The 57,671-nt window shown below is 58.8% G+C and carries 52 protein-coding genes (1 of these 52 running past the window's edge); 22 read left to right on the forward strand and 30 right to left on the reverse strand.

The features are described 5' to 3' along the window. The 3 genes from QE432_RS09960 to QE432_RS09970 form a co-directional block, all read left to right on the forward strand. A partial coding sequence (locus QE432_RS09960; RefSeq protein ID WP_306624054.1) for a DUF4159 domain-containing protein occupies nucleotides 1–419 on the forward strand: 419 nt, incomplete at its 5' end. 1 nt (nucleotide 420) lies between these two features. After that, the gene (locus tag QE432_RS09965; RefSeq protein ID WP_306624056.1) at nucleotides 421–2,508 is read left to right on the forward strand and encodes a hypothetical protein; all 2,088 of its coding nucleotides are present in this window, start codon (nucleotides 421–423) and stop codon (nucleotides 2,506–2,508) included. Between the two features lie 87 nt (nucleotides 2,509–2,595). Then, complete coding sequence (locus QE432_RS09970) at nucleotides 2,596–3,009, forward strand: GNAT family N-acetyltransferase (protein WP_019565197.1); 414 nt, start codon at nucleotides 2,596–2,598, stop codon at nucleotides 3,007–3,009. Nucleotides 3,010–3,042: 33 nt separating this feature from the next. Here QE432_RS09970 and QE432_RS09975 read toward each other — a convergent pair whose 3' ends face one another. Beyond that, entirely contained in the window at nucleotides 3,043–4,356 is a 1,314-nt protein-coding gene (locus QE432_RS09975; protein ID WP_065659143.1) for an MFS transporter, read from the reverse strand. Nucleotides 4,357–4,598: 242 nt separating this feature from the next. After that, nucleotides 4,599–5,168 (reverse strand): GNAT family N-acetyltransferase, encoded by a 570-nt coding sequence (locus tag QE432_RS09980; RefSeq protein WP_013636617.1) that lies wholly within the window; start codon nucleotides 5,166–5,168, stop codon nucleotides 4,599–4,601. A gap of 296 nt (nucleotides 5,169–5,464) precedes the next feature. Here QE432_RS09980 and QE432_RS09985 point away from each other — a divergent pair, with 296 nt between their 5' ends. Further along, nucleotides 5,465–6,457, forward strand: a complete 993-nt coding sequence (locus QE432_RS09985) for a glutathione S-transferase family protein (RefSeq protein WP_111783599.1) — start codon at nucleotides 5,465–5,467, stop codon at nucleotides 6,455–6,457. Between the two features lie 17 nt (nucleotides 6,458–6,474). Here the strand turns inward: QE432_RS09985 and QE432_RS09990 are convergent, their stop codons facing one another. Continuing rightward, the gene (locus QE432_RS09990) at nucleotides 6,475–6,966 is read right to left on the reverse strand and encodes an NUDIX domain-containing protein (RefSeq protein ID WP_111783600.1); all 492 of its coding nucleotides are present in this window, start codon (nucleotides 6,964–6,966) and stop codon (nucleotides 6,475–6,477) included. Nucleotides 6,967–7,032: 66 nt separating this feature from the next. Between QE432_RS09990 and QE432_RS09995 the strand changes: the two genes are divergently transcribed. Then, on the forward strand, nucleotides 7,033–7,968 hold the full coding sequence (locus QE432_RS09995; protein ID WP_306624065.1) for a metallophosphoesterase family protein: 936 nt from the start codon (nucleotides 7,033–7,035) through the stop codon (nucleotides 7,966–7,968). Nucleotides 7,969–8,193: 225 nt separating this feature from the next. On the opposite strand, the gene leuA is transcribed toward QE432_RS09995, so the two are convergent. From leuA to QE432_RS10015, 4 genes are all read right to left on the reverse strand, one after another. Next, entirely contained in the window at nucleotides 8,194–9,903 is a 1,710-nt protein-coding gene (gene leuA / locus QE432_RS10000; RefSeq protein WP_111783602.1) for a 2-isopropylmalate synthase, read from the reverse strand. A 299-nt stretch (nucleotides 9,904–10,202) separates the two neighbouring features. Continuing rightward, complete coding sequence (locus QE432_RS10005; protein ID WP_174002868.1) at nucleotides 10,203–11,390, reverse strand: benzoate/H(+) symporter BenE family transporter; 1,188 nt, start codon at nucleotides 11,388–11,390, stop codon at nucleotides 10,203–10,205. Between the two features lie 88 nt (nucleotides 11,391–11,478). Beyond that, nucleotides 11,479–12,123 (reverse strand): NrsF family protein, encoded by a 645-nt coding sequence (locus QE432_RS10010; RefSeq protein ID WP_111783603.1) that lies wholly within the window; start codon nucleotides 12,121–12,123, stop codon nucleotides 11,479–11,481. After that, nucleotides 12,120–12,635: a sigma-70 family RNA polymerase sigma factor gene (locus tag QE432_RS10015; protein WP_306625922.1), complete on the reverse strand. Its 516-nt coding sequence runs from the start codon at nucleotides 12,633–12,635 to the stop codon at nucleotides 12,120–12,122. The genes QE432_RS10010 and QE432_RS10015 overlap by 4 nt, the downstream gene beginning before the upstream one ends. Before the next feature lie 218 nt (nucleotides 12,636–12,853). Here QE432_RS10015 and QE432_RS10020 point away from each other — a divergent pair, with 218 nt between their 5' ends. Then, nucleotides 12,854–13,102 carry a pentapeptide MXKDX repeat protein gene (locus QE432_RS10020; protein ID WP_025594191.1) on the forward strand — a complete coding sequence of 83 codons (249 nt, stop codon included), beginning with the start codon at nucleotides 12,854–12,856 and terminating at the stop codon, nucleotides 13,100–13,102. A 116-nt stretch (nucleotides 13,103–13,218) separates the two neighbouring features. On the opposite strand, the gene QE432_RS10025 is transcribed toward QE432_RS10020, so the two are convergent. Beyond that, nucleotides 13,219–13,800, reverse strand: a complete 582-nt coding sequence (locus QE432_RS10025; RefSeq protein ID WP_003513567.1) for an ATP-dependent Clp protease proteolytic subunit — start codon at nucleotides 13,798–13,800, stop codon at nucleotides 13,219–13,221. Nucleotides 13,801–14,033: 233 nt separating this feature from the next. Here QE432_RS10025 and QE432_RS10030 point away from each other — a divergent pair, with 233 nt between their 5' ends. Both QE432_RS10030 and QE432_RS10035 read left to right on the forward strand, forming a co-directional pair. Then, nucleotides 14,034–14,624, forward strand: a complete 591-nt coding sequence (locus QE432_RS10030; RefSeq protein WP_003513569.1) for a HupE/UreJ family protein — start codon at nucleotides 14,034–14,036, stop codon at nucleotides 14,622–14,624. 100 nt (nucleotides 14,625–14,724) lie between these two features. Beyond that, nucleotides 14,725–15,480, forward strand: coding sequence for a DUF2076 domain-containing protein (locus QE432_RS10035; RefSeq protein ID WP_065659138.1), 756 nt, complete (start codon nucleotides 14,725–14,727; stop codon nucleotides 15,478–15,480). Between the two features lie 25 nt (nucleotides 15,481–15,505). Here the strand turns inward: QE432_RS10035 and queF are convergent, their stop codons facing one another. From queF to QE432_RS10055, 4 genes are all read right to left on the reverse strand, one after another. Further along, on the reverse strand, nucleotides 15,506–15,970 hold the full coding sequence (gene queF / locus QE432_RS10040) for a preQ(1) synthase (protein ID WP_013636627.1): 465 nt from the start codon (nucleotides 15,968–15,970) through the stop codon (nucleotides 15,506–15,508). A 17-nt stretch (nucleotides 15,971–15,987) separates the two neighbouring features. Then, nucleotides 15,988–16,890 carry a cation diffusion facilitator family transporter gene (locus QE432_RS10045; protein WP_306624073.1) on the reverse strand — a complete coding sequence of 301 codons (903 nt, stop codon included), beginning with the start codon at nucleotides 16,888–16,890 and terminating at the stop codon, nucleotides 15,988–15,990. Nucleotides 16,891–17,046: 156 nt separating this feature from the next. Further along, nucleotides 17,047–17,475, reverse strand: coding sequence for a glyoxalase superfamily protein (locus QE432_RS10050; protein WP_019565188.1), 429 nt, complete (start codon nucleotides 17,473–17,475; stop codon nucleotides 17,047–17,049). 69 nt (nucleotides 17,476–17,544) lie between these two features. After that, entirely contained in the window at nucleotides 17,545–18,651 is a 1,107-nt protein-coding gene (locus QE432_RS10055; protein WP_038491843.1) for a branched-chain amino acid ABC transporter substrate-binding protein, read from the reverse strand. A 287-nt stretch (nucleotides 18,652–18,938) separates the two neighbouring features. On the opposite strand from QE432_RS10055, the gene QE432_RS10060 reads away from it, so the two are divergent. Then, nucleotides 18,939–20,114 carry a DUF3095 domain-containing protein gene (locus QE432_RS10060; protein ID WP_306624075.1) on the forward strand — a complete coding sequence of 392 codons (1,176 nt, stop codon included), beginning with the start codon at nucleotides 18,939–18,941 and terminating at the stop codon, nucleotides 20,112–20,114. A 120-nt stretch (nucleotides 20,115–20,234) separates the two neighbouring features. On the opposite strand, the gene QE432_RS10065 is transcribed toward QE432_RS10060, so the two are convergent. The 4 genes from QE432_RS10065 to QE432_RS10080 all read right to left on the reverse strand — a co-directional run bounded on the left by QE432_RS10065 (nucleotide 20,235) and on the right by QE432_RS10080 (nucleotide 24,172). Beyond that, nucleotides 20,235–20,558, reverse strand: a complete 324-nt coding sequence (locus QE432_RS10065) for an ArsR/SmtB family transcription factor (RefSeq protein ID WP_003513586.1) — start codon at nucleotides 20,556–20,558, stop codon at nucleotides 20,235–20,237. Nucleotides 20,559–21,080: 522 nt separating this feature from the next. Continuing rightward, a complete protein-coding gene (gene choV, locus QE432_RS10070) occupies nucleotides 21,081–22,127 on the reverse strand; it encodes a choline ABC transporter ATP-binding protein (RefSeq protein WP_003513591.1) in 1,047 nt (348 codons plus the stop codon). Beyond that, the gene (gene choW / locus QE432_RS10075; protein ID WP_003513593.1) at nucleotides 22,124–22,975 is read right to left on the reverse strand and encodes a choline ABC transporter permease subunit; all 852 of its coding nucleotides are present in this window, start codon (nucleotides 22,973–22,975) and stop codon (nucleotides 22,124–22,126) included. The genes choV and choW overlap by 4 nt, the downstream gene beginning before the upstream one ends. 294 nt (nucleotides 22,976–23,269) lie before the next feature. Beyond that, a complete protein-coding gene (locus tag QE432_RS10080) occupies nucleotides 23,270–24,172 on the reverse strand; it encodes a choline ABC transporter substrate-binding protein (protein ID WP_233283658.1) in 903 nt (300 codons plus the stop codon). A gap of 287 nt (nucleotides 24,173–24,459) precedes the next feature. On the opposite strand from QE432_RS10080, the gene QE432_RS10085 reads away from it, so the two are divergent. From QE432_RS10085 to QE432_RS10095, 3 genes are all read left to right on the forward strand, one after another. After that, the gene (locus QE432_RS10085) at nucleotides 24,460–25,041 is read left to right on the forward strand and encodes a thymidine kinase (RefSeq protein WP_003513599.1); all 582 of its coding nucleotides are present in this window, start codon (nucleotides 24,460–24,462) and stop codon (nucleotides 25,039–25,041) included. Between the two features lie 114 nt (nucleotides 25,042–25,155). Continuing rightward, a complete protein-coding gene (locus tag QE432_RS10090; RefSeq protein ID WP_306624077.1) occupies nucleotides 25,156–25,608 on the forward strand; it encodes a pseudoazurin in 453 nt (150 codons plus the stop codon). A gap of 238 nt (nucleotides 25,609–25,846) precedes the next feature. Continuing rightward, a complete protein-coding gene (locus QE432_RS10095) occupies nucleotides 25,847–27,004 on the forward strand; it encodes a DUF2333 family protein (protein WP_113472974.1) in 1,158 nt (385 codons plus the stop codon). A gap of 26 nt (nucleotides 27,005–27,030) precedes the next feature. Here the strand turns inward: QE432_RS10095 and QE432_RS10100 are convergent, their stop codons facing one another. After that, complete coding sequence (locus QE432_RS10100) at nucleotides 27,031–27,747, reverse strand: helix-turn-helix transcriptional regulator (RefSeq protein ID WP_013636633.1); 717 nt, start codon at nucleotides 27,745–27,747, stop codon at nucleotides 27,031–27,033. 100 nt (nucleotides 27,748–27,847) lie between these two features. Further along, complete coding sequence (locus QE432_RS10105; RefSeq protein ID WP_013636634.1) at nucleotides 27,848–28,369, reverse strand: TIGR00645 family protein; 522 nt, start codon at nucleotides 28,367–28,369, stop codon at nucleotides 27,848–27,850. Nucleotides 28,370–28,728: 359 nt separating this feature from the next. Here QE432_RS10105 and QE432_RS10110 point away from each other — a divergent pair, with 359 nt between their 5' ends. Beyond that, entirely contained in the window at nucleotides 28,729–30,969 is a 2,241-nt protein-coding gene (locus tag QE432_RS10110; RefSeq protein WP_065662203.1) for a TonB-dependent hemoglobin/transferrin/lactoferrin family receptor, read from the forward strand. Between the two features lie 55 nt (nucleotides 30,970–31,024). Here QE432_RS10110 and QE432_RS10115 read toward each other — a convergent pair whose 3' ends face one another. Then, the gene (locus tag QE432_RS10115) at nucleotides 31,025–31,921 is read right to left on the reverse strand and encodes an extensin-like domain-containing protein (RefSeq protein WP_306624080.1); all 897 of its coding nucleotides are present in this window, start codon (nucleotides 31,919–31,921) and stop codon (nucleotides 31,025–31,027) included. Nucleotides 31,922–32,203: 282 nt separating this feature from the next. On the opposite strand from QE432_RS10115, the gene QE432_RS10120 reads away from it, so the two are divergent. After that, on the forward strand, nucleotides 32,204–34,393 hold the full coding sequence (locus QE432_RS10120) for an anthranilate synthase (protein ID WP_111783608.1): 2,190 nt from the start codon (nucleotides 32,204–32,206) through the stop codon (nucleotides 34,391–34,393). Nucleotides 34,394–34,469: 76 nt separating this feature from the next. Here QE432_RS10120 and QE432_RS10125 read toward each other — a convergent pair whose 3' ends face one another. Continuing rightward, the gene (locus tag QE432_RS10125; RefSeq protein ID WP_013636637.1) at nucleotides 34,470–35,414 is read right to left on the reverse strand and encodes an HD-GYP domain-containing protein; all 945 of its coding nucleotides are present in this window, start codon (nucleotides 35,412–35,414) and stop codon (nucleotides 34,470–34,472) included. 276 nt (nucleotides 35,415–35,690) lie between these two features. Between QE432_RS10125 and ade the strand changes: the two genes are divergently transcribed. Then, the gene (gene ade, locus QE432_RS10130) at nucleotides 35,691–37,385 is read left to right on the forward strand and encodes an adenine deaminase (RefSeq protein WP_019565181.1); all 1,695 of its coding nucleotides are present in this window, start codon (nucleotides 35,691–35,693) and stop codon (nucleotides 37,383–37,385) included. 254 nt (nucleotides 37,386–37,639) lie between these two features. On the opposite strand, the gene aac(6') is transcribed toward ade, so the two are convergent. Then, nucleotides 37,640–38,095 (reverse strand): aminoglycoside 6'-N-acetyltransferase, encoded by a 456-nt coding sequence (gene aac(6'), locus QE432_RS10135; protein ID WP_112650453.1) that lies wholly within the window; start codon nucleotides 38,093–38,095, stop codon nucleotides 37,640–37,642. Then, on the reverse strand, nucleotides 38,092–39,756 hold the full coding sequence (gene bglA, locus QE432_RS10140) for a beta-galactosidase BglA (protein ID WP_111803794.1): 1,665 nt from the start codon (nucleotides 39,754–39,756) through the stop codon (nucleotides 38,092–38,094). The genes aac(6') and bglA overlap by 4 nt, the downstream gene beginning before the upstream one ends. Before the next feature lie 155 nt (nucleotides 39,757–39,911). Here bglA and QE432_RS10145 point away from each other — a divergent pair, with 155 nt between their 5' ends. Continuing rightward, on the forward strand, nucleotides 39,912–40,832 hold the full coding sequence (locus QE432_RS10145) for a sugar kinase (protein WP_162693191.1): 921 nt from the start codon (nucleotides 39,912–39,914) through the stop codon (nucleotides 40,830–40,832). Between the two features lie 209 nt (nucleotides 40,833–41,041). Beyond that, nucleotides 41,042–42,091, forward strand: a complete 1,050-nt coding sequence (locus tag QE432_RS10150) for a bifunctional monoglucosyl/glucuronosyl diacylglycerol synthase (RefSeq protein WP_013636642.1) — start codon at nucleotides 41,042–41,044, stop codon at nucleotides 42,089–42,091. Nucleotides 42,092–42,281: 190 nt separating this feature from the next. Here the strand turns inward: QE432_RS10150 and QE432_RS10155 are convergent, their stop codons facing one another. The 4 genes from QE432_RS10155 to QE432_RS10170 form a co-directional block, all read right to left on the reverse strand. Then, complete coding sequence (locus QE432_RS10155) at nucleotides 42,282–42,890, reverse strand: DUF2026 family protein (RefSeq protein WP_111790655.1); 609 nt, start codon at nucleotides 42,888–42,890, stop codon at nucleotides 42,282–42,284. A 207-nt stretch (nucleotides 42,891–43,097) separates the two neighbouring features. Further along, nucleotides 43,098–44,528, reverse strand: a complete 1,431-nt coding sequence (gene der / locus QE432_RS10160; protein ID WP_003513631.1) for a ribosome biogenesis GTPase Der — start codon at nucleotides 44,526–44,528, stop codon at nucleotides 43,098–43,100. A gap of 33 nt (nucleotides 44,529–44,561) precedes the next feature. Beyond that, complete coding sequence (locus QE432_RS10165; RefSeq protein ID WP_003513632.1) at nucleotides 44,562–45,233, reverse strand: tetratricopeptide repeat protein; 672 nt, start codon at nucleotides 45,231–45,233, stop codon at nucleotides 44,562–44,564. Between the two features lie 154 nt (nucleotides 45,234–45,387). Next, nucleotides 45,388–45,972 carry an NnrU family protein gene (locus QE432_RS10170; protein ID WP_111790654.1) on the reverse strand — a complete coding sequence of 195 codons (585 nt, stop codon included), beginning with the start codon at nucleotides 45,970–45,972 and terminating at the stop codon, nucleotides 45,388–45,390. Between the two features lie 151 nt (nucleotides 45,973–46,123). Between QE432_RS10170 and QE432_RS10175 the strand changes: the two genes are divergently transcribed. Further along, entirely contained in the window at nucleotides 46,124–47,107 is a 984-nt protein-coding gene (locus tag QE432_RS10175; RefSeq protein WP_306624084.1) for a polysaccharide deacetylase family protein, read from the forward strand. 55 nt (nucleotides 47,108–47,162) lie between these two features. Here QE432_RS10175 and sbmA read toward each other — a convergent pair whose 3' ends face one another. The 4 genes from sbmA to QE432_RS10195 form a co-directional block, all read right to left on the reverse strand. Then, nucleotides 47,163–48,431 carry a peptide antibiotic transporter SbmA gene (gene sbmA, locus QE432_RS10180; protein WP_003513636.1) on the reverse strand — a complete coding sequence of 423 codons (1,269 nt, stop codon included), beginning with the start codon at nucleotides 48,429–48,431 and terminating at the stop codon, nucleotides 47,163–47,165. A 192-nt stretch (nucleotides 48,432–48,623) separates the two neighbouring features. Beyond that, on the reverse strand, nucleotides 48,624–49,814 hold the full coding sequence (locus QE432_RS10185) for an MFS transporter (protein WP_113472924.1): 1,191 nt from the start codon (nucleotides 49,812–49,814) through the stop codon (nucleotides 48,624–48,626). Nucleotides 49,815–50,138: 324 nt separating this feature from the next. Next, complete coding sequence (gene map, locus QE432_RS10190; protein ID WP_003513640.1) at nucleotides 50,139–50,891, reverse strand: type I methionyl aminopeptidase; 753 nt, start codon at nucleotides 50,889–50,891, stop codon at nucleotides 50,139–50,141. 54 nt (nucleotides 50,892–50,945) lie between these two features. Next, on the reverse strand, nucleotides 50,946–52,007 hold the full coding sequence (locus tag QE432_RS10195) for an LLM class flavin-dependent oxidoreductase (protein ID WP_306624086.1): 1,062 nt from the start codon (nucleotides 52,005–52,007) through the stop codon (nucleotides 50,946–50,948). Nucleotides 52,008–52,227: 220 nt separating this feature from the next. Here QE432_RS10195 and QE432_RS10200 point away from each other — a divergent pair, with 220 nt between their 5' ends. The 4 genes from QE432_RS10200 to xdhC all read left to right on the forward strand — a co-directional run. Then, entirely contained in the window at nucleotides 52,228–53,004 is a 777-nt protein-coding gene (locus tag QE432_RS10200) for a 3-hydroxybutyrate dehydrogenase (RefSeq protein WP_025594214.1), read from the forward strand. A 124-nt stretch (nucleotides 53,005–53,128) separates the two neighbouring features. Beyond that, nucleotides 53,129–54,598 carry a xanthine dehydrogenase small subunit gene (gene xdhA / locus QE432_RS10205; RefSeq protein ID WP_306624088.1) on the forward strand — a complete coding sequence of 490 codons (1,470 nt, stop codon included), beginning with the start codon at nucleotides 53,129–53,131 and terminating at the stop codon, nucleotides 54,596–54,598. A gap of 3 nt (nucleotides 54,599–54,601) precedes the next feature. Next, nucleotides 54,602–56,941, forward strand: a complete 2,340-nt coding sequence (gene xdhB / locus QE432_RS10210) for a xanthine dehydrogenase molybdopterin binding subunit (protein ID WP_306624090.1) — start codon at nucleotides 54,602–54,604, stop codon at nucleotides 56,939–56,941. A gap of 11 nt (nucleotides 56,942–56,952) precedes the next feature. Next, nucleotides 56,953–57,671: the 5' portion of a xanthine dehydrogenase accessory protein XdhC gene (gene xdhC, locus QE432_RS10215; RefSeq protein WP_065702282.1), read on the forward strand. 130 nt of this gene lie beyond the right edge of the window; the window shows 719 of its 849 coding nt (coding positions 1–719); it begins with the start codon at nucleotides 56,953–56,955; its stop codon lies off the right edge, out of view.

The raw sequence follows: 57,671 nt of genomic DNA on the forward strand, positions 1-57,671 counted from the left end.
CCAGCCCCAATGGCGAACGTTTGCAGGCGATCCTCGCCAATATCGATATTCCGCCGCTGGAGCCCGTGCCGGAAGACCACGTCCTGACGCGGTCTTTCTACCTGCTCACCAATTTCCCCGGCCGTTACAACGGCTCGCCGCTCTGGGTGGAATCGCGCCAGGGGGCGGCGAAGACTACCTCCGGCCTCTCTTCCTCCGGCGATGGCGTGACGCCGATCATGATAACAGGCAATGATTTTGCCGGCGCATGGGCCGTCGATGCGCAGGGCGCACCGGTGCTGCCCACTGTGCCGCCAGACGAGTTGCAGCGCGAACATGCGTTTCGCTCTGGCGTCAACATCATGATGTATATGCTGACCGGCAACTACAAGGCCGATCAGGTACACGTTCCCGCACTTCTCGAACGGTTGGGTCAGTGACATGACATTGACATTCGCCCCCTTCCTGCCGTGGATCGTGATTGCCGTTCTGGCCGTCGCCGCCCTTCTTCTCTCCTTCATCGGCCTGTGGCGCGGCGTGCGCGGCGCATGGCTGCGCGGGCTGGCGCTTGTCGCCCTGCTTGCCGCCATCGCCAATCCGCTTTTGACCCAGGAGGAACGCGAGCCTCTCTCCACAATCGTCCCCGTTATCGTCGATCGATCGCAGAGCCAGGACGTGCAGGACCGACCGCAGATGACGGATACGGCGCTTGCCGCGCTGAAAGACCGGCTGTCGCGCTTCCCGCGCATCGAACCGCGCATCGTGGAAGTGCGTGATGATGGTGAGAGCGATTCACCTTCGACGCAGCTTTTCTCGGCCCTCTCCTCCGCCGTCTCCGATGTTTCGCCCTCCCGTGTCGGCGGTGCGATTTTCCTCAGCGATGGCCAGATCCATGATATTCCGAATGCTCTGCCCAATGCCGAACAGGCGCTTGGTTTCCGCGCTCCCCTCCACGGGCTGATCACCGGCAAGGCCGATGAATTCGACCGTCGTATCGAAATCGTCCGCGCGCCCCGCTTTGGCATCGTCAACGAGGAACAGCAACTGACGCTGCGCGTCTTCGATGATGGCCGTGCAGCCGCAGGCGGTGGTTCGGCGGAAGTAACCGTGAAGATGAACGGCGAAGAAATCGCCACCTTGCAGGCCACACCCGGCCAGCCGACACCCTTCACTTTCAAGGTTCCGCGCGGCGGCAACAATGTCATGGAATTTTCCGTCGCCGAGCTTCCCGGCGAAGTGACGGCCGCGAACAACCGTGCGGTTCACCTGATAGAAGGCATCCGCCAGAACCTTCGCGTGCTGCTGGTCTCCGGCGAGCCGCATGCGGGCGAGCGCGCCTGGCGCAACCTCCTGAAATCCGACGCCTCGGTTGATCTGGTGCATTTCACCATTCTGCGCCCGCCGGAAAAACAGGACGGTACGCCGATCAACGAACTGTCGCTGATCGCATTCCCCACACGCGAATTGTTCGTGGAAAAGATCGAGGATTTCGACCTCATTATCTTTGACCGCTATCAGCATCGCGGCGTGCTGCCGATCCTCTATTACGATTACATCGCGCAATATGTCGAAAAGGGCGGCGCGCTCTTGATCGCCGCAGGCCCGGAACATGCCGGTCAGGATTCGATCGCCATGACGCCGCTTGCATCCGTGCTACCGGCCCAGCCGACAGGCCAGGTGCATCAGTCCGCCTTTTATCCTCGCCTCTCGGAAGCGGGCAAGAAACACCCCGTTACCCGCGGGCTGGACGGGTCAGCCGATGAGCCGCCGCATTGGGGCCGCTGGTTCCGCACCGTCAGCGTCGAGCCGCCGCAGGGCCAGACCGTGATGCTGGGTGACGGGCAAGACCCGCTGCTGGTGCTGAACCGCCAGGGTGAAGGCCGTGTCGCCATGCTGCTTTCCGATCAGGGCTGGCTTTGGGCGCGTGGCTACGAAGGCGGCGGCCCGCATGTGGCACTTTACCGGCGCATCGCCCACTGGCTGATGAAGGAACCGGAGCTTGAGGAAGAGGCGCTGACAGCGCGCGCCAACGGCCGCACATTGCAAATTACCCGCCAGACCATCGGCGACGACCCCGGTCAGGCAAGCGTGCATTTCCCCTCGGGCAAAACCGAAAACATGGCCTTCAACAATACCGAGCCCGGTCTTTACAAGATCGAGCGTCGCATGGACGAGACCGGCCTGTTCGAAATCAAGAACGGCGATTTCACTACGCTCGTCCATGTCGGCGCGGTGGATGCGCCGGAATTCAAGGCAATGATTTCGACAACCGAAACGCTGAAGCCGCTTGCCGACGCTACCAAGGGCAGCGTGCACCGTGTCGCCGACAATTCGGGCCGCGTGGCACTGCCCGATATCCTGCCTGTCAGGGGCGATATCAGGGTTGCCGATGAGGATCGCATGCTGATACGCATGACCGACGAGACGGTGCTGAAAGGTGTCAACACCCTACCGCTGTTTGCCGGTTTTGCCGGGCTTGCCGCCCTGCTCCTTGCTTTCTCCGCGCTCTGGTGGCGTGAGGGCCGGTAGGAACTTTCCGGTGGAAGCTCAGGCGCTTTCACGTCTCGCAGTGGAAACGAGAAACGGCCGCCGCTCGGCGACCTGGGAAAGATAATCATGAATTTCGTTTTGAGCGACATCGCGGATGCAGAAGCTGAAAAGGCCATCCGCGATCCCCTGGTGGCCTATAATCTCGCCCGTTTTGGCGAAAGCGACAAACGCGAACTCATCATCACAATCCGCGACGATGAGAACACCGTCACCGGGGGTCTTGTCGGCTATACCGGCCGCGGCTGGCTTTATGTGCAGCTTCTCTTCATCCCCGAGACCTTACGCGGTCAAGGCACAGGCGCGAAGCTTCTCGGCATGGCGGAAGAGGAAGCGAAAAAGCGCGGCTGCATGGGCGCTTATATCGACACGATGAACCCGGATGCGCTGAGGCTTTATGAGCGCTGCGGTTTCACCAGGATCGGCTCGCTTGCCCCGCTCTCCAGCGGCCAGGCGATCACATGGCTTGAAAAGCGTTTCTAATCCGTTCGAAAGAAAGCGGTTGGCGCAGCAGTGTCAGGAGAGCGCCACCCGCCGCGTTTCCGCGTTGATCATCGTTGCGGCAATCGCAGCCAGCACCAGCAGCCCAGCGAAAATGCCGATGGCGAAACCGAAGCCCTGCGCGATGGCATAACCCAGCAACGACGGCGCCAGAAGGCCGCCCAGCCTTGCCATGGCGCCCGCAGCCCCCATGCCGGTCGCACGCGATTCCGTCGGGTACAATTCGGGCGTGAAGGCATAAAGCGCACCCCAGGTGCCGAGCAGCGCAAAGCTCATGATCAGAAGCGACGTGGCGATCATTGCGCCGCCTGTAGCGAGCGTGAAGAGCAGGCAACCGAGGGCGGACAGCAGGCAGAAACCGATCAGCGTCGGCTTGCGGCCCCATTTTTCAACGCCATAGGCGGCAAGCGCATAACCGGGGATCTGCGCCAGTGCCACCAGCACGAGGAAACCATAACCGCGCACGAAGCCGAAACCGTCTCCCGCCAGTTTTGCCGGCATCCAGGTGAAGACGCCATAATAGGAAACGGAGACAAGGAACCAGATGGCAAGGATCATGATGCTGCGCTGTCTGAGCGCCGGCGAAAATATCCCCTGTCCTTTCGAGACCTCCGGCTGAAAAAGCCCTGTCCCGGCATCAAGTGGCGCGCGGCCGTTTACCACCAGCATACGGTTGACGATGACCTTGGCTTCGTCCGATCGGCCTCTTCGCACGAGGTAAAGCGGCGATTCGGGCACCATGAACCGTAAACCCAGACCCACAACGGCTGGGAAAGCCGTAACCGCGAAAATATAACGCCAGGCATCGGCAACACCGGCAAGGCTTGCGCCCCACGCTGCAAGCGCCACGATCAGGGTTCCGATGGCCCAGAAGCCTTCCAGCATGACCAGCCAGCGACCCCGGTTCTTTGCGGGCAGGAATTCCGCCATCATCGCATAATCCACCGGCAGGGTGCCGCCGACAGCCGCACCCGTTAGAAAACGCAGCACAAGAAGAATGGCAAAGTTCGGCGCAAAGACGGAAAGCACACCGAACACGGCATCGCAGGCCACGGTGACGATCAACACTCGGCGGCGACCGTAACGGTCCGCCAGACGCCCGAAACCGGCAGCGCCTAAAAGCATGCCAAAGAAGAAGGCCGTTCCGGTTTGAAGGGCCTGCGGAACAGTCAGGCCAAACGTTAGGGCAATCGAGGCGGCAGTGAAGCCGACCGCCAGCACCTGCATGGCATCCGCTGCCCAGACGAGGCCGAAAATACCCATCAACCGCCGCTGATAGGCGCCCGCACCTGCGCGTTCCAGCGCATCGTTCATGGTGATTGCCGTCATATGCTCGCCCCCGTGCCGAAATCGACTATCGAGTGCTATCGCATAGGGGAAAGAAACGGAATTGAATTTTGCGAAGTACGATGCATGGTTTCAAGGCAGAACACCATCCCGTCATCTTTAGCGAAATAACCGGCCAGTGTATGGGCGACTCAACGCTCCGTCCCTCATTTCTGTGCCTGTCACAGGAATGAGGGAAAAGGACGCACTGGTGAGGGGCGGAAAATCCGACGTAACAAAATCCGTCAGCCGTAAACCCGAAGAGGCTCTTCGAAGCCGTCGTCTTCCGCCTGGGCTGCAGGCATGGCGGCCTCGCATTTGCGCCAGCCGATCTTGCCCTTCAGCCGCTGGTGCACGTCGTCACCAACAGGCACGACCAGCACCCGGTTCGGATCCACCGGGCCCGGAAAATCAAGCGCGGCGTAGGCGACCTTTTCGAAACCAAGCGGCATGTAATAGGGCGGATCGCCGATCAGAATGACGGCCTCCGAACCCTTCCGCCGGGCGGCAGCGATGGCAATCCGGACGAGTTCACGACCGATGCCCATGTTCTTGTGCGAAGGCCGCACGGCAAGCGGGCCGAGCATATGGCCTTTCACCCCACCGGCCAAAACCGGCGTCATGCGCACCGAAGCGATCGTCTCGCCATCATCGGCGCAGACGAAGGACAGCGACCGGTCATGCGGACCCTGCTCGCGAATGCGCGCGGCGGCACGGGTGTGCCGACCGGGGCCGAATGCTTCTTCGTTGATGATTTCGATGATGGCGTCGTGCGACGCGTCCTCGGTAAGGTAGACAAGATCGTGCTTGGACATGAAGAGACCGAAACTTCCAAAATGCGGATGCGACAATAGATGACGGCTGCGCCGGTAAAGGCGTTCAGGAGCGTCAGCGTCGTCGGAGCATCCGTGTTTCGATCATAATCTACGATTTCCTCAGATTTGTGAAAATCGCAATTATCAGGAAAATTCCCACCCGTCCAGAACAAATCTCGGCACTATCCCATTCAGCCCATGCAAGACCGGAAACGCATTGTTCAATGCGCCACGGGTTCGCGGCACCGCGCTAAACGGTTAGAATTGCGGTTAAGGAAACAATCAAGGAGATCGTCATGGGCATGCTGGTGGAAGGCGTATGGAAAGACGTCTGGTACGACACCAAGGAAACCAAGGGGCACTTCAAGCGCAGCGCCTCGCAATTTCGCAACTGGGTAACGGTGGATGGCGCGCCCGGACCTTCCGGCGAAGGTGGCTTCAAGGCCGAGAGGGATCGCTACCACCTCTACGTGTCGCTCGCCTGCCCCTGGGCGCATCGCACCCTGATTTTCCGTAAACTGAAAAAGCTGGAAGACCTGATTTCCGTCTCTGTCGTCGATCCGCTGATGCTGGAAAACGGCTGGGAGTTCAGACCGGAAGGCGAACGCACTCCGGGTGCGACCGAGGACCACCTCTTCGGCTTCTCCACACTGTGGCAGGTCTATACCAAAGCGGATGCCAACTATTCGGGACGGGTGACCGTGCCGGTACTGTGGGACAAAGAACGCGGCACCATCGTCTCCAATGAATCGGCCGAAATCATCCGCATGTTCAACGTGGCCTTCAACGACCTCACCGGATCGGAGGCGGATTATTATCCCGAAGCACTGCGCGCCGACATCGATGCGCTGAACGACGTTATCTACGACACCGTCAACAACGGCGTCTACAAGGCCGGTTTCGCCACCACCCAGGATGCTTATCAGCAAAATGCCGTGAAGGTGTTTGAAACGCTTGATATGCTGGAAGACCGGCTGGAGGACCGCCGTTTCCTGTTCGGTGCAGAACAGACGGAAGCAGACTGGCGTCTCTTCACCACGCTGGTGCGATTCGACCCTGTTTATGTCGGCCACTTCAAGTGCAACATCCGCCGCATTCACGATTACCCGCATCTCACGGGTTACCTCCGCGACCTCTACCAGACACCAGGCGTGCCGGACACAGTCGATATCCGCCACATCAAGGAACATTATTACCGCAGCCACCTCACCATCAACCCGACAGGTATCGTGCCCGTTGGCCCGGAACTGGACCTTACCATGGCCCATAGCCGTGAGACGCTTGCCTAACGGCAGAGACGCCGCCGCTACCAGTAGTCGGCAATCGCCGCCTTGCCGGAAAGTTCGGCAAGGCGGCGGCGGGTGGCGGGCGTCACATTTTCCGGCAGGTCCGAGAGATCAAAAAAACCGCTTTCGGTGATTTCATGATCCGGTGTTTTCGGCGTGGTCTGGGTGACCTGAAGCCGGTAGAGCGCAACATGATCGCGGTTGCTGCCTTCCAGATTGAGGTAGACATGGACAAGCTCGGGGGTCGACGTAGCCTCGAGATTGCCTTCCTCGCGGATTTCCTTGTTGAGCGCCATCAGCAGCGTTTCGCCGCGTTCCACCCCGCCGCCGGGCAGATACCAGCCGGGCAGATAGGTATGCCGCACCAGAAAAATCCGTCCCGCATCATCGAAGCAGAGCGCACGTACACCGAGGGTGGCACCGCGTGTGAACAGAAAAACGAAATGAAGCAGGCGGATAAGGATACGCGTGTGGAACGGACGGGCCTGCCGCTCGGTTCTCTCGTCATTCACCCTGGTTTCTCCTTGCCGGCAGGCTTTTATTGGACGTGCCGCATATCATAGGTTATCTCTGCCGCCATGTTCAAACTTGCGCATATTTCAGACGTCCATCTCGGGCCATTGCCAAAACTTACTTTCCGGGAACTTGCATCCAAGCGTATCACCGGTTTCGTCAACTGGCACCGCAACCGCCGCAAGCACCTTTTCACCGACACGCTGGAAAAGCTGCTCGATGATCTCGAAGCCAAATCGCCGGATCATCTGGCTATTACCGGCGATCTCGTCAATCTTGCGACAGGCATTGAAATTCGCGCCGCCGCCGACTGGCTGGAAGAAGTCGGCGACCCTGAAAAGATCTCGGTCGTTCCCGGCAATCATGACGCCTATGTTTCCGGCGCGCACGACAAGGCCATGCGCGCCTGGTATCCTTATGTGCGTGGCGATGGCGACCCGGCGGAATGGGACGATGACCGCAAGATTTTCCCCTACATGCGCGTGCGCGGTCCCGTCGCACTGATTGGCTGCTCCACCTCGATTGCAACGCCGCCCTTCTCGGCCACCGGCTATTTCGGCAACCGTCAAGCACGCGCAACCGCGGAACTCTTAAAAAAAGCCGGTGAACAGGGGCTGTTCCGCGTGGTGATGATCCATCACCCACCGATCCGCGGTGCGGCGGCTGCGCACAAGCGCATGTTCGGCATTCGCCGTTTCGCGGCAGCGCTTGGCGTTGGCGGCGCCGAGCTCGTGCTGCATGGCCACACCCATTTGAACACCGTATACTGGCTGAATACTCACCACGGGCAACAGCACATCCCGGTCGTCGGCATCGCCTCCGCCAGCCAGGGACCGGGCGGCGAAAAACCGCGCGCGGCCTATAATCTCTTCCATATTTCCGGTGGCCCCGGCACCTGGAACGTCGCCTGCGAACGCCACAGTCTCAACGACACCGGAACGGGTATCGGGCTTGAAGATATCAGGGTATTTTATGAGAATGGTAGGCCGTTGGGGTTTTAGCGGCTGGGGGGATAAACTCCGGAGTGTTGAGGTTAGAGTCTGTGGCTCACCCCCTCTGCCCTGCCGGGCATCTCCCCCACAAGGGGGGAGATCAGCAAGACGCTCTTTCGTCAATTCATTCTGAACGTTGAGATGGGCGAGACCGTACCTCAGGTCGATCTCCCCCATTGTGGGGGAGATGTCCGGCAGGACAGAGGGGGGTAAAACCCACCCTCAAACCCCCACTTACCTAGCTCGCTCTTCCAGCACCCGATTGGCCGCCGAAACAATCGCTTCCAGCGAAGCGCCAACAATATTCGTATTCACCCCGGCGCCGAACAATTTTCCGCCCGGATGCTCCATCTCAACATAGGCAATGGCGGAAGCATTGGACCCATGTTGCAGCGAATGCTCGGAATAGTCATTCACCGACAGATCGATGCCGAGATAGACCGACAGCGCATTGATGAACCCGTCGATAGGACCGGTGCCCTTGCCCTCGATGCGCTTCACCTCACCGTTATCGGTGATTTCGGCGGCGACAATGCGTACGCCCTTGAAATCGCCCGCCGGATAGGTGTGGTGATCGACGAACTTGATGCGCGCATTCGGCTGCGTCACGTAACGCTCCATGAAGCGCTCGTAGATGCGCTTGGCCGGCAGTTCCACGCCCTCTTCATCGGTGATGCGCTGGATGTCTTCGCGGAACTCCACCTGCAGGTTGCGCGGCAGGTTGATGCCGTAATCCTGCTGGAGAATATAGGCGATTCCGCCCTTACCGGACTGCGAATTGATGCGGATGATCGCTTCGTAGGAGCGGCCGACATCCTTCGGATCGATCGGCAGATAGGGCACTTCCCATACCGGGTGATTGGCAACCTTGATCGCCTTCATACCCTTGTTGATCGCATCCTGATGCGAGCCGGAAAACGCCGTATAGACCAGTTCGCCGACATAAGGGTGGCGCTCGGGGATCGTCATCTCGTTCGAATATTCGTAGACCGCCTTGATGCGCTCAATATCGCGGCAATCCAGCTCAGGATTGACGCCCTGCGTATACATGTTCAGCGCCAGCGTCACGACGTCGACATTGCCGGTGCGCTCGCCATTACCGAACAGCGTGCCCTCGACGCGGTCCGCACCGGCCATCAGAGCGAGCTCCGTCGCAGCGATGCCAGTGCCGCGGTCGTTGTGCGGATGCAGCGAAATGATGACGTTTTCGCGATTGTCGATATTGCGGCACATCCATTCGATCTGGTCGGCATAGATGTTCGGCGTGGCCATTTCGACTGTGGAAGGCAGGTTCAGGATCAGCTTGTTATCCGCCGTCGGCTTCACCACCTCGACCACGGCATTGCAGATTTCCAGCGCCACTTCCAGCTCGGTGCCGGTAAAGCTTTCCGGAGAATATTCGAAGCGGAAACCGCCGCCGGCCTTGGCCGCCATGTCGGTGATCATCTTGGCGGCATCGACAGCAATCTGCTTGATGCCGTGTACATCCTTGCCGAATACCACGCGGCGCTGCAATTCCGAGGTGGAGTTGTAGAAGTGGATGATCGGCTTGTTGGCGCCTTCCAGCGCTTCGAAGGTGCGGGTGATCAGTTCTGGACGGCACTGCACCAGCACCTGCAGGGAAACATCCTCAGGCACATTGCCCTGCTCCACGCACCAGCGGGCAAAATCGAAGTCCGTCTGCGAAGCGGAAGGGAAACCGATCTCGATTTCCTTGAAGCCCATTTCGAGCAGCAGCTTGAACATGCGGGCCTTGCGGTCGTGGCCCATGGGGTTGACCAGCGACTGGTTGCCGTCACGCAGGTCCACCGAACACCAGATCGGTGCCTTGGTGATGGTCTTGCCCGGCCACGTGCGGTCAGGAATATTGATGGTCGGGTAAGGGCGATACTTGACGTTCGCGTCCGACATGCCTTTGGAAATATTGGTGATCTTGCCGTCCATTTCGCTTCCTCCTTGCGCATTCCGCGGGCTTCTCGAGCCATCGGCGGATGCGCGGCCCTCAAGGGCCTAAATCCAGTATAAAATGAGATTTCGAGATGAGGAGCGTTTGCGCCAGCGGGCTTTCGGCCGCCGGGCGCTCCTCACTGGACCCGGCAACCGCGTGTAAGGTCGAGGCTAAGAAGCGAGAGTGCACCGCACGGAGAGGCAATCGCAGAAATCTGCGCGCTCATGCCGGAAATGGTTGCGATGCTGTTGCTCATGGGCAAGCTTATAATCGGCGAGATATTTGGATGCAAGGGCTATTGTCTCTTCAATCCTTTTACGAAACCAGTCAAAGCCATCATCAACCCGCCACCGATCAGCCCCCAGAAGGCACCGGAGACACCGGCGAAGGAAAGGCCGGAGGCGGTGATGAGGAAGGTGATCGCCGCAGCCTCGCGTGTTTCCGGATCCTTGAAAGCCGCAACGGCAGAGCCGGAAAAGGCGCCCACCAGTGCAAGCCCCGCCACCGCCTGAATGAGGATAGGCGGCGCCAGTGCCACGAAAGCCGTGACCGCGCCCGCCAGCAGGCCGAAGACGATGTAGCCCACACCGCCGATGATCGCCGCCCAATAGCGCCGTTTCGGATCGGGATGGGCGTCCTCGCCAGCGCACATCGCCGCCGTAATCGCGGCAAGATTGACTGCATGGCCGCCGAAGGGTGCGGAAAGCAGTGAGAAGAAGCCGGTCGCCGCGAAAAGCGGTCCGGGCTGCGGATCGTAGTGATTGACCTTCAACACTGCGATACCGGGAATATTCTGTGACGCCATGGTGACTATGAAGAGCGGCAGCGCGATGGAAATGACGGCGTGCAGGCTGAAGACGGGCGTCACCCACTCCATCGGAGGCGTCAGCGATTGCGCCACACGGTCAAGCGCCCCCGCCGGAATATCGACACCGAAGATCATCACCAGCACGAAAGCGGCGAGTGCCGCAGGCACGGCGAAAAGTCGTTTAAAGGCTCCCACCACGATCCAGGCAAGAATGATCGGCAATCCGAGGGCCGGGTTAAAGCCGATCGCCTTGATCGGCGCAAAACACAGGCCGATGATGACCCCGGAAAGCATGGCGTTGGCAAGTGGCGCTGGAATGGAGGCCACCGCCTTTCCGAGCGGCCGGAACAGGCCGGCAATGATGATCAATATGGCGCAGATGATGAACCCGCCCACGGCGGCCGGAAAACCGCCCTCGATCACGCCCGTGGTCGCCAGCAAGGCTGCACCAGGTGTCGACCATGCGATGCTGACGGGCATCCGCGTCGCGACTGAAAGCGCTATCGCGCAAACCCCCATCGCCACCGAAAGCGCCATCAGCCCAGACGCCGCCTCGAAATCCGTCGCACCGACAGCCTTCAGGCCCTGCAACACCACGGCGAAAGAACTGGCAAAGCCGACAAAGGCGGTCAGGCACCCCATGAACAGGCTCTGTATGGAAAAATCTTTCATCAACATGGCGGTTCCCGGATCTTCTGTTTCCCTTGAAGATCAAAAAACCCAACCGCTGGCAAGATGCCCGCAGGCTGAACAGGTACGCCTTTTACCAGCGCAGAAAACGCGAACCGGCAAAAGCGCCGATAAGGCCGGTGATGAAAATGCCAAGCGAATACCAGATCAGCACGAAAGCCATGCCGTTTTCGGTGCAGAACCAGGAATAAACCCAGGCTCCGGCTGCACCCGCCGCAATGCCTGCCACAAAACCTGCCAGGGCTGGATCAGCCGGGGCTGAGCGCTTGAGAACTGAAAAATTCGCCAGGAATACCGGAAGCGCGAAAGCGACGATCAACAACGGGCAATGCAGCGCGGACGACCCCAGAACAAGCGTCCTGTAATTGTCCGGAAAGGCAAACCCCAGCTGTACGAGCGCTATCGCCGCCATCACAACGAAAATTAGCGCAAGCCAAACGAAAAGGCAGCCGCTGTTCCCCTCGGGGCGGGTAAGGCGGCCGACCGCGAAAAACGCAGTCAGGGCCAGCAGGGCGTTATAGGCGGACTTGATCCAGAAACCCAGCTCGGTCAAGGCGTCGTGCATGTCGACCCGCGGCCCGAGAATGGCAAGCATCAGCAACAGCGAAACGCCAAGGCCGGGCAGGACGGCCAGCGCCAGCCGACGCTCCAGTGACAAGGCAGGCACGGGCTTGAGTCCGCTTGCCAGTTGTTCAATGATGTCTTCCGTCTTCCTCACGTTTCGCCTCGCAACTTTGCCGCCAGCATTTTAAGCGTCCTGTGAATGCCGACCCTCGCCGCAAGCTCGGTCTGGCCGGATTTTTGGGCCGCTGCGGCGATTGACTGACCCTCGAGTTTTACCCTGCGAATGAGGTCGCGTTGCCGCTGCGGCAACTCGTCGAGCAACCGTTCCACATCCATACGTGCCGTGACCTGATCGACGGACGATCCCGCTTCCAGCGTCTCATCAAGTTCCACTTCCGAAAGCTGGCGCGCACCCCTGCCCCTGTAGTGATCGATGAGTTTGTAGCGCGCTATCGAAAAGAACCAGGCGGTAAAAGGCCTTGCTCGATCATAGGTCTCGCGTTTGGCGTGAAGCGACAACAGGGTTTCCTGAACGAGATCTTCCACATCCCCCCGTGAAGCGGTCCTCATGCGCCGGTCGAAATAGGCTGTCAGCAGCCTGCGTAGGGCATGGAGCAAATGCCTGTAAGCGCCCTCGTCCCCATCGAGGGAACGCAGCATCAGCATTTTTAATGTCTCTTCCGAAAGGCTGCCTGTCATCGTCACTATCGGGTTATTCGCAATCGGCGGGATATTGTTACATAATGGCGTGAAAAGAATCTCGCCCGAATATGATTTCACAAACGCGTGAGCGTGTAACGACACACGGGCCCCCACCGAATGGACAATCGTGAGCCCCGGTGCAACGCCGGCGGACATTTAATGACGTCCAGAGGAGATCTTTCATGACCCGCATTTTTACCGCCATCGCCACCGCTTCCATGCTGTCTGTTCTTTCTTTCGCAGGCATCGCCCATGCCGACGGCATGAAAACCGATATGACGAAAATGCACAACGACACCATGAAGACGCAGACGATGAAAAAAAGCGACATGTCCATGGCATCCAAAAAGGACTGCATGCACAAGGCTGACATGGAAATGAACAAGATGAAAAAAGCCGACATGATGAAGGCCTGCAACACGATGAAGTGATGCCGGCCGAACATTCAGTGCACATGACCGGAAGCGGCACGTATCATCCGGCCTGAATGAAAAAAGCCCGTGCCGGTTTCCACCGGCACGGGCTCTCTCAACTAAAAATCAAAACCTTAGACTTCCGACTGGCTCTCAACGATCTTGCCGACGAGGCCGTAGCCCTTGGCTTCTTCAGCGCCGAGCCAGTAATCGCGATCGATGTCCTTGGCGATCTTTTCTTCGCTCTGGCCGGTGGCCTTGGCGAAGATCTTGATCAGGCGCTGGTTCATCTTGATGATTTCGCGGGCCTGGATTTCGATGTCGGATGCCATGCCGCGCGTGCCGCCGGAGGGCTGGTGCAGCAGGAAGCGGGTGTTCGGCAGGCAAAGGCGACGTTCCTTCGGCACCGAAACATAGATCAGCGCGCCAGCGGAAGCGACCCAGCCCGTACCGATGATATAAACCTTCGGCTTGATGAACTTGATCATGTCATGGATCGAATCACCCGATTCGACATGGCCGCCCGGCGAATTGACGTAAACGCGAATGTCGTCGTCGCTGGCGGCGGCAAGTGCCACGAGCTGCGTGCAGACCTTCTGCGCCAGTTCCTGCGTGATGCCACCATAGATGAAGATCGAACGCGACTTGAAAAGATTCGCTTCCGTTTCCTTGCCGATCGGCAGTTCCTTGCTCTTGTCGTCTTCGTCTTCGTTCATCAGCGGCTCTCCAGCGTAATTCATGCATGCCCTTCGGACATAGTGCGACTTGTTACGTAAGGCAATGAGCAAAAAAGGCAAGGTTTGCGCCCCAACAATAAACATCGCCCCCGGCAGATGACGCATGGACAGCCTCTCCGGGTTCGCGGTATCGTCAGGTCCTCATTGCAGTGCCGCCGATTGCGGGAACCCCAAGATCCCCTTGCTGGCGGCGATAATCAAAAGAGGGAATCATGCTGAAAAGACTAAGCCTTGCTGCCGCAGCGCTCGGCGCCACCGCCCTGCCCGCTTTCGCCCATTTGAACCCGGAAGAACACGGCTCCTTCATGGCTGGCGTCTCCCACCCCTTCTTCGGTGCGGATCATATTCTGGCAATGGTTGCCGTCGGTCTCTGGGCATCGCAGATCGCCATGGCGCAGAATGACCGCAAGGCGCTGTGGATCGTGCCTGCCGCCTTCGTCGGCACCATGGCCATTGGTTTCCTGATGGCCGTTTATGGCATCGGCCTTCCGTTTGTCGAACCGGCCATCCTGGCCTCCGTCATCGGCCTCGGCCTGCTGGTCACGATTGCGGCAAAGCTGCCGACGGCAGCCGCAGCGGCCGTGGTCGGCGCTTTTGCCCTTTTCCACGGCCATGCCCATGGCGGTGAACTCGGCAGCGCCGGCGCCCTGCAATTCGGCATCGGTTTCATGATAGCAACCGCGATCCTGCACCTCGCGGGCATCGTGCTTGGCCTGCGCATTGCCCGTTTCGGCTCGGCCGCAAGCCGTACCGCCGGCGCGCTGACGGCAATAGCGGGCCTTTCGCTTGCCTTCGGCGGGTGACGATCATTACCGAAATTTAAAGTTTCGGCCGCTTTGAAAAGCCTGAATTTGGACCTACCTCCTTATCGTTGATTTCCGCTTCACGGTAAGGAGGCATCATATGTCACCGGAAGAAAGCCAACTTCTCAAGGCCCTGTTCGACAGGACAAAAGCCGCATCCGCCACTCCGCGCGACCGCGAGGCGGAAATATTGATCGCAGATGCCGTGCGCGATCAACCCGCAGCCCCCTATTATCTCGCCCAGGCGGTGATCGTTCAGGAAAAGGGTCTGGAAGCGGCAGCAGCACACATCCAACAGCTCGAAGACCGCATCCATGCGCTGGAAAGCGGTAATGCGGCCCCGCAAGCAGCCGCACAGGGTGGTTTTCTGAGTTCGATCTTCGGCACCGGCCAACAGCAATCACCTGCTCCGGCGCCCGTCTCTCCACCGCCCCAGACATCATGGCGCAACGATACCGCAGGCCAGACAGCCGGTCCCTGGGGCTCACCAGCAGGCCGCGCACCTGATCAGCAGCCCGGTGGCCTCTGGAGCCAGCAACCCGCAGCAGCCGGACGGTCCGGCGGCGGTTTCCTGCAAGGTGCGCTCGGCGCTGCTGCAGGTGTTGCCGGCGGCATGCTGCTCGCCAATTCGCTGAGCGGTATTTTCGGCAACCACGCATCGTCGCTCGGCATTGGCTCGCCATTCGGCGGCGGCAATCCGCTGGGCAACAACGCACCGGTCGAAGAAACCGTCATCAACAACTACTACGGCGACAGTTCCTCCCAGCCGGACAATAGTAACGATGTCCAGCAGGCCGACTACGACGACAGCGCCGATGACGATTTCGATCAAGGCGACGACGGGTCGTTCGCCTGAACGTTTTCAACAGTGAAAAGCCGGATCAGCCGCGGCCGCGATAGGTCGGCACACCCTGATCCGGCAACCACACGCCCTCGGGCACCGGTCCGGTCTGCCAGAAAACATCAATCGGAATACCGCCGCGCGGATACCAGTAAGCGCCGATGCGCAGCCATTTCGGCTGCAACAGCTCCACCAGCCGCCTGGCGATATAGACCGAGCAATCCTCGTGAAATGCGCCGTGGTTGCGGAAGGATTGCAGGAACAGCTTCAGCGACTTCGATTCCACCAGAAAATCACCGGCAATATAGTCGATGACGATATGGGCGAAATCCGGCTGTCCGGTCATCGGGCAAAGCGAAGTGAATTCGGGTGCTGTGAACCGCACCACGTAATCGGTACCGGCATTGCCGTTCGGCACCTTTTCGAGAATGGCCTTTTCCGGGCTCTCGGGCGTATCGACCTTCGCGCCCAGCTGCGACAGGCTGGAAACATCCGTCACGGACATGGAAAACTCCTGCTTATTCAAACGATCACTTTGACGCCATGCGCCTTTTCGCCTTCCGGCTCAACGTGAATGGCAAGGCTGGCACCCGGTATGACTTCCCTTATGGCATCTTCAAGGCGGTCGCAAATATCATGCGCCTCCCGCACCGTCATCGGGGCGGGAACAACGACGTGGAAATCGATGAAGGCGGCCGAACCGGCACGGCGGGTTCTAAGATCATGCACGCCGATGATGCCGACGGAATTTTCGGCGATCGCCTTCTTGATCGCCTCGTCTTCTTCCGGTTCCACCGCCCGGTCCATCAACCCGCCGAGCGAATGCAAAATGACCTTCGATCCCTGGAACAGGATGTTGATGGCCACCAGAATGGCGAGCAGCGGATCGAGAATGGCGTAATCCGTCAGAAGCGCCAGAACCAGGCCGACCAGCACGCCTGCCGACGTTACGACATCCGACATGATATGATGACCATCAGCCTTGAGGGCTGGTGAAGCGTATTTCCGGCCGACGCGGATGAGGATTGTCGCCCAGACGGCGTTGATGACGCCCGCTGACGCGTTGATGGCAAGACCGAGAACCGGCGCTTCCGGCAGCTTCGGGTTGAAGAGACCACCCCAGGCTTCCTGCACGATCAGAAGTGCGGCGACGACGATCAGCACGCCCTCGACGACAGCCGAGATATATTCCGCCTTGTGATGGCCGAACTGGTGATCGTCATCTGCGGGCTTCTGCGCATAACGGATGACGAAATAGGCAATGAAGGCCGCAACAACGTTGACGGTCGATTCCAGACCGTCCGACAGCAGCGCTACCGACCCTGTGACCCACCACGCCACGAGCTTGAGGCCAAGCACGCCGAAAGAAAGTGGAATGCCCCAGAATGCGAGCTTCCTTACCAGTGCATTGCCTTCAGTGTTCATTTTTTGCCCCCGTGCGGATGCGAACGAATTGCAGAACTGACCGCCAAAACGCACGAACCGCGCGCACGGGGTCTCCGTGCACGCGGTTCGTTATTTGCGCTTCCTATCGTTCAAACCGCAGCCGAGGTCAAGACCCATGCGGTCACGTCGAAGACGTCACCCCTCGCTTTTCTGCTCACAGAAACGGATACGGTTGCCGAATGGATCGATGACTTCCATGACATCGCCCCAAGGCAATTCTTCGACACCAGGCTTCAGGAAGCGATAGTCTTTGCCGACCAGCTCTTTTTGGAAGGCATGCACGCCGTGCATGGTGGCGAAGATATTGGAGCCCGGCGTCGCGTCGCCATGATGGCCGCTGAGGTGAAGCCCCATTCCGGCCCGCGAAACCTGCATGTAGAGCGGGAAGTTTTCGCCGAAGCGGTGTTCCCAGTCGACCTTGAAACCGAGAAAATCAACATAGAATTCCCGCGCCTTGGCCTCATCGAAAATTCTGAGAATCGGGAATATCCGCGCAAAGCCAATGTGAGGAAGGTTTTCCCCACCCGCCGCGCTTGCATCCCGGGCGTCCAGGTCACTGCCCATTCTGCTTGCCCCTTGTCAGGCGACGGAGATGGTACCGGCCGCAACGGATGCGGCCGGTACGCCTTATCCTTATTCGGCTGCGACGATCTTGCCGTCCTGCCACTTGTAGAGCGAGAAAGCCTGCGACGACAGGTCGCCACTCTCGCCATAGGTGACCTTGCCGATCGCCGTGGCAAAAGCGTCACCGCTCTTCAGAGCCGTGATGACCGCTTCGGAATCCTTTGCGCTTCCAGCCTTCTCGATGCCGGCCTTCAGCACTTCGACGGCAGCGTAAGCGTTAAGGGTGAAGGCTTCCGCAGGAATGTTGGCGGCCTTTAGAGCTTCGGCAGCAGCCTTGGAATCCGCGTTCTTCAGGGCGTCGGAGGCGTTGGTGAAGATCGTGCCTTCACCAGCCTTGGCACCGATGTTCCAGAACTCGCTGTTCGACAGGCCGTCACCGCCGATAACGGCAGCCTTGGCGCCGATATCGTTCAACTGACGCACCAGAAGACCGGCTTCCGGATGGTAACCGCCGAAATAGACGATATCGACATTTTCAGACTTGAGGCGGGCCGTCAGCGCGCCGAGATCCTTTTCGCCTGGTGTCAGCGCGTCATAGAGAACTTCGGTAACGCCACCGGCATTCAGCGTGGTCTTGAAGGCATCCGCCAGACCCTTACCGTAAGCGCCCTTGTCGTGAATGATGGCGACCTTCTTGTCCTTAAGCTTGGCAAGAACGTATTTCGCCGCAACTTCGGCCTGCTGGTCGTCCCGACCGCAAGTGCGGAAAACATTGGCAAGGCCACGGTTCGTCAGGCCCGGCGAGGTCGCCGTGGGGGTGATCATCAGGACACCGTTTTCAGCAAACACGTCCGATGCCGGAATGGCAACGCCTGACGTGACCGGACCGACGACGAAATGGATGCCTTCGGCAACCAGCTGGTTTGCGGCCGACACACCCTGCTTCGGCTCGCCGCCATCGTCTGCGAGCTTCAGAACGACCTGCTCTCCGAGAATGCCGCCCTTCTTGTTGATTTCATTGACTGCCGTCTGGGCGCCGTTCTTGACCTGGTCGCCATAGGCGGCGACGGGACCGGTAAGCGGCGCAATCAGGCCGATGACGATTTCGGCATGGGCAAGCGGTGCGAATGCGAAGGACGCTGCAAGCGTCACGCTGGTCAATGTCTTCAGTTTCATCCTGGTGTCTCCTTGGAAATGGGGTCTCAGCCCCGATGAGCGCCTTGGGCGCCGACCGAATGAAACTTCGCGGACGCCTCCCGGCGAAAACCCGTTCCATTTTTGAATTCCGAGCCTTCATTTCAACTCATACGGAAGGTTTGATGGCTTATGCAAGTCACCTTTGCTGGATAAGGTCTATTCGCGGTAAATCTATCGTCAGGCCAGGCTCGATCGTGTCATCGAAACGGGCAAGCGCAACGGCGTAAACGCTTGGCGTTTGGTCGCCGCAGGAGGATAATGGCGGCATGATAACAGCAGATGACGAATTTCTGACGGGTCTGCCCGTCTTCCGACATTTCGAGGACGTGGCCGACCCGGCGCTTTATCGCGCCCTGCCGCCGGGATGGGCGCTGGCCATTGCCGATATCATCGATTCGACAGGGGCGATCGGCACCGGCAGATATAAGTCCGTCAACATGGCGGGCGCTGCGGTCATCTCAGGCATATCGAACAGCCTCGGGCGTCACGACCTGCCCTTCGTGTTCGGTGGCGATGGAGCCGCAGTTGCGGTGCCACCGAACGGGATACCCCTTGCGCGCACCGCCCTTTCGAACGTGCAGCGCTGGGTGAAGGACGATCTCGATCTTTCGATGCGTGTGGCGCTTGTTCCGGTGGAGGACATACGCAACAACGGTTTCGATGTGCGCGTCGCGCGCTTTCAGGCAAGCGAGGATGTTTCCTACGCCATGTTTTCGGGCGGCGGCAACAGCTGGGCCGAGGCGCGGATGAAGGAGGGGCAATATGCCCTGCCTACGGTTGCGACAGGCGGTCGGCCGGACCTGACCGGCCTTTCATGCCGCTGGAACCCCATTCCGGCAACCCATGGCAAGGTAGTGTCGATCATCGCAATGCCGGGACCCTCACTGGATATGCCGGCATTCCGCCAGCTGGTCATCGATCTCGTCGATCTGGCCACGCAGGACGCAAGACAAGGCCACCCCGTGCCGGAGGATGGGCCGAAACTGGGCTTCGTGCGGGAAGGCCTCGGTCTGGAAGCCAGGGCAGGTGCGGCCTATCACGATAGCTGGGGCAAGGTGCGCCGTTCGCTCCGCATTCTCGGTGAGAGCTTCCTCGTGAATTTCCTAGGCATGACGGGATTGTCGCTCGGACGGTTTAATGCGGATCGCTATCGGCGCTCGGTTGCCAGCAACACCGATTTCAGGAAATTCGACGATGGCCTGAAAATGACGGTTGATATCGACGCCGAGAGGCTCGAAAAAATCCGTGCGCGGCTGGAGCAGGGGCGCCTTTCCGGCACCTGCTATTTCGGCCTGCACGAGCAGGACGCCGCATTGATGACCTGTATCGTGCCCTCCCCGCTTTCGAAGGACCATATGCATTTCGTCGATGGTGCCGACGGTGGATATGCGGCTGCGGCAAGCCGGCTAAAGCAACAGATACAGGCTGCGTCTTCGCCCTGAGTGGCGCGGGCGACTTTTCACCGCATTACATGCGAGCCAGACGCCAAAAAAAGAAAAAACCGGCGTCATGCGCCGGTTTCAACGGAATGGCACCGTCGGGCCCGTGGGATGGCCGTTAGATCAAGCGGCAGCAGTCTTGCTGCTCTTCTGCACCTGGCAATAAATCTCCTCGAGGGAAGCGAGGATTTTTTTGACGGATTCGGAATTGCTGGAATAATAGATGGTCTGAGCATCCCGTCTTGTTTTCACCAGCCGCTGGGCACGCAATTTCGAAAGATGTTGCGAGAGCGCGGACTGGCTGAGACCAACTTGGGAGGCGAGAACACCGACCGGCACTTCCGTATCCACCAGCGTGCACAAGATCATCAGGCGCTTGGGATTTGCCATCGCTGAGAGCAAGTCTGCAGCGGCGATGCTATGTTCCGACAGAGATTGGTTATCCATACGCTCAAGTCTCCTGATGACAGTCGGAAAGACCGTCATGGTGGCTATTATAGGTGGTCCAAAAGGTGTTTTTTATAATTCAGTCGATACGTTGTATATACCTAAATCTTGCTTATATCGTGTCCCCCTCCAAGACTATTCTTCATTGATCATTTACCTGGACATCTTGATCAAATTTTCAGACTTTCGCCTGTTTTTCGTCATTTTAGCAACAAACTGCTACATTCTCAGTAGTATTTGGAGCAAAAAACAATCAAAAATTGAGCACACAAATCTTGTCTTCCAATGTCTGGCTTCGTGACCACTACCTTACACCACCTTAAATTTAGCAAGGAGGTACAGAATCTAGTTTTACTTTGCGCAATTTTCTCAAAGTTTGCAATATGCTTTTTATTCGTAATTATTTTAATGCATAACTTATAATGTCTTGGGTATTCTTTTTCTTTATACCAGCATTAGGTAATACAAAAAGGCCTTCCGGGGAGGAAGGCCTTTCGTTTTCTCGACCAATGCGAGTGTTTCTCATTTCTTGCGGTGGCGAGTGAGGCCTGTCACAATTTCGTCTGCGGAAATCGTGCCTATAATTGCGCCATTATCGACAACACCGATCGCGCCGGAATGTTTCGAGAGCGCATCGAGGATATCGATCAGCGGCGATGTCGGACGGGCGGTAGCGGCCACGTTCAACCGGCCGTTTTGTTCATCCACGCCTGGCTTCATCACGTCCGCGGCGGTCAGCATGGAGATCGGGTTCATGTTCTGCACGAAATCCGCGACATATTGCGTAGCCGGTTGCTTGACGATCTGCTGCGGCGTGCCGCACTGGATGATACGCCCGCCCTCCATCATGGCTATGCGGTTGCCGATGCGGAATGCCTCGTCCAGGTCGTGACTGACGAAGAGGATGGTTTTCTTCAACCGGCTCTGGAACTCCAGAAGTTCGTCCTGAAGGCGGCTTCTGATGAGCGGGTCGAGCGCCGAGAACGGCTCGTCCATCAAGAGAATGGGCGCTCCGGTTGCGAAAGCGCGCGCCAGCCCTACGCGCTGCTGCATGCCGCCGGAAAGCTCCCCCACCTTGCGGTCAGCCCAGGCGGACAGGTTCACCAGCTCAAGCTGCTCGGCCACCATGCGCTTACGCTCGGCTTCCGGCGTCCCGGAAAGCTCCAGTCCGAAACCGACATTGTCGGCAACGTTTCGCCAGGGCAGCAGGCCGAATTGCTGGAAGACCATCGAAACCGTATGCATGCGCAGATCGCGCAGCGCCTTCGCCGTCGCCCGATAGGGATCGACAAAACCGGACGCCGTCTTCACGCTGACATTGCCACGCACCACAGGCGCCAGGCCGTTAACGGCCCTGAGCAGCGTCGATTTACCGGAGCCCGAAAGCCCCATGAGCACGAGTATTTCGCCCTCATTTACCGAAAGCGAGGCATTCGCAACGCCGAGGACCAGTCCGGTCTGCTCGTTTATCTCGTCACGCGTGCTGCCCTTGTCGATCAGCGCCAGCGCCGCCTCGGGCCGGTCGCCGAAGACGATATCGACATTTCCGAAGATGATTGCATCACTCATAGATCATGCTCCGTGCCGGGAAGGCGGAAAAGTCGGTCGAGAACGATCGCCAATATGACGATGCACAACCCCGCTTCGAAGCCCATGGCGATGTTGACGGTGTTCAATGCGCGTACCACCGGCACCCCAAGGCCGTTGGCGCCGACGAGGGCGGAGATGACCACCATCGAAAGCGAAAGCATGATCGTCTGGGTAAGACCCGCCATGATCTGCGGCGCAGCGAAGGGAAGCTCTACCTTGCGCAGAACCTGCGATGGCGTGGCACCGAAGGCGATGGCCGCTTCCACCAGCGCCGGCGGCGTCGAAACGATGCCGAGACGGGTCAGGCGCACGGGCGCGGGAATGGCGAAGATGACCGTGGCGATAAGCCCGGGAACCATGCCGAGGCCGAACAGCACTAGCGCCGGAATGAGATAGACGAAGGTCGGAATGGTCTGCATCAAATCCAGCACCGGGCGCATGCCGGCATAGATCCATTTGCGCCGCGCCGCCAGTATTCCAAGCGGTATGCCGATGATCATGCAGACCGCGCTGGAGGCAAGAACGAGCGCCAGCGTTTCCGTCGTCGCCTTCCAGTACCCGAGATTGATGATGAACAGCAGACCAAGCGCCGTAAAGACCGGCATGCCGACCGACCGCCTTGTCCAGGCTGAAAGAGCCGTCACAATCGCGACGATGACCAGCGGATGCGGCGCCTGCAAAACGTAAAGCAGGGCGTTAATGACGCTTTGGAAAATGAAAGAAAGCCAATCGAAGAAAAAAGCGAGATTGCCGGTCAGCCAGTCAATGGCCTCCTTGGCATATCGGCCGACGGGCAGGCGGTTTTCAGGAGCGCTGAGCCATTCCACGGTAAGACAAGACCTTTCGTGAACCAGAGCAATTCCAGTAAAAATGCGTAACGGTTTTGGGCCCGGAATTGCAAAAAAAATAAGAAGAACAGGCATTGAAGGTGATCCCGTTTCACCGGAAATGCCGCTAATGCAGAAACGACGGCCGGCAACAGCATTGCCGGACACCGGGATTGCGCGTGACCCCGGATGCGAGAAAAATTCGCGGACCGAGATCATGCAAAGGACATCGTAATTTCCTGCGGTATCCGGCCTGCTTACAAGGTTAGGCCGGATACATGCGTTATCTGCAACCTAGAGGCCCAAGGCCTTCTTGACGGCGGGCAAGGCGTCAGCGCTGCCATCCTTGGTCTTGACGTTGGCAAGCCAGGGTTCGATCGCGGCCGGGTTGGCCTTCAGCCAGGCAGTCGCCGCCGCTTCGCCCTCGAGGCCATCATTCAGGATCTTGCCCATGATCTCGTTTTCCATGGGCAGGGAGAATTCCAGGTTCTTGAGAAAGACGCCAACATTCGGGCATTCCTCGGTGTAACCCTTGCGGACATTGGTGTAGATCGTCGCGCCGCCGAGATTGGGGCCGAAAACCTCGTCACCGCCGGTCAGATAGGTTAGCTTGAAATTCGTATTCATGGGATGCGGTTCCCAGCCGAGGAACACGATCGGTTCGCCGGATTTCCCCGCGCGGGCAACCTGCGACAGCATGCCCTGTTCGGAGGATTCGACCACCTCGAAACTCTTCAGCCCGAAGGTGTCCTTGGCGACCATGTCGAGGATCAGGCGGTTGCCGTCATTGCCGGGCTCGATGCCGTAGATCTTGCCGCCGAGATCGCCGCTATGGGCCGCGATATCCTTGAAATCCTTTATGCCGAGTTCAGCACCCTTGGCATTGGTCGCGAGCGTGTATTTCGCGCCGGTCAGGTTTTCACGCAGCGTTTCAACCGACTTGTCGTCGCGGTAAGGCGCGATATCGCCTTCCATGGTCGGCATCCAGTTGCCGAGGAAGACGTCGATGTCCTTGTTTTTCAGGGATGTATAGGTAACGGGCACCGAGAGAAGCTTGACGTCGGTTTCATAACCGAGGCTCTTCAGCAGCACCGTGGCAGTCGCTGTGGTGGCAGTGATGTCGGTCCAGCCCACATCGGAAAAACGAACCTTGCCACAACTTGCCGGCTCCGCAGCGCCGGCTGCATTGAACGTCATGACGGAGATTGCTGCGGCCAAAGCCAGACAGCGACTTCTATTTGCAAACATCGCTTGCTCCCTTTTTTTCGTTCCCTTGCCATTATCAATATCTGCCGGACACAATCAACTCGCGTGCATTTGCGTGCTTTGGCCCGCCGTTTGCGACACGACGATGAAAATCTCCGGCTTTTTAGTCCGCGATACGGACAGCTGCGGCATGCGGAAATCTGTGTTTTTCCCGTTGCGGCACTTTTCAACCCGACCCTTCGCCGTCAAAAGACGCGAAGGTGTACAGGGAGTGGACGATGGCAAAACTCTATTTCAATTATGCGGCGATGAACGCCGGCAAGTCGACCATGTTGTTACAGGCATCCTATAATTATCACGAGCGCGGCATGCGCACGTTGATTTTCACGGCCGCCTTTGACGACCGGGCCGGCTTCGGCCGGGTCGCGTCGCGCATCGGCCTGTCGTCCGACGCACGGACCTTCGACGCAAACACCGATATCTTCTCCGAAGTGGAGGCCCTGCATGCCGAAGCGCCCGTTGCCTGCGTTTTCATCGATGAAGCCAACTTCCTGTCCGAACACCATGTCTGGCAGCTTGCCGGTATTGCCGACCGGTTGAACATTCCGGTGATGGCCTACGGCCTGCGCACGGATTTTCAGGGCAAGCTTTTCCCAGCCTCCAGGGAACTGCTCGCCATTGCCGACGAGCTTCGCGAAATCCGCACCATCTGCCATTGCGGCCGCAAGGCGACGATGGTCGCCCGTTTCGACAATGAAGGAAATGTGGTCAAGGAAGGCGCGCAGATCGATGTCGGCGGCAACGAAAAATACGTCTCCTTCTGCCGCCGCCACTGGGTCGAAACGGTCAAGGGCGACTGACCGTCTGCGGCCGGTTGCCGCATTTGATTTTTCGCAAGGATGGCTCCCCTGCTCCTGCGCTAAGACCATGCGGACACATTCGCGTGGATGTGCTTTCTCTCAGGAGCAAAAGATATGCACAACAAAACTGCCACCGTCGCCAGCCTTGCCATCGCTGCTGCCCTCCTTGCCTTTCCAGCCCTGTCGGCCGAAATCGAGGTGAAGATGCTCAACAAGGGCAGCGATGGCCAGGTGATGGTCTTTGAACCGGCAACCGTCAAGGCAGCTGTCGGCGACGTCATTTCCTTCGTGCCCGTCGACAAGGGTCATGATGCGGCTGCCGTCAAGGAAATGCTTCCCGAGGGCGTTGCGGACTTCAAGGGCAAGATGAACGAGACGGTGAAACTGACTGTCGAGAAGGACGGCGCATGGGTCGTCAAATGCACGCCGCATCTCGGCATGGGCATGGTCGCCCTCGTTGTGGTCGGCGATGCCGCACCGGCCAATCTCGATGCCATAAAGACCGGCAAGCTGCCGAAAAAGGCGCGGGAGCGGCTGGACGCCGAAATTGCCAAGCTCGGTCTGTAACCGCCTGTCACCTTGTCCGGGCGATACATGCTCCGCGCGTAGTCCAGGAACTCGGGAACGAGCCGCGCGGACCGCAGGTTGAGAAAAGTTTCGCAATCATGTTGTATCCCGGTGGGTAGGGACATATCTGGAAGACAGTAAACGACCGCGGTTGTTGCGAAGCGCCAAAAGGCGCATGGCCGAACCGCGGTTGTTCCTTCCGGCGTTCAGCCCCACGGGCAGAGGAGACTATGACGACATGATCGACCGGATAACCGCTTTGATTCAGGCAGCCTTCAACGCCATCGGCAAGGCCGCCGGTCTCGTCTTCGCTTGGCTTCTGTGGCCTTTCATGGCCGCCCACGGCTGGTATCGCGACCGCAACTGGATCATCAAGGGTCCGATCGCTCTGGTGCTCATCCTTCTGGCCGGCTTTTACGGATACTTCTTCTGGCAAACGCAGGTCTGGACGAATTTCGACCCGGATTATATTTCCCGTTACAAGCTTGCCGAGCGCACGGTGCCGCCCGGGCAGGAATTGCCGGCTGCAACACCCACGGCCACCGCCGGCGCCACCGGTGCTGCCGCAAACACCTCCGCACCGGTATGCCAGCGCTCCGCTATCGTCGATGCTGCCGCCGATCTTACCGATTTCAACGTCAATCAGAATGCATGGATTTCCTCCATGCTGCTCTATCGTCTCGGCCTCTTCGGCATGGACTGGGACAGCACGCCATTTTTGGACAACAAGGCGTCCTTCCAGCGCGGCGTGAACCAGGCGGTGCGCCGCACCGCGGTGGAACTGGTGGATACGCTCGGTCGCGTTCGCGGAACCTCCGGTATCAACAACAATCTCCAGGAAGCGCGCGGGAACATGCAGTTCAGCGAATATTCCTGGTATTTCGGCCTCGATCCGTTTGGCCCCAAAACACCGACACCGAGCTACTATCGCGCCGCCATCCGCAGCTTCCAGGCATTTAACGGTGAACTGACCGCCTGCAAGGCCGTCTTCGATACCCGCGCCGATAACCTCATCCAGTTCATCGACCGCATTGCCGGCGATATTGGCTCGACATCGGCCATTCTGCGCGAGCGTTCGGAAAACTATAATGGCGGCTGGTTCGACACTCGCGCGGACGACCGTTTCTGGTTCGCCTATGGCCAGCTCTATGGTTATTACGGCGTGCTGTCGGCAGCCGGATCGGACTTCGCGCAGGTTATTCGCGAACGCAATCTGACCAATCTGTGGAATGACACCCTGGGGCAGACCCGTGCGGCGCTACGCATCCAGCCGGCAATCATTTCCAACGGCGACGAAAGCGGTTGGATCATGCCCTCGCACCTTGCCACCATGGGATTTTACGTTCTGCGCGTTCGCTCCAACCTCGTTGAGCTCCGCTCCGTTCTCGACAGGTAAGTCAACGGCTTGGACCGGCATGAAAATCAGCTTATCAGGCCAAGGCGTATTGTCTTGGCCACCAGCTGCGCGCGGTTGACGCAATCCAGCTTGCGAATGGCGTTGTTCATATAGGTATTGACGGTGTGCTCCGAGATGGACAGAAGCTCGGCAATCTCCACGGAGGTCTTGCCCTGCGCAGTCCAGCGAACCACGTCGAGTTCCCGCTTCGTCAGTGGTGAGGGGAGTTTTGAGCCTGCACGACAAAGCCGGTCATAGGCCTCCAGGGCGTGAAGGGCGATCATGCACAGCTCGTTCAGCGAACCCTGCGACAGGACATCGCAATCGCCTGCGAAATTCATCAGATGCCGGTTTCCGTCCATGCCGTTCACCGGCACCAGAAGACCGGAGGTGATGCCCATGCCGCGCAGCAGGGTTGAGACTTCCAGCAGCGAGCCGCAGTTGATGTCCTTATCGTCAAGAGACCAGTATTGCGGCATCATCGATGAAGCGCCGCGCTTTATGACGGGACAATCTGCAAGTTCACCGTCCCGGGTCATCGCATTCACCACCCACACCGGCAGGCTGCTTTCCACCACTATCGGCAGGGCGTAGGCATTGCGAATGCTCGGCAGCTTCAGCAACGTCACGTAGGAATAACTGAACGCCTGCATCACCTGCTGCAGCGCCGCCAGCCATTGGGGTCTGTCAATGGCAGCCGAAAGGTCGCGGCAAAGTCTGGCCTGGCGCTCCGTCTTCGGCATTCAGGCGCCGCCCGGCGGTGGGCGCAGGACACCCAGAAGCGACGACCAGGCGGCATGGGCAAACAGTGTTGCAACCTTCATATCGGGTGGACCACCTTGACTAAAGCGCCGGTTTTTCGGGTTTATCCTTCGGCTTGGCCATCAATTTCTCCAGGAAACCGAGCATGACCGCCGAGACGACAAAGGCCAGATGGATGATGGTGAACCACATCAACTGGCTATCCGTATACTGACTGGCGTTGAGGAATATCTGTAGCAGGTGGATCGACGAAATCGCCACAATCGACGATGCGACCTTGATTTTCAGGCTGCCGGCATCAAGCTTGCCCAGAAACGAAACCTCGTCATCCGCCTCATCGAAACGGCTGACGAAATTCTCGTAGCCGGAAATCATCACCATGACGATAAGGCTTGCGACCAGTGCCGCATCGATCAGCCCGAGCATGGCGAGGATCATGTCCGATTCGTCGTAAGTGAAAACGTTTTTGGCGACCTTCAGGAATTTCAGCACGAAGGAAAATGCATAAACCGCCAGCGCCGCAACGAGCCCGAGATAAAACACGACGAGCAGCCAGCGGCTGGAGAGAATGATCCGCTCGACGAGCAGTTCAAGTGACTTCATTTCCGTATCCGATTACTTTTTTGTATATTGTTGGAGCATGCATTCTTCCGCCATCTAAACTGGCTGCGAATATCCTAGCAAGCGTCAATGTCGGGACTTTGGCCGGAACCCGGCATTTTCGGGCCTCTCCACCGGTCCGGATGCAGTCTCACGGAGCGTCACATTTTTGCCACGCACCGTTATGCTTTAAAACATGATGATAAAAGTCATATATAATATGTTGACAGTTATGATCATGTTTTTTAGTCCTCAGCAATCGGCTTGCCCGTAACAAATCAAAACAGTTTCAGCCGCGACAGCAAGCGCGGCGCGTTTTTGCGCGCCATAGCTTCTGCGCGCGCCTTATCCGGGGGTATTTAATGTCCATCTCGCGCACACATTCGGCGCTGTTTTTGTGCACTGCCATGTCTCTTCTGCCCTTTGCCGGACCTGCGCAATCGCAGGATGCCGCGTCGCAGACGAACGACACCACCACGCTGGAGAAGATCGTGGTCAAGGGCAAGCGCGTCAAAAGCGCGAATGCAGCCGCCGACACACCGCTTGCAAGCCAGACGACGGCGGAAGACATCAGGAAGAAAGACATCGGCAGCATCAAGGACCTCGGAAACTCCACCGAGCCGGGTGTCGATTATGTGGATGCCAAGCCCGGCAGGCCCGGCGGCCTGTTCATTCGCGGTCTGGGCGGAGCGCGTGTCGTGACCCTGATCGACAATATTCCCGTTCCCTTCTTCAACAATTTCGCCCGTCAGGGACAGGCCACGACGACCCTGAGTGATACCAGTTCGAGCTTTGATTTTTCATCGCTTTCCACGGTTGACGTTGTACGCGGCGCCGATTCCAGCCGCATCGGTTCCGGCGCCCTTGGCGGCGCACTCGTTCTGCGCACGCTTGAGCCGGAAGACCTGATCGGTGAAGGCAAGGACTGGGGCGGTGTTGCCAAGACCACCTATGACAGCGAGGACAGAAGCGTCGGCGGATCGCTCGCCGTTGCAAAGAAGATCGAAAATACCTCGGTTCTGTTCCAGGGCTCCTACAAGCGCGGCAACGAAACGGACAATAAGGGCTTCGCCGATATCTACGGAACCCGCCGCACCAAGCCCAACCCGGCAGATACCTACGAAAGCAACCTGATGTTCAAGATCCGCCAGGATCTGGAAGGCGGCCACCGCATCGGACTTACGGCCGAGCGTTATTCATTGAGAGATCGCAGCGACATGCGAACCCTGCAAGGCGTCAGCGTATCGGGATCGACTTACCGTATTGGCGACTACAGCGGCTACGAGGATACGGAGCGCGACCGCGTATCGCTTGATTACGAATATGAAGCGCCGTCGACAGACAGCCTGATCGATGCAGCCAATCTCTCGCTCTACTGGACGCGCCTCTCCAAGGAATCCGGCGCTGGCAACCGGCTGACCAACAACTCGCTCTATATCCGCGAAGACAGCATGCGCAACAGCGCTTTCGGCATCGTCGGCGGCCTTGAATCCGGTTTCGAACTCGGCGGCGTGCAGCACACCGTGCGCTTCGGCGGCAACGCCATGACAACCGATTTCAGCCAGGCACTTTATGCCAACACAGGCGGAGTGACCTCATCGTCACAGTCGGACATGCCTGACGTGAGCGGCAAGAGCCTTGGCCTCTATCTCGATGACGAAATCGCGTTTGGAAACGGTTTCCGGCTCACCCCCGGCCTGCGCTTCGATTCCTACGATTACGATCCGGATGGCTCGGTATCCAGCAACAGCGGTTACAACACCTTCGGCCTGCCAAGCGGCAATAGCGGTTCGCGCTTCTCGCCGAAGCTGCTCGCGACATACGACGTGACACCGGAATTGCAGCTCTTCGCACAATGGTCGATGGCCTATCGCGCTCCGACCATCAACGAGCTTTATCTGAACTTCTCGAATATCAGCTCCGGTTATGCCGTGGTCGGCAACTCCGCACTCAACCCCGAAACCAGCAATGGCTTTGAAATCGGCGCCAATTACGCATCCGGCGATCTGACGGGGAGCCTGACGCTGTTCCACAACAAGTACAAGAACTTCATCGAGCAATACACGACCTCGACGACGCTGTTCCCCGGCTTCGGCGGCAGGGGCAACGGATCGCTCTTTACCTATCGCAACCGCAACAATGTTGAAATCTCCGGAGTGGAAGCCAAGGTCCGCAAGGAACTCGCAAACGGCTTCTTCGCCCATGCTTCGCTTGCTTATGCTTATGGCAAAGACACAGACAGCAACGAATTCATCCGCACGGTGGCGCCGTTCAAGTCCGTCCTCGGCGTCGGCTACGCACAGGAGACATGGGGCACGGAATTCACCGGCATCTTCTCCTCGCATATGCGTGACGACAAGGTGGCCACAACATACGACGCACCCGGTTACGGCATATTCAACCTGACCGGCTGGTGGGAACCCGAACAGACCAAGGGCCTGCGTATTCAGGCCGGCGTCTACAACCTGTTCGACAAGCAATACTGGAACGCCGTCGGCGTTCGTGACGTCAACCCCAATGCCGTCAGCACCGTCAACCAGCCTGTCGACTTCTATACGGAAGCCGGACGCACCTTCAAAATCTCTCTGACCCAGAAATTCTAAACCCGGTCGGAACATCATCTCCAGTCGGGGCGGCCTTCGGGTCGCCCCCTTTTTATCAGCGGCAGTAGAGATAACCTCCCTTTCGCTCCAGCACGTCGAGATGCAGGTGATCCTGATGGGTCGCGTCGCTGCCGGGGGAAAGAACGGTTCGGAAGAACAGGCAGGCGGCGGCTGTGATCGTCCGCTGGAAGGCACCTTCCACTGTTCCATCCTCGCCGCGCGGCTTCATTACCAGCGGATCGCCCTTGTCAAAGGAAATGGTGGAAATGTCGACAGCATTGCCCTTGGCATGTTCGGAAATCTTGCCGGTTTCGGCACTGTTGCGGTTGCGGCAAATATAGGTCGAGGCATTGGCAATCGCCGTTACCTTTTTGTCCGGCAGGGCGAGAGCCGCAGCCGGCAGCATCATCTCCTTTGTCCAGCGCGATAGCGCAAGGGCCGTTTCGCAGCGCATGGTGCCAGATGGTTCAAGCTTGATGCCCGGCAGCACCACGGAAAGCTCGATCGGCGCTTCGATACCGCACCCCTGCTCGTCGTCGCGGATCGGCTCGAGCTCTTTGAAATCCGCGCCGATTTCCTTCAATGCGCCAAGGCAGGCCTGAAGCTCTGCCGGGTCCTCCGGCTTCACACGCTCCGGCGGTTTCTCCTCGGGTTTCGTTGCTTCGACAGCCGGAGCTACCGTCTCACCGCCGTTTTGCCCCTTGTCGTCTTTCTTCTTGTCCTCGGCACCCTTCACTTCCGCGCCGGATTTTCCTTCTTCAGACGGTTGCGGCTTGGGGGTCGCTTTCGGTGTGTCTTCGGGCGTTGGTGCGCCCTTATCGGCCGGCTTTTCCGTTGTGGCAGGTGCTTGCTGTTCACCAGGCTTCGGCTGTGGCACCGGCACCTGTGGCGGCGGTTCGGAAGCGGAAATAAGGGCGAGACTCGTCATCAGAAGACACAGGCGATGAAGCATTTTCCGGGGCACTCCTGACTGTTTCGGCAGGACAGGAACGCAACTCGCGCCGGTAAGGTTCATTCCGTCGCCGGAATCCGCTTGCCAAGGCGAATTGTGCAGGCTAACAATTTTCCCATGAACATCGTGTCTATGAACATTGCTAACTGGTGGTGGAGCAGCTTTACGCGGCCTTGACCAGTCATGTCTTCAGACAAAGTCCAAGCCGCCCGAATTTTCAGGCGGCTTTTTTGTTATTCTGCCGCCTGTCATCGGGCCTGAAAAACGGGAAGTGCGAAAGAAATGGTAACGATCATTCAGGATGACGGAGCGGAAACCTACGAGACGAAAGGCGGCATAAAGGTCAGCCGAAAGCGTCGCGCCGCCGAATATGCCAGCGCCATCGACAACTACATCGAAAAGCTCGATGCCCATCGCGGCGCGGTTTTCTCGTCCAACTACGAATATCCGGGCCGCTACACGCGCTGGGATACGGCCATCATCGATCCGCCGCTCGGCATTTCCTGCTTCGGTCGCCAGATGTGGATCGAAGCCTATAACGGCCGCGGCGAAGTGCTGCTCGACCTCATCACCGAAAAGCTGAAGGCGACGCCCGATCTGACGCTGGGCGCATCCTCCGTCCGCCGTCTCGACCTCACGGTCAACGAGCCGGACCGCGTCTTTACAGAAGAAGAACGCTCGAAAATCCCGACCGTCTTCACGGCGCTGCGCGCCATCGTCGACCTGTTCTATTCGAATGCAGATTCGGCCATCGGCCTGTTCGGCGCGTTCGGTTACGATCTCGCTTTCCAGTTCGACGCGATCAAGCTTTCGCTCGCGCGCCCGGAAGACCAGCGCGACATGGTGCTGTATCTGCCCGACGAAATTCTCGTCGTGGACCATTATTCCGCCAAGGCCTGGATCGACCGTTACGATTTCGAGAAGGACGGTGTAACGACGGACGGCAAGTCCTCAGAGATCGCGCCCGATCCCTTCAAGACCACCGACACGATCCCGCCCAAGGGCGATCACCGTCCAGGCGAATATTCCGAGCTGGTGGTGAAGGCCAAGGAAAGCTTCCGACGCGGCGATCTGTTCGAGGTCGTTCCCGGCCAGAAGTTCATGGAGCGCTGCGAAAGCAATCCATCGGCGATCTCCCGCCGCCTGAAGGCGATCAACCCTTCGCCCTATTCCTTCTTCATCAATCTCGGTCATCAGGAATATCTGGTCGGTGCTTCGCCGGAAATGTTCGTGCGCGTCTCCGGCCGTCGCATTGAGACCTGCCCGATTTCAGGCACCATCAAACGTGGCGACGACCCGATTGCCGACAGCGAGCAGATCCTGAAGCTGCTGAATTCGAAGAAGGACGAGTCCGAACTGACCATGTGCTCGGATGTGGACCGCAACGACAAGAGCCGCGTCTGCGAGCCAGGTTCGGTGAAGGTCATCGGCCGCCGCCAGATCGAGATGTATTCGCGCCTCATCCACACGGTCGACCACATCGAGGGCCGTCTACGCGACGACATGGATGCCTTCGATGGCTTCCTCAGCCACGCCTGGGCCGTCACCGTCACCGGCGCACCGAAGCTCTGGGCCATGCGCTTCATTGAAAGCCATGAAAAGAGCCCGCGCGCCTGGTATGGCGGTGCAATCGGCATGGTCGGTTTCAACGGCGACATGAATACCGGGCTTACGCTGCGCACCATCCGTATCAAGGATGGCATCGCGGAAGTCCGCGCCGGTGCGACGCTTCTCAATGATTCCAATCCGCAGGAAGAAGAAGCCGAAACCGAACTGAAGGCATCCGCCATGATCGCGGCCATTCGCGATGCAAAAGCCACAAACTCGGCCGCCACCAAGCGCGATGCCGCCAAGGTCGGCACCGGCGTCAAAATCCTGCTGGTCGATCACGAAGACAGTTTCGTGCACACGCTGGCGAATTATTTCCGTCAGACGGGTGCCACAGTTTCCACCGTCAGAACGCCGGTCGCAGCGGAGGTCTTCGACCGCTTCCAGCCCGATCTCGTCGTGCTTTCGCCCGGACCGGGCAGCCCGACGGATTTCGACTGCAAGGCGACGATCAAGGCCGCCCGCGCCCGCGAGCTGCCGATCTTCGGCGTGTGCCTCGGTCTTCAGGCGCTGGCGGAAGCCTATGGCGGCGAACTTCGCCAACTTGCGGTACCAATGCACGGCAAGCCCTCACGCATCCGCGTGCTGGAGCCAGGCCTGGTCTTCTCCGGTCTCGGCAAGGAAGTGACCGTCGGTCGCTACCACTCGATCTTCGCCGACCCTTCCACCCTTCCGCGTGATTTCATCATCACCGCGGAAAGTGAAGACGGCACGATCATGGGCATCGAACACGCCAAGGAACCGGTAGCCGCCGTTCAGTTCCACCCGGAATCGATCATGACTCTCGGCCAGGATGCCGGCATGCGCATGATCGAGAACGTCGTGGTGCATCTCACCCGCAAGGCGAAAACCAAGGCAGCGTAAACATCCTGCATCGGCGGCGTCACTTCGGCGCCGCCGGGCAAGCCTCAAACAGCGCGACTTCGAGATCGCCTGCTGCCTAGCTACGCGGCAGCGATGTGGAAATGCACAGCGCGAATTTCTTCAAAAGTTGCATGTCGAAGTGGCCTTCCCGGCGCAACATCCACGTCAGCGCTTCGTTTGCCGTCCACGGCTTCTTGTAGGGCCGAACCGAGGTTACGGCGTCATAGACATCGCAGATCGCCGCAATGCGCGCGTAAAGACTGATCTCGTTTCCGGCGCAGCCGCTGGGATAACCGCCGCCATCAATGCGCTCGTGATGATTGAAGCAGACATCCAGAACCATGGCCGGCATCTGCTCGTTGCGAGACAAGATATCCCGGCCGAACGTTGGATGAAGATTGATGATTTCCCGCTCGGTGGCGCTTAACCCTTCCGCCTTGTTGAGGATCGACGAAGGAATTTCCACCTTGCCGATATCGTGCAGCAGGCCGCTGATGCCGAGCAGATCAACCGTTTCCTTGTCCAGCCCGAGATAATTGCCAAAATGGATCATCAACCCGCTGACGGAAACCGAATGCACGAAGGTCGTCTCGTCCTTCGACTTCAACCGGGTAACCCCGATGAAAATCGCCGGGTTCGACTGGACCGCATCGGAAATCTTGCCGGCCGCCGCTGTCATGCCCTTGAGGGAGACGCAGCCACCGGCTTCGGCAACGGCAAATGTCTCTGCAATGGCATCGGCGGCGGAGCGCACGGCATGGGTGATGGCAGCCATGGTTTCGGGGCCATTGTTTAATCGCGGCGGGACGGTTCCAGAGTACGGCCTACCCTCGATATCGTTTCCCTTGGCCGTATTGATGATGATGCTTTCAGCGCCGCTCAATTTCAATTGACGCATCAACTCTTCATGGCGCAGAAGAAATCGATATCGCTGCAAAAATCCGCTGTTCGAAAGCGCTCCCTCGACCGCTTCGATAAACATGCCAACCGTCAATTGCTGGGTAGAAATTCGTTTGAGCATCAGACGCTTTTATTTTCCTTCCCGGGAATGGTAACCTCCGCTGGCAATTGCTGAAAAGACCGGAACCAACCGGTATTCCTCCAAGGGTAAGTTACGCATTCCTAACATTGTTCAATTTTGGAACTTAAACATAAGATAGCACGAATATGAAAATTTTTTACTCTGGATATATTTAAAACGCAAAGAATCAATTCGATTAAGCCAAGAAACAACCTAAGAATGTAAATACTGAAAATTCTCGCGAACGACGTAAACCAGGAGCCGAAGAAAAGCCGCATGAATTCGAAACTTGAAACGCGCATCGATCAGGGTACGGGCCGTGAACCGGCAGATATAGTTCTCAAGGGCGGACGATTCTTCGACCTCGTAACTGGAGAACTTGTTGCCTCCGACATCGCCATCTGCGGCGATACCATCGTTGGAACTTGCGAAAGCTACAAGGGTCGCAGGGAAATCGACATTTCCGGGAAAATCGTCGTTCCAGGTTTCATCGATACCCATCTCCACATCGAATCATCGCTGGTGACGCCGCACGAATTCGACCGCTGCGTTCTGCCCTACGGCGTTACTACCGCCATCTGCGACCCGCATGAGATCGCCAATGTTCTGGGCGCGGAGGGGCTTCGGTTCTTCCTGGACAGTTCCATGGAAACCATCATGGACATCCGCGTGCAGCTCTCGTCCTGCGTGCCCGCAACCCATCTGGAAACCTCGGGCGCCGATCTGCCGATCGAAAAACTGCTGCCGTTCCGTGATCATCCGAAGGTTATCGGCCTTGCCGAATTCATGAATTTTCCGGGTGTCATCCACAAAGACCCGGTATGCATGGCAAAACTCGAAGCCTTTCAAGGACAGCATATCGACGGACACGCGCCGCTTCTGTCGGGAACGGCGCTGAACGGATATCTGGCAGCCGGCATCCGCACCGAACATGAGTGCACCAGTGCTGCCGAGGCTTTGGAAAAGATCCGCAAGGGCATGCATATTCTCGTGCGCGAAGGCTCTGTCTCAAAAGACCTGCACGCCCTGATGCCTGTTATCACCGAGCGTCTGTCGCCTTATCTTGCGCTTTGCACCGATGACCGCAACCCACTCGACATCGCCGAACAGGGTCATCTCGATTATATGATCCGCACGGCAATCGCCAACGGCGTGGAACCGCTCGCCATCTACCGCGCCGCCTCGATTTCCGCCGCAAAGGCCTTCGGCCTGCGCGATCGCGGTCTTATCGCACCGGGCTGGCGCGCCGACCTCGTGGTGATCGACACCTTGCAGAATTGCAAGGCTGGCATGGTCTTCTCCGGCGGCCGTATCGTCGATGACGCGCTGTTTGCCACCCGCAAGCCGGTCGCGCCCGTCGGTCTTGACAGCGTCAAGGCAAGACCCGTGCTCGCCGCCCATTTCGGCGTGCCGGTCGCGCAAGGCGAGACCCCGGTGATGGGCGTTCTCCCCGGCAAGATCATCACCGAACATCGCCGCTACACGCTGCCGACGGACGGCAACCAGACGACTGTCGATCTCGCAAACGACATCATCAAGGTCGCCGTCATCGAGCGCCATGGCAAGAACGGCAACCACGCCAACGGCTTCGTGCAGGGCTTCGGGCTGAAGAAGGGCGCCATCGCCTCCACTGTCGGTCATGACAGCCACAATATCTGCGTTGTCGGCGTTAACGAGGACGACATGGCGCTGGCCGCCAACCGGCTCGGCGAAATCAAGGGCGGTTTCGTGGTAGTCGAAGACGGCAAGGTGACGGGCGAGATTGCGCTCCCGGTTGCCGGGTTGATGAGCCTCGAACCTTACGAAACGGTGCGAGACACGCTCCACACCCTGCGAAAGGCAGCCTATGCGCTCGGCACGACGCTCGAGGAGCCCTTCCTGCAGGTGGCTTTCCTGCCGCTACCCGTCATCCCGCACCTGAAGATTTCCGACATGGGCATGGTGGATGTGGATCGGTTTGCACTGATCTGACGATGGAGTTTATCGGCCGGAAACAGCGTAATCTGCTTATGCCGCGTTTCTGAGACGGCGCGAGCCGTCTCAGATTTTCGTTTCTGCAGGCCAGGTCACGTAATAATAATTTGCCCGCGACCCTGCCAAAATAGGCGTGGCGCAAGTTCCCGGATTAAGCAGAAAAGAGCCGAGCGACGTCCACATGAAAATGCCGGTTCAGACAAGGCGAAACGGACGGATTGCTAAATCGGCTGACTTACAGCATCAGCAAGTCATGAATGCGATGGCAGCAGCTTGCGGAAATAAACCACCCGTTCGGTCTCCTCAAACCCCAGCGCCGCATGCATGCGGTGTGAATCGACATTGGCAATATCGGCATCGGAGGCAAGCTCGCTCACACCCTTGCTGATCGCCCAGCGGGTGACCTCGGCGATCAATGCCGCGGCAACGCCCTGACCGCGGAATTTTTCTTCCACATAAACGCCTTCGAGAAACGCAACAGGCGAGGTATCGCATCCGTTGACATAATCCCGCCGGAGGCTGACGTCGGCGAAACCGATGGCCATTCCGACCAGATCATAGGCAATGAAACCGGCGTCGTTGTCGGAGAGGTTCTGCAATTCCGCCCTGTGTTCGGCAAGGGAGGCATCGGGCCATAAACGGTGGCGCAAAAGGGACCAGTCATCCAGAGATGCTGCGGCGTGGCTGATGGAAAATTGCAGGCTCAAGCGACGACCCCGCAAAACACGTCCAACCCCTCAAGCTTCACAATTCCGGCGTCGAACAGCGGCTCAAAACCCGGCATCGGCAGGATATCCGTGACCTCCATACCCTTCGGGACAGGGAATTCCACCGCCTCACGGGTCAGGTTGAAAACGAACAGCAGTTTTTCGTCACCCTTGTGGCGCGTGAAGGCCAGCACGTCGAGATTGGTCTTGATGAAGTCCATATCGCCGTCGCGCAATGCTCCATGGGTTTTGCGGAAGGACAAGACCGCGCGGTAGTGGTTAAGAACCGAGTCCGGCTTGCGCTCCTGCGCATCCGCCGCCTGCATGGCGTGGGCATAGGGCACCGGCAGCCACGGCTTTTCCGCGCTTGAAAAACCCGCATTCGGCTTGCCGGTTTCCCACACCATCGGCGTGCGGCACCCGTCACGCCCCTTGAAGGCGGGCCAGAAGCGAATGCCGTAGGGGTCACGCAAATCCTCGAAGGCCAGTTCGGCCTCGGTCAGGCCCAGCTCCTCACCCTGATACAGACATATCGAGCCCCGTAGGCTGGCGAGAACGCAGATGGCGAGCTTCGCAACCCGCGTCTGCTCCTCGGAGCCTTCGGAAAACCGGCTCAGATGGCGCACCACATCGTGGTTGGAAAAAGCCCAGCACACCCAGCCATCCGTCACCACCTTGCCGAAGGTTTCGACCGAGCCCCGCAGGTGTTTTGCGCTGAAATCCGGGCCAAGCAGATCGAAGGTATAGCACATGTTGAGTTTGTCATTGCCGGATGTGTAGGCCGCGACCGTCTTCAGCGAGCGTGCGCCGTCCCCCACCTCGCCCACGGTGGCGCGGCCCTCATATTCATCGAGAAGCGCGCGGAAGCGCTGGAGGAAGGCCACGTTTTCCGGCCGCGTCTTGTCGTAGAGATGATCCTGCATGCCGTAAGGATTGACGTCGGACGCATCGAGACCAAAGCTTTCGTCGTCCAAAAGCGGCGGGTTGTCGCGCAACAGCTTGTCGTGGAAATAGTGATTGACGGTATCGAGACGAAAACCGTCCACGCCGCGATCGAGCCAGAACCGTACGGTTTCCAGAAGCGCATCCTGAACATCCGGATTGTGAAAGTTGAGATCCGGCTGCGAGACGAGAAAGCTGTGCATGTAATATTGCTTGCGCACGCCATCCCATTCCCATGCCGGCCCGCCGAAAACGGAAAGCCAGTTGGTGGGCGCCGTGCCATCCGGTTTGGGATTGGCCCAGACATACCAGTCCGCCTTGCTGTTGATGCGGCTTGCACGGCTGTCCACGAACCAGGGATGCTTATCGGATGTATGCGAAATCACCTGGTCGATGATGACTTTCAGCCCCAGCCGGTGCGCCTCGGCCATCAATGCATCGAAATCGGCAAGCGTGCCGAACATCGGATCGACATTGCAATAATCGGAAACGTCATAGCCCATATCGGCCATGGGGGAGGTAAAGAAAGGCGAGAGCCAGATGGCATCGACGCCGAGCGAGGCGATGTAGGACAGCCGCTTCGTCACCCCGGCAAGATCGCCGTAACCGTCGCCGGTCGTGTCCTGAAAGGATCGCGGATATACCTGATAGATCACCGCCCCCTTCCACCAGTCCGATTGCGCTTGGGATTTGTGGACCGGGGCATGGGTTGTCGGCATGAGCGATCTCCTGATGAGGGTTGGTCCGAGAATATAAAGCAGCTGTCCCTGCGTAAACCGGAACTTCGCAAATGCCCAAAATCACCTCGAAGCGGGCTTGTCAGGCACCTCCTGTCGTCGTAATCCCGAAGGTAAAGCAAGTGGAGGATGACGGCGTGGGCGGACGGTTTCTGTCGATTGGCGAATGTATGGTGGAACTGTCGCAGGCCGGAAACGGGCTGCTGCGCAAGGGTTTTGCCGGTGATACCTTCAATACGGCATGGTATGCACGTGCCTGCCTGCCAGAAGACTGGTCTGTCGATTATTTCACGGCACTCGGCGACGATCCTCTTTCACAGGACATGCTGGCCTTCATTGCAGATGCCGGTATCGGCACGGAAAAAATCCGCCGCATCAAGGGCGGCACACCCGGCCTTTACCTCATCAACCTCAAGGATGGTGAGCGCACCTTCAGCTATTGGCGCAACGCCGCCGCAGCAAGGCAACTCGCAGCAGATGCGGACCACCTGCGCAAGACAGTGGAAAGCGCCGACGTCATCTATTTTTCTGGCATCACGCTCGCCATTCTCGCCTCGCCCCACGATGTAGATACTTTCCTTGCGGAACTGCGCCGCGCCAAGGCAGCGGGCAAGCCCGTGGTCTTCGACCCGAACATCCGCCCGCGCCTCTGGTCCGACAAGGACACGATGCTGGAGACGATTACCAACGGCGCACGCGCCGCAACGCTGGTAATGCCAAGTTTCGATGACGAAGCCAGCCATTTCGGTGACACATCCGTCGAGGCCACAATCGAGCGTTACCGTGCGCTCGGCGTCGCCAACATCGTCGTCAAGGATGGCGCAAAGGGTGCGACACTCGATTTCAGCGGCGAACGCAGCCACGCTCCGGCGGTAGAAGCCGTGGATGTGGTGGATACGACAAGTGCAGGCGACAGTTTCAACGGCGCGTTTCTCGCCCGATATGTAACCGGCAGTTCGCCGCATGACGCCGCCGTCTTTGCCGCACGGGCAGCGGCAACCGTCATCGGCCATCACGGCGCGCTGATCAGCCCCGAGCTTCTTCCGCTGGTCGGATGATGCCAGCGGAACCGGCTTCCTGATACCTGTGCTTGTCACAGGGATGACCAGGAGCGCGCATTACGGACAAGAGCAAGCTTGTGTGTGCAAAGGACGCTTCTCTACCCTTATCCGCCCTGACATGATCCTGTAACACGCACGCCGCATATACGGGCGGAAGCCGGGTGGTGGGGAATCGCCCGCGCGCAGTCGAGCAGGATCGGTGTTTCATGACGAGAATCACGATTGTCACAGATGCCTGGCACCCGCAGGTCAACGGCGTGGTCCGTTCCATCGAAAATACCAATACGGAACTCGCGCGGCTGGGCGTGGATGTGCACATGGTGACACCGCAGAGTTTCTACAGCATCCCCTGCCCGACCTATCCGGAAATCCGCCTGTCAGTCGCCGGCTATCGCCGTGTCGCGGCGGAGATTGAAAAAAGCCAGCCCTCCTTCGTGCACATCGCCACCGAGGGTCCGCTGGGTTTCATGGCACGGCGCTGGTGCGTGAAGAACAGGATGCGTTTTTCCACCAGCTATCACACCCGCTTTCCCGAATATGTCGCGGCGCGCTTCCCCATCCCGGAAAGCTGGCTTTACGCTTTCGTGCGCTGGTTTCACAATGGCGGCAACACTTGCATGGTGGCGACGCCAAGCCTCGAGACCGAGCTTGAGGCCCGCGGGGTTCGCAACTTGAAGCGCTGGAGCCGCGGCATCGATGCCGAACTTTTCCATCCACGTCCGAAAACGTCGCTGCCTTTCGATCTGCCAAGACCGATCTTCATGACGGTCGGTCGTGTGGCGGTGGAAAAGAACCTGCCTGAATTCCTCGACCTCGAGCTGCCCGGATCGAAGGTCGTGATCGGCGATGGCCCGGCCCGCCATGAATTACAGGAAAAATATCCGGACGTGCTGTTTACCGGCATCAAGACCGGGGAAGAACTCGCGGCTGCCTATGCGCAGGCCGATGTCTTCGTTTTCCCGTCCAAGACCGACACATTCGGCAACACCATTCTGGAAGCGCTGGCGAGCGGTGTGCCGGTGGCCGCCTTCCCCGTTACCGGGCCGATCGACATTCTCGGCGGCAATCCCGGGGCAGGCGCGCTGAATGACAATCTTCGCGACGCGTGTCTTGCAGCGCTCCATTGTTCATCGCAGGAGGCTCTGGCGCTTTCCAAAAGCTACAGCTGGGAAAAGGCATCGCGGCAATTCCTCGACAACGTCATTCACGCCGCCGGAAAATCCCTGCCGCTTTTGTCCCGCTCACGACTTGCCTGACGTGGAGACACATTGATCCCCGACATTTTATCGGGGAACGGTGGACGAAACAAAGCAGGAGTGTCACAAGACGATCTGGACGCGACCGCCGTTATCTTTAGAACGGGGTCGGGCTGCTGATTGACGTCAGGCGGCTGCCGCGAGATCACGCTGGCCGTCCTAATTTCACAAAGACTTATCCCGTCTCAGATCACCACGCGCCGACGAGCGCCTGGCCGGAAAGCGGCACCGTCCGCGCCTTGCCGTTCCGCTCCGTGACAGAAAGCGACGGGGACATCTGTTTCGGCGACTTGCGGAACCAGTTTGCGGCGACGCTCGCCAGATCGCCAATCATCGCCTGCTTATGCCAGTCGGCGAAACGCCGCGCGGTGGCTTCCGGCTCGGAGCGGTAGAAGAAATCGCCGGAATGATCGAGATCGTTGATGGAAGCCGCCATGGCCGATAGCGGACGCTGAAACATCTTCGCGGGCACGGAAAGTTCGCGTGCGCTCTGCGAAAAAGCGGGCGCCATGAAATCGATAGCCCATCCGTCCGCTTCGACCCAGCAATGGAAATTATCGCCAGCGCCCGTTACGTAACCATCGTCACGATGGTCCGCAAAAAGCATCACCGTTCCGCCCAGATTATAAGCGGCAAGCCCGCCCTTCGGCACAGCTTTCACCTTGTAATGCTGCTCAAGGATGAAGGCGCCGAAGGTGCTGAAATACATGCAGGCCGTAGCCGGGTCGGCATTGTCGTTGACGAGCAGGCTGTTGATGACGCGGTAAATCCGGTGATAGTCGGTCTGCTTGATCAACATGGTTTTTTACTCGCCGGTTTTATGGTTATCGGAAGGCAACGGGAGAGACCGGTTCACCGTCGATCTCGATGTTGGTGAGACCTCTGCCCCACGCAACGTCATCCTCGGGCTTATCCCGAGAATCTACCTCCCGTGTCGCAAAATCGAAAGTTTGCAGATTCTCGGGACAAGCGCGAGAATAACGGAGGAGAGGTTTTCAGCAGCCGATTACCGCCTCTTCTTCGCCTTGCTCTCGAATGGATTGTCCGAGCCACGATAATGCACGCGGATCGGCACGCCCGGCATGTCGAAATCCTTGCGCAAACCGTTCACGAGGTAGCGCGTGTAGCTCTCCGGAATGGCTTCCGGTCGGGTGCAGGAAATCATGAAGGCCGGCGGGCGCGCCTTTACCTGCGTCATGTATTTCAACTTGAGGCGGCGGCCGGAAACGGCCGGCGGCGGATGCTGCGTGGTCTGCGCATCGAGCCAGCGGTTGAGCTTGGCGGTCGAGATGCGGCGGTTCCAGATCTTGTCGGTATCGATGATGTTCTGCATCAACCGGTCAAGGCCATAGCCCGTCTGGCCGGACATCGGCACGGCGCGGATGCCGCGGGCCTGCGGCAGAAGCCGCTCGGTCTTTTCACGCAGATCGGCCAGAAACGCCTGCGGATCTTCAACCAGATCCCATTTGTTGAAGGCAAGCACGGCGGCGCGGCCTTCGCGGATAACCAGATCGACCAGCTGCAGGTCCTGCTTTTCGAACGGAATGGTGCTGTCGAACACGATCACCACCGTTTCGGCGAAACGAATGGAGCGCAGGGAATCCGCGACCGAGAGCTTCTCCAGCTTTTCCGTCACCCTGGCCTTGCGGCGCATGCCGGCCGTGTCGAACATCTTGATGGTGCGGCCGCGCCAGTCCCACTCGACGGAAATACTGTCGCGGGTAATGCCCGCTTCCGGGCCGGTTAGCAGGCGGTCTTCACCAAGGAAACGGTTGATGAGGGTGGACTTGCCCGCATTCGGTCGGCCGATGATGGCGACGCGCAGCGGCTTGGTCTCGTCATAAACAGGCTCTTCTTCTTCCTCTTCCTCGCTGCCGGGCTCAGTGCGCGGAAGAACGATATCGGTCTCCGCCTCATCCACTTCAGGCGGGAAGGCAACGTCTTCGCCGATCGCCTCGACGATGGCGTCGCGCAGGTCGATCATGCCCTGGCCATGTTCGGCCGAGATGGCGCACGGGTCGCCAAGACCAAGCGTAAAGGCATCGTAGAAGCCCGCATCGGAACCGCGCGCCTCGGACTTGTTGGCCACCAGAACCACCGGCTTGCCGCGACGGCGCAGCATTTCGGCCAGCGTTTCATCGGCGGGCGTCAGGCCTGCCTTGGCGTCAACGACAAAAAGCGTCACATCGGCTTCGTCGATCGCCGCTTCGGTCTGCGCCCACATGCGGCCCTGAAGCGTCTCCGGCCCGGATTGCTCCAGACCGGCGGTATCGATGATGGTGAAACGAAGGTCGACAAGCTTCGCGTCGCCCGGGCGACGGTCACGGGTCACGCCCGGCGTATCGTCGACAAGCGCCAGCTTCTTTCCGACCAGACGGTTGAAAAGCGTGGACTTGCCGACATTGGGGCGCCCGACTATGGCGACGGTGAAGCTCATTGATTGTTAATCCTTGGAGGTGGGAAAGCCGTGTTAGACAGCTTTGCCCGAAGCAGTGATATTGTCGAGCATGATCTGTGCGCGGTTCGTCACATTGCGTGGCGCCTGCGCGTCGCTGACGATCTGCTCGAACCATTGTTTGGCCTTGGCGAAATCGCCAGCCTTGTAGGCGGCAAGACCAAGGGCTTCGCGAGCCGATGCACGCATGGTCTGGCCTTCGCCGCTCAACGGCTCCGCAAGTGCAACGACCTGATCATACGTGCCGTTGTCAACCAGCAGCCACGCCGCGCGCACCTTCGCCGTATCGCGGAAGACCTGCGGGGCAGACGTGTCGTTGCCGATCGCGGTGAAGGCAGCGATGGCGCCGGCCGCATCGCCCTTCTGCGAAAGCAGCGTCGCAGAACGGAACTTCGCCAGCACCGGATAATTGCCATGACCGGAGGTTTCAAGATCGGCAAAGGCCTTCAGCGCTTCGTCCGTCTTGTTGTCGGAAGCAAGCTTCAGCGCCGCAATGAACTGGTCGCCGGAATTGGAAGCGCGGCTGGTGTTCCAGTATTCGTAGATGCCAGCACCGGCGGCGCCCACAACCACGAGAACGGCGGCGCCAACGACCACGATACCGTAGCGGCCCCAGAAACGGGAAAGCTGCTCGGAACGGATCTGCTCGTTCACTTCGCGGATAAAGGTATCATTTTCGTTTGCCATCAAATTCTCCGTTACCCGCGCGGAGATCGTCGCCGATCCATCCGTTCGCAGACATACCAAGCCGCTTACCCGGGTCAGCAAAAGTCCGGCCGACGGGTCATGGTCGGCCTTCTAGCCTATTTTGCCTGATATGTAAGGGGGAAACGTTGATTTCCTACATGGCGATGGGCTGAACGCCGATCAACCATTCGTGCAGTTTCAGGATGAAAGCGCCCCAGAGAACGATGCCGCCGACGATGGCCACCAGATCGTAACGGCCCGAGACGAAGGGACGGACCACTTTTTCACCCGCTCTTTCCCGGCGCTTCAGCGAAATCCGCATCACCACACCCCAGGCGAGGAACGATGCAAACAGAAGAATCGAAGAGGTCTCTCCATTCGCCAGAAGATGGGCGAGCGCCCAGATCTTGACCGCCAGAATGAGCGGATGTTTGGTTCTGGCTGCGATGTGGCCAGCCGGGATGAGGCTGGCGATAAGACAGATCATCGCGGGCAGCATCAGGGTCACGGCGAGGTGGCTCGTCCAGACCGGCGGGTTCCACAGAACGCCGGTTTCCTGGCGCGCCTCGCCAAACGCATAGATGACGAGACCGAGCGTTACGAGGCTTGCGAGAGAATAGACGCCCTTGAACGGTCCTTCTCCCATCTTAGCGATCATCTGCGCGCGAAATCGCGGCGCAAACACCTTCAAAAGATGCGTCAGGAAAAACAAGGCAAGACAGAGTACGAGAAAAAGCATGGAACACGGTCCCCCGGTGGAACGGAATGCGGCCTCATTACCGCGACGCAGAAAAGGAATTAGGCTGAAAGACGTAAAAAAGCCAGTTTATTCAAAGCTTCGCCTTATTCCACCCGCAAAAGGCAGCGGTGTTTCACATGACGGATGCCTGATGTTTCGCCCATTGACTGCTTTTTCCCTGTCGCTCTGCCTTGCCCTTCCCGCTTTTGCCGAAAATGCGGAGAAGCCGAAGCAGCTCGTCATCGTTTCTTTCGACGGTGCGGGCGACAATTCGCTGTGGGAAAGAAGTCGTGCGACGGCGAAGGAGGTCGGCGCGCATTTCACCTATTTCCTTGCCTGCACACTGGTGATGGACCGCAAGACCAGCGCCAAGACCTATCAGGGCCCCGGCCAGAAGGCCGGTCGGTCCAATGTCGGCTTTGGCCAGTCGCCGGAAGAGGTGGAGACGCGGCTGCGCAACATCTGGTCGGCCTATCGCGAAGGTCACGAGATCGGCAATCACACCTGCGGGCATTTCGATGGCGGCCAATGGACCGCCGAGCAATGGGACGGCGAGTTCACCACCTTCACCAGCACGCTGGAAAATGCCTGGCAGATGATTGGCAAGAAGGGTGAGGAACCCGAAGGCTGGCGCGACATGGTGAAAAACATCAACGGCTTCCGCGCGCCCTATCTTTCGCAGGGGCCGGCGCTGACCGCGGCTCAGAAGAAACACGGCTTCGTTTATGACGCCACCAGCATCACCAAGGGACCGGAATGGCCGGTGGAGCGCGACGGCATCGAACATTTCGGTCTGCCGCTGGTTCCGGAAGGCCCCGGCAATCGCCCGATCATCGCCATGGACTACAACCTCTTCATCCGCCACTCCATCGGCATCGAGACGCCGGACCGCGCGCAGGAATTCGAGGAACGCGCCTATGCGGCGTTCCGCACCGCTTTCGACAAGCAGTATAATGGCGAACGCATCCCTCTGCAGATGGGCTTCCATTTCGTGAAGATGAATGGCGGCGCCTATTGGAACGCCTATGAGCGGCTGCTGCGCGAAGTCTGCCGCAGGGACGATGTCGCTTGCGTGAGTTACGCCGAGGCCATGCCGATCATCAAGGCGCGCAGGAAGCAGAAGACAGAGGGCTAAGGTCCCCGGATACAATGCAAAAGGGCGGCCAGTCGGCCGCCCTTTTTGTTTTCCGTCAGGGCTTGTTGGCCGCCAGCTCTCCGGCTTCCGCTTCCCGCTGAAGATAACGCTCGTCGATTTCAGGCAGGGGCTTGTCATCGATCGCGGCCTCGAAAGCCACAAGACGTTTGTGGATGGACAGCAGCTCGATGATCGTGGTCCAGGAATTGACCAGATACTGGAACGAATTACTGACCTGACCGAAGGCCGTGGCGATCTGCTGGTAGATACCATAGGTGATCTTGCCCGCCACGATGGTGGGAACAAGCATCAGGAGCAAGAACACGGCATCGGCCTGAATGTAGAAATACCGCGCGACGTTGAAGTAGAGGTAGTGCCAATACATGCGGAAATAGTTTTTCCGCACATTGGAGTAAAGCTCCTTGACAGTCGGCGGCTGGGCGCGGTCGGCGTGATCCTCACCGTAGACCAGTTCCTTGCGATAAGCCGCTTCCACACGCTGGTTGCGGAAATTCAGGCCGGGCAGCTTGATGCCGACCGTCGCCAGAAGCACGGTGCCGAACACGGACCAGACAATCGCCAGCCAGAAAAGCGCGTGCGGCACTTCGCCAAGGATCGGCAATTCGGAGACGTAGGACGACAGCGCAAACAGGATCGGCAGAAACACAACAAGCGTCATGACCGAATTGATCAGGGTAATACCCAACCCCTCCAGCGTGGAGGAGAACCGCATCGTATCTTCCTGAACGCGCTGCGAGGCACCTTCAATGTGGCGCAGCTTTTCCCATTTTGACATGTAGAAGTCGTTCATCGCGGTGCGCCAGCGGAAGATATAATGGCTGGTGAAGAAATCCGTGAGGATCGACACAGCCATGCTGAGAAAGGCGATCTTGGCGAAGACAATCTGAAGACTGTAAAAATCCCAGACTTCGATACCCGGCTGTTTTGACAGCGCATTTTGCAGGAGATCGCCGAAAGGCCGCCGGAAATTGTTGATGACGACGGAAATCTGAACGCCGAAATAGGTCACCGCGATAATCAGCAGCGATCCCCATATGGACCAGAACTTCCAGGGGTGATCCTTGGCGAGAACGGTCCAGACAGCCCCGAACAACACCAGGCACAATGCCAGATAGGCGTAGAAGAACAGATTGGCGGGAACCAGAAAATAGCTGAGATCGTAAGGTTCTTGCTCGGGCATCACGTAGCCCCAAGACCTGCCTAGCCCTTCAACGATGAAGTACCATCCAAGAATGGCGACAAAGGCCCAGACGATGGCGGAGGTGAAGAACAATTTCGGTTTGGGAAAGAAAGAATGAAACACGTTTCGAACTCACGCGCGTTTGAAGTCAGCCATTATTGGCGAAGCACTAGATGGCCCGAACCTAGGGCAGAAATTTGTGCACAGCAACGAAGAAGCGACGACCTTAACAAGATGTAAGGCGCAAACGGCGGATCGATCCCGCAAGGAACCCCTGAAATCGCCCCTTGTGAGGCGCAATATGCCCGGGCGGATTTAGCGCCGCCGCTCCGTGGCGAGAACCGGTAGCATCAGGAGAATGCTGGCGACAAGCACGGCAGAGGCGAGAATACTTGGTGCAGTAAAACTTCCCGTCACCTCGGCAATCCAGCCGGCGGCGAGTGGTCCGACGATCTGTCCAGTACCGAAGGCTGCCGTCATCAGGGCAAAGGCGCGGCGTGGGCTTGGGCCTGCGAATTCCCGGCCGAGCTGAAGGCCATAGGCGGTGATGACCATGAAGGTCAGCCCCAGAAGCAGACCGCCGGCAAGCACGCCCGGAACGGGTGGCAGCATGACGGAAGCGAAGACGCCGACGGCTTCCACAGCAAGCACGATCACGAAAGCGCGCTTCAGCCCCTGCGATTTCAAGACTGGCTTCCAGAGGAAAAGCGAAATGGCGGCGGCACATCCCGTCACGAACCAGGCCAGAAACTCCACGAAAGCGCCAGCAGCAGCCATGCGGGCAATCGCAACAATGAAGGTGGCGGTGATGACGTAACCGAAGCCGAACAGCCCATAGGCGAGCGTCGTCAGAAAAAGCGGCTTCGTCCATTTGAGCGGCGGCTCCGACAGCGCAGAGGCATGCCGGGGTGGCCCGGCGGGCAGCACCCGCCAGACGAGAAGAAACGTAGCGAAGGAAAAGACGGCACCGGCAATCCACTCCTCCCGCCAGGAGGCACCGCCGCCATCAAAAACGACGCCGATGAGATAGACCACAAGCGAGGAAATCGCGATGCCGGCACCGACGCCGCCATAATGCAGCGCCTGAATATGGTCCTTGCCGGCTTTCATGGCGTGGCCGATGACGATCTGCGACGTGAAGATCATGGTCATCGCACTGGCAACGCCGGCGAAAAACCGGATCAGGGTGAAGGCCGCAACGGAGTTGAAGGCTGCCATGGCAAGCAGCAAGGCGCCCGTGGAAAACAAGCCGCAAAGGGCGACCAGCCGTTCCCGTCCCGAGCCCCATGAATAGGCGGCGAGAACCGCCCCCGCGAGATAACCGGCGAAATTTCCAGCCGCAACAATCCCCGCATCCCCCGCCGATAGCGGAACATCAGCCATCATACCGGGAAGAATGGGGGTGAAGGAAAAACGGCCGAAGCCCATGGTGGACGCCATCATCAAGGCGCCGGCGAAACCGAGTGCAGTCAGATGTTTGGGGGAAAGTGGCTTGTCGATGCTCATGTACGGCTTATCGCAACCGCACTGCCACGGAACAAGCGAGTTATTTTGATCGGCAGCATAAGCCGTCTTTGTTGGTACGAGATGCAAGGACCTTGTTGCCTGCGCATCCTTATCCACCCTCATTCCTGTGCTTGTCACAGGAATCCAGCCGACGCGCGTCCGCGCGACGAGAGAAGTCCTTTCAGCCCAAGGACTTGGGCTGGCTGGATCCCTGTGACAGGCACAGGGATGAGGGAGGAGAAAGGTCAACGAATGCGGCAAACGTCGCAATTGGCGCACTCAGCTACGAAACTTGGTGTCTCGTAAAGTGGCGGTCTTCACCCCTCACTCAACCAGCGTCAGCACCAGCGGGCCGTTCTTCGTAGCAACCACGGTATGTTCATACTGCACGGTCGGCGCGCTCGGATCGCTATAGAGCGTCCACGGATCGTCGTCGCCATCTTCGGCCCAATAGGCACCCGTCGACAGGAAGGGTTCAACGGTGAAGACCATACCCTCCTGCATGATGCGCCGCTCACCCTTGTCCGGCCAGGTCGCCAGTTCCTTCGGCTCCTCATGCAGGGAGCGGCCAATGCCGTGGCTCGCCAGATTGGTGATCAGCGTGTAGCGGTTCTTTTTTGCAAAGGAGCCGATGGCATTGCCGATATCGGCAAAGGGCCGACCGGTTTTCACCTGCTGCAAGCCCGTCCACATGGCGCGCTTGCCATCGCGGCACAGCCGCTCGATCTCCTTTTTCACCGGCGGCACGGCGAAAGACGAACCCGTATCGCCGAAGAAACCGCTCTTCACCGCCGAGACATCGATATTGACGAGATCGCCCGCTTTGATGATGCGCGGGCCAGGAATGCCATGCGCAACCTCTTCGTTGACGCTGATGCAGGTCGCGCCGGGAAACTGGTAGCAGAACTCCGGCGCCGATTGCGCGTCGTTATCCTCCAGTACCTTTCGGCCGATCGCATCCAGTTCGGCCGTGGTGATACCGGGTTCCAGCGCATCCGCCATGGTCTGCATGGCCACGGCGCAGATGCGACCGATATCCTTTAGCAAAACCAGTTCTTCGTCGGTGGAGATGACCATGTTTCTGTCCGTCGTTCTAAATGGCGGGTCTGAAGACGCCCGCCTTGGTAATAATCAGGCCGTGGCTTTCACCGGATCGGCACTCCCCGTCAATTCTTTTCTGACAACAGGCGCGACTTTCGTACCATAAAGCTCGATGCCGCGCATGATCTGGTCATGCGGCATCAGGCCGATTGCCATCTGCAACAGGAAACGGTCGTTCTTGAAAACGCCATGCGCCTTGATGATCTTTTCCGTCACCAGCTCAGGCTCTCCAAGAAAGAGGTTGCCCTCCGGCCCACGCGCCGCATCGAAATGTGCGCGGTTTGTCGGACCCCAACCGCGCTCGCGGCCGATGCGGTTCATCACCTCTGCCTGCGGTCCGTAAAACTGGTCCGCTGCCTTGTCGGTGGTGTCGGCAATGAAGCCGTGCACGTTGATGCTGGTGCGCAGCCTGGTCTTTTCCTGCCCCGCCCGGCGTGCAGCTTCGTGATAGAGATCGAACAGCGGCGCGAAGCGGCGATATTCGCCGCCGATGATGGCAAGCGCCACCGGCAGCCCCATGGCGCCGGCCCGCGCCACCGATTGCGGCGTGCCGCCAACCGCGATCCAGACCGGCAGACGCTCCTGAAGAGGACGCGGATAGACCCCGCGCCCATTGATGGCCGGATGTTTGGTGCCGGACCAGGTGACGATTTCGTTCTCGCGCAGCGCCAAGAGCAGATCGAGCTTTTCTGCAAACAGCACGTCATAGTCTTCGAGGTCGTAACCGAACAGGGGGTAGGATTCGATGAAGGAACCGCGCCCGGCCATGATTTCGGCTCGGCCGTTCGACAGGAGATCGACGGTGGAGAATTGCTGGAAGACCCGGACCGGATCATCCGAACTCAGAACCGAGACAGCGCTCGTCAGGCGGATATTCTTCGTCTTCACCGCCGCCGCCGCAAGCACGGTGGAGGGTGAGGACGCGACATAGTCCGGGCGGTGATGTTCACCCAGCCCAAACACATCCAGTCCGACCTGATCGGCAAGCTCGATTTCCTCAAGCAGTTCGCGCAGCCGGCGCGCACCTTCCGGCCCACGGCCATCGGCGGGGTTGGGATTGACATCCGCAAAAGTGTAAAGACCGAGTTCCATAGACGATACCTCTGTTTGATTGTCTGAGAGATAGGCACGGACGGCCCTTCAGACAAATGCAAAATCTGGCGTAAAATCTGGATGCTTAGCTTCGAAAAAGTGGATGGACGCCGGCGCATTATGCCCCATGCCGGCCTCCCCCGAAATCGCGATTGCCAGCCCGCCCCCTTTGGGCATAACCTGCTTAAATATGTGCGAAGTAATGCAAAAAGGGGAAAGCATGCATCGGACAGTTATCGTGACAGGCTCCACAAGTGGCATCGGCCTTGGCATCGCACAGAGATTTGCGAGGGAGGGCGCGAATATCGTGCTGAATGGCTTCGGCGACGAAGACGAAATTGAAAAACTCCGCCTCTTGCTGGAAGCCGAAAGTGGCGGGCGTGTGCTCTACCACCCGGCAGATATGACGAAACCGGATGAGATTGCCGATCTCATCAATTCCGCGCATGAAAAGCTTGGTTCGGTCGATGTGCTCGTTAACAATGCCGGCATTCAGCACATCGCTCCGATCGAGGAGTTTCCGACGGAAAAGTGGGACTGGATCATCGCCATCAATCTGACCAGTTCCTTCCATACGATGCGCGTTGCGATACCGCTGATGAAGAAGGCCGGCAAAGGCCGTATCATCAACATTGCCTCTGCCCACGGTCTCGTCGCCTCGCCGTTCAAATCGGCCTATGTGGCAGCCAAGCACGGCATCATGGGCCTGACGAAGACGGCGGCGCTCGAGCTTGCGCAGACGGGCGTCACCGTCAACGCCATCTGTCCCGGTTATGTGCTGACGCCGCTCGTCGAAAAGCAGATACCGGAAATGGCCAAGGTGCGCGGCATCAGCGAAGAGGCGGTGAAGAACGACGTGATGCTGGAATTGCAGGCGACAAAGCAATTCGTCACCATCGATGACGTGGCAGCAGCGGCGCTGTTTCTGGCAAGCGATGCCGCCAGCAACATTACCGGCACGCATATTTCCGTCGATGGCGGCTGGACAGCGCAATAATCGACGACATCTCTTTCCGTTTTGGAAACAATGAATTGCCAAAACGGAAATCGATATGCGCGCGCGGGCGTGCATAGATAGCAGATTGGGAACCGGCTCAACCGGACAAAAAGCAAGGCAGTGCATGAACGACGCGATTAGCTTCATCCTCAACAGCGAAACCATTTCGCTTAAGGGTTTCGGACCAACAGACACGCTTCTCGATTATCTCCGCCTTCAAAGACGGCTGACCGGGACGAAAGAAGGCTGTGCTGAAGGTGACTGCGGCGCCTGCACGGTGCTGGTCGGGCGGCTTGTTGATGGCTCGCTGCGTTATGAAAGCGTCAATGCCTGCATCCGCTTTTTGGGCTCGCTGCATGCAACCCATATCGTGACGGTAGAGCATCTGGCCGGCCGCGATGGCACGCTTCACCCCGTGCAGCAGGCAATGGTGGATTTCCACGGTTCCCAATGCGGTTTCTGCACGCCGGGCTTCATCATGTCGCTCTACGGCCTGTGGCTTGCCAGCGAAAACCCGTCCCGCGCCGATATTGAAAAGGCACTGCAAGGCAATCTCTGTCGATGCACGGGTTACGAGCCGATTGTGCGGGCTGCCGAAAAGATTGCAGCCGCCCGCCCGAGTGCGCTGTTCGACCCGCTGCAACGCGACCGCACCGATATCATGGCAAGGCTCTGGGCGATCCGCGCCAATGAGACCATTACGGTCACCCGCGGCGAGGATCGGACCATCATCCCGGCAACGCTTGCTGAATTGACCGATATCTATGCCGCCGAGCCGAAGGCTACCATCATTGCCGGTTCCACCGATGTCGGCCTGTGGGTGACAAAGCAGATGCGGGCGCTTAACCCTGTCATCTTCATCAACAACCTCGGCGATCTGCAGGGTATTGCCGTGGATGAGAACGGCGTGACGCTCGGTGCCGGTGTCACCTACAGCCAGGCCTTCAAGACCATTGCAGAACATTTCCCGCCGCTTGCCCGGCTGTTCGATCGTCTTGGCGGCGAACAGGTGCGCAATATGGGAACCATCGGCGGCAACATCGCCAACGGTTCACCCATCGGCGACACGCCCCCGGCCCTGATCGCGCTCGGCGCCACGCTCACCTTGCACTCGTCTTCCGGCAGCCGCACCTTGCCGCTGGAAAGCTACTTCATCGATTATGGCAAGCAGGACCGGCTGAGCGGCGAATTCGTCGAAAAGCTGTTCATTCCGTTCCAGAAACCCGAAAGCCACTATGCCGTCTACAAGATTTCAAAGCGACGCGACGAGGATATCTCCGCTCTCTGCGCCGCCTTCAATCTGACGCTCGATGCCGATGGCGCAGTCGAAAACATCCGCATCGCCTTCGGCGGTATGGCCGGCACGCCGAAACGCGCCGCGCATCTTGAGGCGGCACTTCTCGGCAAGCCCTGGTCTCAGGAAACGATCGATGCGGCACGCGATGCGCTGGACGATGATTTCACCCCGCTGACCGATTGGCGCGCCACCGCCGAATATCGGCAACTGACGGCCAAGAATTTGCTGACACGGTTTTTCCTCGAGACATCAGGGGAAAAGCAGGAACTTGCCCGCTTCTCGCTGGAGGAGGCTTGAACCATGGACACGACAAGCTTCGATAAGACCAAGACCGAAATCGACGGCCCTGTACACGCCTCGCTCAGGCACGATTCCGCCCATAAACATGTGACGGGCAGCGCCGAATATATCGACGATATTCCCGAACCCGCCGGCCTCGTTCACGGCGCGCTTGGCCTTTCCGACCGGGCCCATGCCGAAATCGTCTCGATGGACCTTTCCGAAGTGGAAGCTGCGCCGGGCGTGTTATGGGTGATGACAGGCAAAGACGTGCCCGGCGAAAACGACGTCTCCTCCGGCGGGCGTCATGACGAGCCGCTGCTGGCCGAAACGAAGGTTGAATTTCACGGCCAGCCGATCTTCGCGGTCTTTGCTGAAAGCCGCGATATTGCCCGCAAGGCCGCCCGCAGGGCGAAAATCGTCTACAAGGACCTGCCGCATTTCACCGACATCGACACGGCGATTGAAAATGGCGGTGCGCTCGTCATCGATCCGATGACGCTGAAGCGTGGCGATGCGAAGCTCGAAATGGACGTGGCACCCCGCCGCCTGACCGGCACGATGCGGATCGGCGGGCAGGAGCATTTTTATCTCGAAAGCCACATCGCCATGGCCGTGCCGGGCGAGGACGATGAGGTGACGCTGTGGAGCTCCACCCAGCATCCGAGCGAAATCCAGCACATTGTCAGCCACATCCTTCAGGTGCCATCCAATGCCGTCACGGTGCAGGTGCGGCGCATGGGCGGCGGTTTCGGCGGCAAGGAAACGCAAGGCAACCAGTTCGCAGCCCTTTGCGCCATTGCCGCCAAGAAGCTGAACCGGGCCGTGAAAATCCGCCCCGACCGCGACGAGGACATGACAGCGACCGGCAAACGCCACGATTTCCGCGTCGATTACGAGCTAGGCTTCGATGAGGAAGGCCGCATCCACGCCGTCGACGCCACCTATGCGGCCCGCTGCGGCTTTTCCTCCGACCTTTCTGGCCCGGTAACCGACCGCGCGCTCTTCCATGCGGATTCCAGCTATTTCTATCCGCATGTGCATCTGACCTCCCGGCCGCTTAAAACCCACACGGTTTCCAACACCGCCTTTCGCGGTTTCGGCGGCCCGCAGGGCATGCTCGGGGCTGAGCGTTTCATCGAGGAAATCGCCTATGCCGTCGGCAAGGACCCGCTCGATGTCCGCAAGCTCAATTTCTACGGCGAAACCGGTTCGGGCCGCACCACGACCCCCTATCATCAGGAGGTCGAGGACAACATCATCGCCCGCATCGTCGAGGAATTGGAAGCCTCCAGCGAATACCGCGCGCGCAGGCAGGCAATTGTCGAGTTCAACAAGACCAGCCCGATCATCCGCAAGGGCATTGCGCTCACCCCGGTAAAATTCGGCATCTCCTTCACCATGACCGCCTTCAATCAAGCGGGTGCGCTGGTGCATATCTATAATGACGGTTCGATCCACCTGAACCATGGCGGCACCGAAATGGGCCAGGGCCTCTACACCAAGGTGGCGCAGGTGGTGGCCGATGCCTTCCAGGTGGATATTGGCCGGGTGAAAATCACCGCCACGACCACGGGCAAGGTGCCCAATACGTCGGCCACGGCCGCCTCGTCCGGTACGGACCTCAATGGCATGGCGGCCTATGACGCTGCCCGCCAGATCCGTGAAAGGCTCATCAAATTCGCCGTCGAGAACTGGAACGTGCCGGAAGAAGAGGTTGTCTTCCTGCCAAACCGGGTGCGCATCGGGCTTGAGGAAATCGCCTTCAACGATTTCATCAAACGAGCCTATTTCGCCCGCGTCCAGCTTTCCGCCGCCGGTTTTTACAAGACGCCGAAAATCCATTGGGATCGTGCCGCAGGCCGCGGCACGCCGTTTTATTATTTCGCCTATGGCGCGGCCTGTTCGGAAGTGTCGATCGATACACTGACCGGCGAATACATGATGGAACGCACCGATATTCTCCACGATGTCGGCAAGTCGCTGAACCCGGCCATCGATATCGGGCAGGTGGAAGGCGCCTTCGTACAGGGCATGGGCTGGTTGACGACGGAGGAATTATGGTGGGACGGCAAGGGGCGGCTGCGCACCCACGCTCCCTCCACCTACAAGATCCCGCTTGCCTCCGACCGGCCGAAGATTTTCAACGTTCAACTGGCGGAATGGTCGGAAAACGCCGAGCCCACCATCGGCCGCTCCAAGGCCGTGGGCGAACCGCCTTTCATGCTGGCGATCTCGGTTCTCGAAGCACTCTCCATGGCCGTCGCGTCCATCGCCGACTACAAGGTCTGCCCACGCCTCGATGCGCCGGCAACGCCCGAGCGGGTGCTGATGGCGGTGGAACGGTTGAAGAAGGTGTGAGGGGAGACATAATGACGTCCCTCTCCCGCTTCCTCGCCAGCTCCGGACCTGCAATCCTCGTGGAAATCGAGGCCGTGAAAGGGTCATCGCCGCGCGAGGCGGGAACCTTCATGCTGGTAAGCCGGAAGGCGCTGTGGGAGACCATCGGCGGCGGGCAGTTCGAATATATGGCGATAGACCATGCCCGTGCCATGTTGAAGAACGGTACGACCGAAGACGGCATGGATATTCCGCTCGGCCCCGAAATCGGCCAGTGCTGCGGCGGCCGCACCTTGCTCCGCTTCCGGCTGGTAACGCCGGACATCGCGGCAGCACTCGAGGCAAGGCTTAAGGCTGAAACCGAGCAGCAGCAGGCCGTTTTCATTTTCGGGGCGGGCCATGTCGGCAAGGCGCTGACAGATGCTCTGTCGCTTCTGCCTTTGACACTGACCGTGGTGGAAACCCGTGAAAACGAGTTGCGCGATCTTTCAGCCGGTGTCGTATCCGTGCTGACCCCCATGCCGGAAGCGCTGATCGCGAAAATTCCCGCAAACGGCGCTGCGATCATCGTCACCCACGATCACGCACTCGATTTCCTGATTGCAAAGGAAGCGCTTGCCCGCGACGATCTCGCTTATGTAGGCATGATCGGCTCGAAAACCAAACGCGCCACCTTCGCCCATTGGCTGGAGCGGGAGGGAGAACCCACTACCCGCCTTCAAAAACTCATCCTGCCGATCGGTGGAAGTAG

It is taken from the genome of Agrobacterium sp. SORGH_AS_0745 (assembly GCF_030818995.1).
GTDB classification, from domain to species: Bacteria; Pseudomonadota; Alphaproteobacteria; order Rhizobiales; family Rhizobiaceae; genus Agrobacterium; species Agrobacterium tumefaciens.

Bases quoted from the DNA above. Each gene is read 5' to 3' on its own strand.
- QE432_RS09965 (WP_306624056.1), top strand. From the start codon at position 421: ATGACATTGACATTCGCCCCCTTCCTGCCGTGGATCGTGATTGCCGTT.
- QE432_RS09970 (WP_019565197.1), top strand. From the start codon at position 2,596: ATGAATTTCGTTTTGAGCGACATCGCGGATGCAGAAGCTGAAAAGGCC.
- QE432_RS09975 (WP_065659143.1), bottom strand. From the start codon at position 4,356: ATGACGGCAATCACCATGAACGATGCGCTGGAACGCGCAGGTGCGGGC.
- QE432_RS09980 (WP_013636617.1), bottom strand. From the start codon at position 5,168: ATGTCCAAGCACGATCTTGTCTACCTTACCGAGGACGCGTCGCACGAC.
- QE432_RS09985 (WP_111783599.1), top strand. From the start codon at position 5,465: ATGGGCATGCTGGTGGAAGGCGTATGGAAAGACGTCTGGTACGACACC.
- QE432_RS09995 (WP_306624065.1), top strand. From the start codon at position 7,033: ATGTTCAAACTTGCGCATATTTCAGACGTCCATCTCGGGCCATTGCCA.
- leuA (WP_111783602.1), bottom strand. From the start codon at position 9,903: ATGGACGGCAAGATCACCAATATTTCCAAAGGCATGTCGGACGCGAAC.
- QE432_RS10015 (WP_306625922.1), bottom strand. From the start codon at position 12,635: ATGCTGATGCTGCGTTCCCTCGATGGGGACGAGGGCGCTTACAGGCAT.
- QE432_RS10020 (WP_025594191.1), top strand. From the start codon at position 12,854: ATGACCCGCATTTTTACCGCCATCGCCACCGCTTCCATGCTGTCTGTT.
- QE432_RS10025 (WP_003513567.1), bottom strand. From the start codon at position 13,800: ATGAACGAAGACGAAGACGACAAGAGCAAGGAACTGCCGATCGGCAAG.
- QE432_RS10030 (WP_003513569.1), top strand. From the start codon at position 14,034: ATGCTGAAAAGACTAAGCCTTGCTGCCGCAGCGCTCGGCGCCACCGCC.
- QE432_RS10035 (WP_065659138.1), top strand. From the start codon at position 14,725: ATGTCACCGGAAGAAAGCCAACTTCTCAAGGCCCTGTTCGACAGGACA.
- queF (WP_013636627.1), bottom strand. From the start codon at position 15,970: ATGTCCGTGACGGATGTTTCCAGCCTGTCGCAGCTGGGCGCGAAGGTC.
- QE432_RS10045 (WP_306624073.1), bottom strand. From the start codon at position 16,890: ATGAACACTGAAGGCAATGCACTGGTAAGGAAGCTCGCATTCTGGGGC.
- QE432_RS10050 (WP_019565188.1), bottom strand. From the start codon at position 17,475: ATGGGCAGTGACCTGGACGCCCGGGATGCAAGCGCGGCGGGTGGGGAA.
- QE432_RS10055 (WP_038491843.1), bottom strand. From the start codon at position 18,651: ATGAAACTGAAGACATTGACCAGCGTGACGCTTGCAGCGTCCTTCGCA.
- QE432_RS10060 (WP_306624075.1), top strand. From the start codon at position 18,939: ATGATAACAGCAGATGACGAATTTCTGACGGGTCTGCCCGTCTTCCGA.
- QE432_RS10065 (WP_003513586.1), bottom strand. From the start codon at position 20,558: ATGGATAACCAATCTCTGTCGGAACATAGCATCGCCGCTGCAGACTTG.
- choV (WP_003513591.1), bottom strand. From the start codon at position 22,127: ATGAGTGATGCAATCATCTTCGGAAATGTCGATATCGTCTTCGGCGAC.
- QE432_RS10080 (WP_233283658.1), bottom strand. From the start codon at position 24,172: ATGACGTTCAATGCAGCCGGCGCTGCGGAGCCGGCAAGTTGTGGCAAG.
- QE432_RS10085 (WP_003513599.1), top strand. From the start codon at position 24,460: ATGGCAAAACTCTATTTCAATTATGCGGCGATGAACGCCGGCAAGTCG.
- QE432_RS10090 (WP_306624077.1), top strand. From the start codon at position 25,156: ATGCACAACAAAACTGCCACCGTCGCCAGCCTTGCCATCGCTGCTGCC.
- QE432_RS10095 (WP_113472974.1), top strand. From the start codon at position 25,847: ATGATCGACCGGATAACCGCTTTGATTCAGGCAGCCTTCAACGCCATC.
- QE432_RS10100 (WP_013636633.1), bottom strand. From the start codon at position 27,747: ATGCCGAAGACGGAGCGCCAGGCCAGACTTTGCCGCGACCTTTCGGCT.
- QE432_RS10105 (WP_013636634.1), bottom strand. From the start codon at position 28,369: ATGAAGTCACTTGAACTGCTCGTCGAGCGGATCATTCTCTCCAGCCGC.
- QE432_RS10110 (WP_065662203.1), top strand. From the start codon at position 28,729: ATGTCCATCTCGCGCACACATTCGGCGCTGTTTTTGTGCACTGCCATG.
- QE432_RS10115 (WP_306624080.1), bottom strand. From the start codon at position 31,921: ATGCTTCATCGCCTGTGTCTTCTGATGACGAGTCTCGCCCTTATTTCC.
- QE432_RS10120 (WP_111783608.1), top strand. From the start codon at position 32,204: ATGGTAACGATCATTCAGGATGACGGAGCGGAAACCTACGAGACGAAA.
- QE432_RS10125 (WP_013636637.1), bottom strand. From the start codon at position 35,414: ATGCTCAAACGAATTTCTACCCAGCAATTGACGGTTGGCATGTTTATC.
- ade (WP_019565181.1), top strand. From the start codon at position 35,691: ATGAATTCGAAACTTGAAACGCGCATCGATCAGGGTACGGGCCGTGAA.
- bglA (WP_111803794.1), bottom strand. From the start codon at position 39,756: ATGCCGACAACCCATGCCCCGGTCCACAAATCCCAAGCGCAATCGGAC.
- QE432_RS10150 (WP_013636642.1), top strand. From the start codon at position 41,042: ATGACGAGAATCACGATTGTCACAGATGCCTGGCACCCGCAGGTCAAC.
- QE432_RS10155 (WP_111790655.1), bottom strand. From the start codon at position 42,890: ATGTTGATCAAGCAGACCGACTATCACCGGATTTACCGCGTCATCAAC.
- der (WP_003513631.1), bottom strand. From the start codon at position 44,528: ATGAGCTTCACCGTCGCCATAGTCGGGCGCCCCAATGTCGGCAAGTCC.
- QE432_RS10165 (WP_003513632.1), bottom strand. From the start codon at position 45,233: ATGGCAAACGAAAATGATACCTTTATCCGCGAAGTGAACGAGCAGATC.
- QE432_RS10170 (WP_111790654.1), bottom strand. From the start codon at position 45,972: ATGCTTTTTCTCGTACTCTGTCTTGCCTTGTTTTTCCTGACGCATCTT.
- QE432_RS10175 (WP_306624084.1), top strand. From the start codon at position 46,124: ATGTTTCGCCCATTGACTGCTTTTTCCCTGTCGCTCTGCCTTGCCCTT.
- QE432_RS10185 (WP_113472924.1), bottom strand. From the start codon at position 49,814: ATGAGCATCGACAAGCCACTTTCCCCCAAACATCTGACTGCACTCGGT.
- map (WP_003513640.1), bottom strand. From the start codon at position 50,891: ATGGTCATCTCCACCGACGAAGAACTGGTTTTGCTAAAGGATATCGGT.
- QE432_RS10195 (WP_306624086.1), bottom strand. From the start codon at position 52,007: ATGGAACTCGGTCTTTACACTTTTGCGGATGTCAATCCCAACCCCGCC.
- QE432_RS10200 (WP_025594214.1), top strand. From the start codon at position 52,228: ATGCATCGGACAGTTATCGTGACAGGCTCCACAAGTGGCATCGGCCTT.
- xdhA (WP_306624088.1), top strand. From the start codon at position 53,129: ATGAACGACGCGATTAGCTTCATCCTCAACAGCGAAACCATTTCGCTT.
- xdhB (WP_306624090.1), top strand. From the start codon at position 54,602: ATGGACACGACAAGCTTCGATAAGACCAAGACCGAAATCGACGGCCCT.